At 71.3% G+C, this 43,531-nt stretch carries 40 protein-coding genes and 2 pseudogenes; 9 read left to right on the top strand and 33 right to left on the bottom strand.

What is annotated here, in order from left to right; translation table 11 throughout:
- Positions 1 to 83: 83 nt before the first annotated feature.
- The 15 genes and pseudogenes from ACF09C_RS00210 to ACF09C_RS00140 all read right to left on the bottom strand — a co-directional run bounded on the left by ACF09C_RS00210 (position 84) and on the right by ACF09C_RS00140 (position 15,925).
- The gene (locus ACF09C_RS00210; RefSeq protein WP_392086910.1) at positions 84 to 1,079 is read right to left on the bottom strand and encodes a Gfo/Idh/MocA family protein; all 996 of its coding nucleotides are present in this window, start codon (positions 1,077 to 1,079) and stop codon (positions 84 to 86) included.
- Complete coding sequence (locus tag ACF09C_RS00205) at positions 1,076 to 2,476, bottom strand: NDP-hexose 2,3-dehydratase family protein (protein ID WP_392086908.1); 1,401 nt, start codon at positions 2,474 to 2,476, stop codon at positions 1,076 to 1,078. The genes ACF09C_RS00210 and ACF09C_RS00205 overlap by 4 nt, the downstream gene beginning before the upstream one ends.
- Positions 2,477 to 2,619: 143 nt before the next feature.
- Positions 2,620 to 3,936, bottom strand: coding sequence for a lipopolysaccharide biosynthesis protein RfbH (gene rfbH, locus ACF09C_RS00200; RefSeq protein ID WP_392086905.1), 1,317 nt, complete (start codon positions 3,934 to 3,936; stop codon positions 2,620 to 2,622).
- A 55-nt stretch (positions 3,937 to 3,991) separates the two neighbouring features.
- Positions 3,992 to 4,975: a dTDP-glucose 4,6-dehydratase gene (gene rfbB / locus ACF09C_RS00195; protein ID WP_392086903.1), complete on the bottom strand. Its 984-nt coding sequence runs from the start codon at positions 4,973 to 4,975 to the stop codon at positions 3,992 to 3,994.
- Positions 4,972 to 6,039, bottom strand: a complete 1,068-nt coding sequence (locus ACF09C_RS00190) for a glucose-1-phosphate thymidylyltransferase (RefSeq protein WP_392086900.1) — start codon at positions 6,037 to 6,039, stop codon at positions 4,972 to 4,974. The genes rfbB and ACF09C_RS00190 overlap by 4 nt, the downstream gene beginning before the upstream one ends.
- A 63-nt stretch (positions 6,040 to 6,102) precedes the next feature.
- Positions 6,103 to 6,699 carry a dTDP-4-dehydrorhamnose 3,5-epimerase family protein gene (locus ACF09C_RS00185; RefSeq protein WP_392086898.1) on the bottom strand — a complete coding sequence of 199 codons (597 nt, stop codon included), beginning with the start codon at positions 6,697 to 6,699 and terminating at the stop codon, positions 6,103 to 6,105.
- A gap of 20 nt (positions 6,700 to 6,719) precedes the next feature.
- Positions 6,720 to 7,907 (bottom strand): DegT/DnrJ/EryC1/StrS family aminotransferase, encoded by a 1,188-nt coding sequence (locus tag ACF09C_RS00180; protein ID WP_392086895.1) that lies wholly within the window; start codon positions 7,905 to 7,907, stop codon positions 6,720 to 6,722.
- A gap of 53 nt (positions 7,908 to 7,960) precedes the next feature.
- Positions 7,961 to 9,232 (bottom strand): activator-dependent family glycosyltransferase, encoded by a 1,272-nt coding sequence (locus ACF09C_RS00175; protein WP_392086892.1) that lies wholly within the window; start codon positions 9,230 to 9,232, stop codon positions 7,961 to 7,963.
- Between the two features lie 54 nt (positions 9,233 to 9,286).
- Positions 9,287 to 10,777 carry an MFS transporter gene (locus tag ACF09C_RS00170; RefSeq protein ID WP_392086890.1) on the bottom strand — a complete coding sequence of 497 codons (1,491 nt, stop codon included), beginning with the start codon at positions 10,775 to 10,777 and terminating at the stop codon, positions 9,287 to 9,289.
- Between the two features lie 8 nt (positions 10,778 to 10,785).
- Positions 10,786 to 11,544: pseudogene (locus ACF09C_RS00165) on the bottom strand (SDR family oxidoreductase); the annotation flags it as partial.
- A gap of 104 nt (positions 11,545 to 11,648) precedes the next feature.
- Positions 11,649 to 12,065 carry an ester cyclase gene (locus ACF09C_RS00160; RefSeq protein ID WP_392086888.1) on the bottom strand — a complete coding sequence of 139 codons (417 nt, stop codon included), beginning with the start codon at positions 12,063 to 12,065 and terminating at the stop codon, positions 11,649 to 11,651.
- Positions 12,066 to 12,076: 11 nt separating this feature from the next.
- The gene (locus ACF09C_RS00155) at positions 12,077 to 12,601 is read right to left on the bottom strand and encodes a nuclear transport factor 2 family protein (protein WP_392086885.1); all 525 of its coding nucleotides are present in this window, start codon (positions 12,599 to 12,601) and stop codon (positions 12,077 to 12,079) included.
- An 80-nt stretch (positions 12,602 to 12,681) separates the two neighbouring features.
- Positions 12,682 to 14,187 carry an FAD-dependent monooxygenase gene (locus ACF09C_RS00150; RefSeq protein ID WP_392086882.1) on the bottom strand — a complete coding sequence of 502 codons (1,506 nt, stop codon included), beginning with the start codon at positions 14,185 to 14,187 and terminating at the stop codon, positions 12,682 to 12,684.
- A 27-nt stretch (positions 14,188 to 14,214) separates the two neighbouring features.
- A complete protein-coding gene (locus ACF09C_RS00145; protein ID WP_392086880.1) occupies positions 14,215 to 15,207 on the bottom strand; it encodes an acyltransferase domain-containing protein in 993 nt (330 codons plus the stop codon).
- A 91-nt stretch (positions 15,208 to 15,298) separates the two neighbouring features.
- Positions 15,299 to 15,925 (bottom strand): NAD(P)-dependent oxidoreductase, encoded by a 627-nt coding sequence (locus ACF09C_RS00140; RefSeq protein WP_392086878.1) that lies wholly within the window; start codon positions 15,923 to 15,925, stop codon positions 15,299 to 15,301.
- Between the two features lie 500 nt (positions 15,926 to 16,425).
- Here ACF09C_RS00140 and ACF09C_RS00135 point away from each other — a divergent pair, with 500 nt between their 5' ends.
- Positions 16,426 to 19,311, top strand: a complete 2,886-nt coding sequence (locus ACF09C_RS00135; protein ID WP_392086876.1) for a BTAD domain-containing putative transcriptional regulator — start codon at positions 16,426 to 16,428, stop codon at positions 19,309 to 19,311.
- Here ACF09C_RS00135 and ACF09C_RS00130 read toward each other — a convergent pair.
- The 15 genes from ACF09C_RS00130 to ACF09C_RS00060 all read right to left on the bottom strand — a co-directional run bounded on the left by ACF09C_RS00130 (position 19,268) and on the right by ACF09C_RS00060 (position 33,314).
- On the bottom strand, positions 19,268 to 19,648 hold the full coding sequence (locus tag ACF09C_RS00130) for a dehydrogenase (protein WP_392086873.1): 381 nt from the start codon (positions 19,646 to 19,648) through the stop codon (positions 19,268 to 19,270). The two genes, ACF09C_RS00135 and ACF09C_RS00130, sit on opposite strands and share 44 nt — an antisense overlap.
- A gap of 56 nt (positions 19,649 to 19,704) precedes the next feature.
- A complete protein-coding gene (locus ACF09C_RS00125) occupies positions 19,705 to 19,902 on the bottom strand; it encodes an acyl-CoA carboxylase subunit epsilon (protein WP_392086871.1) in 198 nt (65 codons plus the stop codon).
- A gap of 18 nt (positions 19,903 to 19,920) precedes the next feature.
- On the bottom strand, positions 19,921 to 21,465 hold the full coding sequence (locus ACF09C_RS00120; RefSeq protein ID WP_392086869.1) for an acyl-CoA carboxylase subunit beta: 1,545 nt from the start codon (positions 21,463 to 21,465) through the stop codon (positions 19,921 to 19,923).
- A 43-nt stretch (positions 21,466 to 21,508) separates the two neighbouring features.
- Positions 21,509 to 22,450 (bottom strand): ACP S-malonyltransferase, encoded by a 942-nt coding sequence (gene fabD, locus ACF09C_RS00115; protein WP_392086867.1) that lies wholly within the window; start codon positions 22,448 to 22,450, stop codon positions 21,509 to 21,511.
- Between the two features lie 59 nt (positions 22,451 to 22,509).
- Positions 22,510 to 24,075, bottom strand: coding sequence for an FAD-dependent monooxygenase (locus tag ACF09C_RS00110; RefSeq protein ID WP_392086864.1), 1,566 nt, complete (start codon positions 24,073 to 24,075; stop codon positions 22,510 to 22,512).
- An 86-nt stretch (positions 24,076 to 24,161) separates the two neighbouring features.
- Positions 24,162 to 25,409 (bottom strand): NAD(P)/FAD-dependent oxidoreductase, encoded by a 1,248-nt coding sequence (locus ACF09C_RS00105; protein WP_392086862.1) that lies wholly within the window; start codon positions 25,407 to 25,409, stop codon positions 24,162 to 24,164.
- A complete protein-coding gene (locus ACF09C_RS00100) occupies positions 25,406 to 26,794 on the bottom strand; it encodes an FAD-dependent oxidoreductase (protein ID WP_392086859.1) in 1,389 nt (462 codons plus the stop codon). Before ACF09C_RS00100 ends, ACF09C_RS00105 begins: the two co-directional genes overlap by 4 nt.
- Positions 26,795 to 26,814: 20 nt before the next feature.
- Entirely contained in the window at positions 26,815 to 26,982 is a 168-nt protein-coding gene (locus tag ACF09C_RS00095) for a ferredoxin (RefSeq protein WP_392086857.1), read from the bottom strand.
- A 38-nt stretch (positions 26,983 to 27,020) separates the two neighbouring features.
- Positions 27,021 to 28,229, bottom strand: a complete 1,209-nt coding sequence (locus ACF09C_RS00090) for a cytochrome P450 (protein ID WP_392086856.1) — start codon at positions 28,227 to 28,229, stop codon at positions 27,021 to 27,023.
- Positions 28,230 to 28,259: 30 nt separating this feature from the next.
- Positions 28,260 to 29,201 (bottom strand): aromatase/cyclase, encoded by a 942-nt coding sequence (locus tag ACF09C_RS00085; RefSeq protein WP_392086854.1) that lies wholly within the window; start codon positions 29,199 to 29,201, stop codon positions 28,260 to 28,262.
- 24 nt (positions 29,202 to 29,225) lie between these two features.
- Positions 29,226 to 30,011 carry an SDR family NAD(P)-dependent oxidoreductase gene (locus ACF09C_RS00080; RefSeq protein WP_392086851.1) on the bottom strand — a complete coding sequence of 262 codons (786 nt, stop codon included), beginning with the start codon at positions 30,009 to 30,011 and terminating at the stop codon, positions 29,226 to 29,228.
- Positions 30,012 to 30,057: 46 nt separating this feature from the next.
- Positions 30,058 to 30,324, bottom strand: a complete 267-nt coding sequence (locus ACF09C_RS00075; RefSeq protein WP_392086849.1) for an acyl carrier protein — start codon at positions 30,322 to 30,324, stop codon at positions 30,058 to 30,060.
- A gap of 130 nt (positions 30,325 to 30,454) precedes the next feature.
- Positions 30,455 to 31,696 (bottom strand): ketosynthase chain-length factor, encoded by a 1,242-nt coding sequence (locus tag ACF09C_RS00070; RefSeq protein ID WP_392086847.1) that lies wholly within the window; start codon positions 31,694 to 31,696, stop codon positions 30,455 to 30,457.
- Complete coding sequence (locus ACF09C_RS00065) at positions 31,693 to 32,961, bottom strand: beta-ketoacyl-[acyl-carrier-protein] synthase family protein (RefSeq protein WP_392086844.1); 1,269 nt, start codon at positions 32,959 to 32,961, stop codon at positions 31,693 to 31,695. The genes ACF09C_RS00070 and ACF09C_RS00065 overlap by 4 nt, the downstream gene beginning before the upstream one ends.
- 32 nt (positions 32,962 to 32,993) lie before the next feature.
- Positions 32,994 to 33,314, bottom strand: a complete 321-nt coding sequence (locus ACF09C_RS00060) for a TcmI family type II polyketide cyclase (protein ID WP_392086842.1) — start codon at positions 33,312 to 33,314, stop codon at positions 32,994 to 32,996.
- Between the two features lie 469 nt (positions 33,315 to 33,783).
- On the opposite strand from ACF09C_RS00060, the gene ACF09C_RS00055 reads away from it, so the two are divergent.
- The 7 genes and pseudogenes from ACF09C_RS00055 (at position 33,784) to ACF09C_RS00025 (ending at position 40,030) form a co-directional block, all read left to right on the top strand.
- The gene (locus tag ACF09C_RS00055) at positions 33,784 to 34,608 is read left to right on the top strand and encodes a hypothetical protein (protein ID WP_392086841.1); all 825 of its coding nucleotides are present in this window, start codon (positions 33,784 to 33,786) and stop codon (positions 34,606 to 34,608) included.
- Positions 34,605 to 35,297, top strand: coding sequence for a 4'-phosphopantetheinyl transferase family protein (locus ACF09C_RS00050; protein WP_392086838.1), 693 nt, complete (start codon positions 34,605 to 34,607; stop codon positions 35,295 to 35,297). The genes ACF09C_RS00055 and ACF09C_RS00050 overlap by 4 nt, the downstream gene beginning before the upstream one ends.
- A gap of 187 nt (positions 35,298 to 35,484) precedes the next feature.
- Positions 35,485 to 35,928 carry a nuclear transport factor 2 family protein gene (locus ACF09C_RS00045; RefSeq protein WP_392086836.1) on the top strand — a complete coding sequence of 148 codons (444 nt, stop codon included), beginning with the start codon at positions 35,485 to 35,487 and terminating at the stop codon, positions 35,926 to 35,928.
- A gap of 60 nt (positions 35,929 to 35,988) precedes the next feature.
- Positions 35,989 to 36,954 (top strand): ScbA/BarX family gamma-butyrolactone biosynthesis protein, encoded by a 966-nt coding sequence (locus tag ACF09C_RS00040; RefSeq protein WP_392086833.1) that lies wholly within the window; start codon positions 35,989 to 35,991, stop codon positions 36,952 to 36,954.
- Between the two features lie 99 nt (positions 36,955 to 37,053).
- Positions 37,054 to 37,322: pseudogene (locus ACF09C_RS00035) on the top strand (hypothetical protein); the annotation flags it as partial.
- Positions 37,323 to 37,847: 525 nt separating this feature from the next.
- Entirely contained in the window at positions 37,848 to 39,431 is a 1,584-nt protein-coding gene (locus tag ACF09C_RS00030; RefSeq protein ID WP_392086831.1) for an acyltransferase, read from the top strand.
- Positions 39,431 to 40,030, top strand: a complete 600-nt coding sequence (locus ACF09C_RS00025; RefSeq protein ID WP_392086829.1) for a hypothetical protein — start codon at positions 39,431 to 39,433, stop codon at positions 40,028 to 40,030. Before ACF09C_RS00030 ends, ACF09C_RS00025 begins: the two co-directional genes overlap by 1 nt.
- A 35-nt stretch (positions 40,031 to 40,065) precedes the next feature.
- Here the strand turns inward: ACF09C_RS00025 and ACF09C_RS00020 are convergent, their stop codons facing one another.
- The 3 genes from ACF09C_RS00020 to ACF09C_RS00010 form a co-directional block, all read right to left on the bottom strand.
- A complete protein-coding gene (locus ACF09C_RS00020; RefSeq protein WP_392086827.1) occupies positions 40,066 to 41,340 on the bottom strand; it encodes an MFS transporter in 1,275 nt (424 codons plus the stop codon).
- A gap of 17 nt (positions 41,341 to 41,357) precedes the next feature.
- Positions 41,358 to 41,897 (bottom strand): ArsR/SmtB family transcription factor, encoded by a 540-nt coding sequence (locus tag ACF09C_RS00015; RefSeq protein ID WP_392086824.1) that lies wholly within the window; start codon positions 41,895 to 41,897, stop codon positions 41,358 to 41,360.
- Between the two features lie 233 nt (positions 41,898 to 42,130).
- The gene (locus tag ACF09C_RS00010) at positions 42,131 to 42,328 is read right to left on the bottom strand and encodes a hypothetical protein (protein ID WP_392086822.1); all 198 of its coding nucleotides are present in this window, start codon (positions 42,326 to 42,328) and stop codon (positions 42,131 to 42,133) included.
- 378 nt (positions 42,329 to 42,706) lie between these two features.
- Between ACF09C_RS00010 and ACF09C_RS00005 the strand changes: the two genes are divergently transcribed.
- The gene (locus ACF09C_RS00005) at positions 42,707 to 42,928 is read left to right on the top strand and encodes a hypothetical protein (protein WP_392086819.1); all 222 of its coding nucleotides are present in this window, start codon (positions 42,707 to 42,709) and stop codon (positions 42,926 to 42,928) included.
- Positions 42,929 to 43,531: the final 603 nt, after the last annotated feature.

The raw sequence follows: 43,531 nt of genomic DNA, 5'->3' as shown, positions 1-43,531 counted from the left end.
TGATCGGGAAGGGCGCGTCCGGGAGGGGGCAGCACGCCCGCTGCCGAGCGATCACGACACCAGGACCTCGAGGGCGGTTGGGGTCAAGTGTCGTGGGACACCCCGGTGGACATTCCGGCAGCGTGTCGTACCTCGTCCAGCAGCCGCGCCTGGCGCAGCGTCAGCGGATCGGCGGGCCGTTGCTCGCGGACGGCGGCGACCCAGGCCCGCAGGGTCGTGGCCACCTGGTCCTCGGCGGGCAGGACGACCTCCTCCACGACCGAGCCCCGCTGGATCCGCACCACGGGCTCGTGGTCGGCCGCCGGGGTGAACGCCCGGTCCAGCCACAGCCGGCCCTCGCTGCCCCACAACTCGTACTCGGACCCGTAGGCGTGTTCCATCCCGAACAGCAGCTGGGCCGTCACACCGTCCGCACGGCGCAGCAGCACCGACCCCGAGGTGTCCACGTTCCGGCCCCGACCCCGGCTGAGGACCGCGCCGGCCACCGACAGTTCGGGGCCCAGCAGATGGAGCGCGGCCCGCAGCGGGTACACGCCCACGTCCCACAGGGCTCCGCCGCCCAGTGCGGGGTCGTAGCGGATGTCCCCGGCGGGCCGCTCGGGCACCGCGAAGACCGCGCGCAGGGCACGGAGCCGGCCGATCGCCCCGCGCTCCACCAGTCGCCGCACGGCCTCGTGCTGGGTGTGGTGGACGAACATCACGTTCTCCATCAGCACCAGCCCCCGGTCCCGAGCCCGCCCGATCAGCTCGGCGGTCTGCCCGCCGCGGATGGTCAGCGGCTTCTCGGCGAGCACGTGCTTGCCCGCGTCGAGCGCCGCCGACACCCAGGTGGCGTGCAGGGCCGCGGGCACCGGCACGTACACGGCGTCCACGTCCTCGCGTGCGAGGAGAGCCGCGTACCCGCTCACCGGCGCGGCCCCGAACGCGCCCGCGAGCGCGCGGGCCCGCTCGATGCTCCGGCTGGCGACCGCGGTCAGCTCGGTTTCCTCCAGCGCCGCCAGGGCCGGCAGCACCCGCCGCCTGGCGATGTCCGCGCAGCCGAGCACGCCGACCCGCAGGGGCCGGCCGGCCGGGATCACGCCGTGTCCTGTCCGGCCGCCCGCAGACAGACCAGCAGGGTCCGGGCCTGGACATTGAGGTAGTGGCCGTGGCCCACCAGCGCGGACAGCTGGTCGGGAGTCACCCACCGGTAGCCCGCCGGCGGATCCGACGGACTCTCGTCGTTCTCGGCGAGGACCACGAGGTACCGGCTCTCCGCGTTCAGGAACCGGCCCCCCTCCTCGGAATGCACGCCCTCGTAGAGGATCCTCGACCGCGGCGCGCCGAGCACCGCATCCAGGTACGGCGGCCACCGGTCCTCCGCCTCAGGGCCGTGGTTGCCCGGCACGCACTGCACGGTCGGGCCCAGTTCCACGGTGTCGAGGAAGCCGCCCTCGACCCGGGCATGAACCAGGACGTGCAGGACCCCTTCGATCCTGCGGGCCAGGAAGGCGGTGACCCCCAGCCCCACCGGCTCGAACAGCGGCTGGGTCCAGCGGCTCACCTCGCGGCTGCCGGCCTCCACCGAGACCCCCACGACCCGGAAGAAAGCCTGCCGTTCGTGCTCGATCGACCACACCGAACGCCGCCACGAAGGCGTCGCGTCGAGGGGAGCGAGCCGGGCCGAGACGTCCCAGCGGCTGCGCTCCCCACTGAACCAGGACAGCACCTCGGCGTCGGAGTGCAGGGCCACCGGCCCGGGCGACGACACCGGCATGCAGGCAAGGACGGTCCGCGCGTCCATGTTGACGATGTTGTCCAGCCGCAGCAGCGCGTGCAGCTCGGCCAGGGTCAGCCAGAGGAAGTCCTCGTGCTCGGCAACCTCGCCCAAGGCCTCCACGATCACGTTCCGGTTGCTCTTGCGGTAGAACCAGGAGCCGTGTTCCGACTGCAGGACGTCGGCGACCACCCGGCTGCGCCCGCTGGGGGTGAAGTACTCCAGGTAGCGCACGTCCGCGCCCCGGTGCACCTTGGTGTAGTTGCTGCGGGTGGCTTGTACCGTGGGGGACAGCTGGAGCAGATTCCGGTTGCCCGGCTCCATCTTCGCCTGCATCAGGAAGTGCAGGACCCCGTCGAACTCCTTGGCGAGGATGCCGAGGATGCCGACCTCGGGCTGCCGGATGATCGGTTGGTGCCATTCCTGCACCACCCGACGGCCGTCTGAGACGGTGACGTGCAGGCCCTCGACACTGAAAAAGCGCCCACTGTCGTGCACGAGGTTCCCTGAGGGCTCGGTGAAGCCCCATCCCTCCAGGGCGTCCAGCGGTATCCGCTCGACGCGGAAGTCGTGGGCGTCCCTGCGGCCTTCCAGCCAGCGGGTGATCCGGTCGAGGTCTGCGGGGGACACCGGTGCGGCGGCGGACCGGGCGATCCGGTCCGCCAGACCGTCGTCCCGTCGCGGGCCGAGCAGGGTGAGGGAATGCAGCTGAGAGGTCATGAAGGCTCCTGGAGTCCCCATCAGGGGCAGGGAGACGGGGAGTACGGGGGAGGGGCGGGCCGGGTGCGGGCCGGGCGCAGCACTCAGACGGCGATCCGGGTATGAGCGCGACGGGCGGGCCGGGTGCGGGCCGGGCGGAGCGCTCAGACGGCGGTCCGGGTATGGGCGGCGACGAACTCCCTCACCGACGCGACCACGTAGTCCAGCATGTCGCCATCCAGCCCCGGGTAGACCCCGATCCAGAACGTGTGCTCGGTGACGATGTCGCTGTTGGTGAGGTCCCCCGACACACGGTGCTCGGTACCGATGTACGCGGGGTGGCGGGTGAGGTTCCCGGCGAACAGCCGCCGGGTGCCGATGCCACGCGACTCCAGGAAGTCCACGAGCGCGGCCCTTGTGTACGGGGCGTCCGGCTGAACGGTGAGAGCGAACCCGAACCAGCTCGGGTCCGAGCCCTTGGTCGCCCGGGGAAGGATCAGGTGCGGGACACCGTCCAGGCCGTCCCGCAGGTGCCGCCAGTTGCGGCGCCGCGCCTCGATGAACTCCTCCAGCCGGGCCAGCTGGGTCAGCCCGAGCGCGGCCTGGAGATCCGTCGCCTTCAGGTTGTAACCCACATGGGAGAAGATGTACTTGTGGTCGTACCCCGCCGGCAGGGTGCCCATCTGGTAGTCGAACCGCTTGAGGCAGCGGTTGTTCTCGCCCGGCTCGCACCAGCAGTCCCGACCCCAGTCCCGCAGGGACTCCACGATCCGGGCGAGCGCCAGGTTCGAGGTCAGGACGCAACCGCCCTCGCCCATGGTGAGATGGTGCGCCGGGTAGAAGCTCACCGTGGACAGATCACCGAAGGTGCCGGTGAGCCGGCCGCGGTAGAGGGAACCGACCGCGTCGCAGTTGTCCTCGATCAGGAACAGGCCCCGCTCCTCCGCGAGCGCGGCGATCTCCTCGACCTCGAACGGGTTGCCGAGCGCGTGGGCGATCATGATGGCCCTGGTCCGGGGACCGATGGCCTCGGCCACCCGCTGCGCCGTCGTGTTGTACGTACCGAGCTCGACGTCCGTGAAGACCGGGACGAGACCGTTCTGCAGGATCGGGTTGACCGTGGTGGGAAACCCCGCGGCGACCGTCACCACCTCGTCGCCCGGCCGCAGCCTGCGGTCCTCCAACAGGTGCGAGGTCAGCGCGGAGACCGCCAGCAGATTGGCCGAGGAACCGGAGTTGACCAGGTGCGCCTTGCGCCGCTTGAGACGGCGGGCGAACGAGGACTCGAACCGGCGGGAACTGGGCCCCGCGGCGATGCGCAGGTCCAGGGCCGCCTCCACCAGCGCCACCCGGTCGTCCTCGTCCAGCACGGCGCCCGAGGGCCAGATCTCCGTGACCCCCGGCTCGAAGGCCCTCTCGGGCACGGACTCCCGGTGGTACTTGCGGACCGCGTCCAAGATCGCGTCCCGGTACTCGCTCATCAGCTGCCCTTCGTCGTAGGGGTGGGGGGTGTCGGCCTGGCGGGAACGGCGAGCGTCATCGACGCCCCTCCGAGCGGTACTTGGACGCCTTCCACCAGCCGGGGTTCTCCCGGTACCAGTCCACGGTCGCGGCCATGCCCTCCTCGAAACCGATCCGCGGGGCGTACCCCAACTGCTCCCGGATCTTCGTGTCGTCCAGGGAGTAGCGGACGTCGTGGCCCTTGCGGTCCGCCACGTACGTGATCGCGCCGGCGTCGGCACCGCACAGCTCGAGCAGCAGGCTGGTGACCTCGAGGTTGGTGCGTTCGTTGCCGCCGCCCACGTTGTAGATGTCGCCCGCGGCGCCGTGGTTGAGGACCAGGTGGATGGCCCGGCAGTGGTCGTCCACGTGCAGCCACTCGCGGACATTGAGACCGTCCCCGTACAGCGGCAGCGCCAGCCCCTCCAACAGGTTGGTGATGAACAGCGGCACCAGCTTCTCGGGGTGCTGGTGGCTGCCGAAGTTGTTGGAGCAACGGGTGATCGACAGGTCCAGTCCGTGGGTCCGCCAATAGGACCGTGCCAGCAGGTCCGACGCGGCCTTGGACGCGGCATAGGGCGAGTTCGGCAGCAGCGGCCAGGTCTCGGTCCACGAGCCTTCCGCGATGGTGCCGTAGACCTCGTCGGTGGAGACGTGGACGACGCGTTCGACACCGGTACGCAGGCAGGCGTCGAGCAGCGTCTGGGTGCCGCCCACATTGGTACGGATGAACTCGTCGCCGGACAGCACCGAACGGTCCACGTGCGACTCCGCGGCGAAGTGCACCACGGCGTCGTGCCCGGGAAGGACGTCGAGCAGCACCTCACGTTCGCACACGTCGCCGTGGACGAACTCCAGCCTGGGGTGGCTCGAGGGGATGTTCTCGCGGTTGCCGGCGTAGGTGAGCGCGTCCAGGGCGGTCACCGACGCGCCCTCCCAGCCCGCGTAGGCGTCGGCCAGCAGATTGCGGACGAAGTGCGAGCCGATGAACCCGGCCGCTCCGGTCACCAGGATCCTCATGCCGCCACCTCCACGCCCGCGTGGTCGCCGATGACGATGCGGTGACCCGCGGCGCTCACCGGCGCCGCGGCCACCGTCGCCGACCGCCCGATCAGCGAATCGGCGATGCCCCGCACCCCGCTCAACCGGGCCCCGTCCAGCACGATGGAGTCGCCCAGACCGGCCTCGGACAGCACGCAGCCGGCCCCGACCGAGGTGTACGCCGAGATCTGGCTGTCCTGGATCACGGTGCCGGCACCGATGACGGCCGGGCCGGTGATCCGGGACCGGACCACGCGGGCACCCGCCTCGATCACCACGTCACCCGACAGCCGGCTGTGCTCGTCCACATGGCCCTCCACACGACCGCGCAGGCCGTCGAGGACCTTGCGGTTGCACTCCAGCACGTCGCCCACCTCCCCGGTGTCCTTCCAGTAGCCGTCGTACTCGACGGCCTTCACCAAGGCCCCGCGGACCAGCAGTTCCTGGATGGCATCGGTGATCTCCAGCTCGCCGCGGGCACTCGGCCCGATCGCCGCGATCGCGTCGTGGATGGCGGGCGTGAAGAAGTACACGCCGATCAGGGCCAGGTCGCTGCGCGGTTCGCGGGGCTTCTCCACGAGCCGCGCCACCGACCCGTCCGAAGCCAGCTCGACGACACCGAACGCCCGCGGATCGGGCACCTTGTGGACGAGGACCTGGGCGTCGGGCCGCTGTGCGCGAAAGCCCGCCGCCGCGTCCTCGATCCCCGGAAGCAGCATGTTGTCCCCCAGGTACATCACGAAATCGTCGTCGCCGAGGAAGTCCCGGGCGACGCGGACGGCGTCCGCCAGGCCGCGCGGCGCGTCCTGCCGCAGCAAGGTGACGTCGAGGCCGAAGCGGGAGCCGTCGCCGACGGCTGCGCCGATGTGCTCGATCCGGTCGCCGGTGATGATTCCGACGTGGCGGACCCCGATGTCCTGGATGTTCTCCAGCACGTACTCCAGGACGGGCTTGTTGGCGATGGGAATGAGTTGCTTGGGCATGGAATGACTGAACGGCCGAAGGCGGGTTCCGGATCCGCCCGACAGTACGAGTGCCTTCATTGGAGGCTTCTCCTCACGGCGATGCCTGCCCCCGGGGGCAGGGATGCGGTGGGGTCACGGGAGTCAGGGACGAACGGGGGCGTGCGGGAGCCTCTGGCTCCAGGCCGGCAGCAGCCCGGCTGCCAGGGCGGCGCGTACGCCGATGGCCCCGGCGTCCTTGTCCGAGATGACTGGTGGTCGGGTGTGACCCCAGGCGATGGCCAGGTCGGGATCCATCGGGTTGATGTCGATCTGTGTTCCGGGAACGAACTCCTCCGACAGCACGTAGCAGATGCAGGTGTCGTCGGTGAGGCTGAGAAAGCCGTGTCCCACCCCGTCGGGGATGTACACGCACCGCCCGTTCACCGGGTCGAGCAGGTTGCTCAGGCTCCGGCCGAAGGTGGGGGAGCCCACCCTCAGGTCGACCACGACGTCCCGCAGCGCCCCGCGGACACAGGTCACGTACTTGACCTGGCCCGGCGGCACGGTCGTGCCGTGGATGCCGCGCAGGGTGTTGGCCCGCGACACCGAGAAGTTGATCTGCCGGGGCGTGAAGGGACGGCCGGTCGCCCGTTCCACCTCCGAGGACCGCATGACCTCGTGGAAGGAGCCTCGGCCGTCCGTGTGGGGGCGGGGCGACAGCACCAGCACGCCGTCGATCGCCGTCTCTTCGATCAGCATGGCCTTACCTGTCCGGGCGATCAGGCCGTGGCCGCCGGCTGCCCGCCGTCCGCCCCGGCACCGTCTGCGGAGTCGGTCAGTTGCTGGAGGACTTTACGCACGGCGGTGGCGACGCTCTCCACGTCCTGGGAGGTCAGGCCGTGGTGCAGCGGGAGCAGCAGCGTCGCCTCGCTCGCCTCGTCGGTGGCGGGAAGCCGCAGGTGGTCGGACCGGTAGACGGGCACCCGGTGCAGCGGCGGATAGCGGAAGGTGGTGTAGATCCCCAGTTCCAGCAGCTCGGCGGCGAGCCGGTCCCTCAGGGCCGGATCCACCTGCACCCAGTAGAAGTAGTACGAGGTCTCGTGGCCCTCGGGCAGCTTCGGCGGCAGCCGCAGCCCCCGCACGTCGGCCAGCAGCCGGTCGTACTGCTCGGCGTGCCGGCGCCGGGTCGCCACGAACTCCGGGAGTCTGCCCAGCTGGACCAGTCCCAGGGCGGCGGTCATGTCGTTGCCGAGGACCCGTTGGCCGTGCTCCCGGACCTGCATCTCCCACCAGCGGTGGGAGACCTTCGCGGCGCCGAACGAGCTGGGGCGCTCCAGGCCGTGGTAGGCCAGCCGCCGGGCCTGCGCGGCCAGTTCCGGATCCCTGACGTACAGCATCCCGCCGTCCCCGGTGACCAGGACCTTCATCGAGTCGAAGCTCCATACGGCGAGATCGCCGAAGGTGCCGCAGGCCTGGCCGTCCGCCCGGGAAGCCACCGCGCAGGCGGCGTCCTCGATCAGCAGGGCACCACGCTCCCGGCACAGGTCGGCGATCTCCCGGGCCTGCCCGGGGTACCCGCCGTAGTGGAGGATCACCACGGCCCTGGTACGGGGGGTCCATGCCTGGCGGATGTCGTCGACGGACGGGTTCAGCGTCCGCGGGTCGACGTCGCAGAACACCGGCCGGGCACCGGTGGAGGCGATCGCGTTGGCGGCGGAGACGAACGAGGCCGACGGCAGGACGACGTCGTCGCCCGGTCCCAGACCGGCCAGCTGCGTGCTCAGGAACAGTCCGGCGGTCGCCGAGTTGATGAACAGCAGTTGTTCGGGCCGCACCCCGAGGTGACCGGCGAAGGCCTCCTCGAACGCCTTGGTCCGCGGCCCGTGCCCCAGCCAGTTGCCGGCGAAGACGTCCCGGAGCGCGGCCAGTTCCTCCTCGCCGAGGGTGGGCTGGAAAACGTTGATCATGTGAGGCTCCAAAGGAGACGCGCGCGGACGCGGTGCCGGCGCTGGGGGAGTGGTCAGGCGGACCGGTACTGGGCGGTGAGGCGTTCCAGCACGGGCACGACCTCCGCCGGAGAGGGGGAAGCCTGCAGGTCGCCGTTGAGGACCGCGGCGCCGGTCCGGAAGGACGGCTCGTCGAGGATCCGCTGGAGGTGCTTGCGCATCGACGCGATGGAGAAGTCCTCGGGCCGCATCGCGATCCCCGCCCCCCGGTGCTCGATCTGCGCCGAGGTCGCCAGCGCGTCCCCGCCCTCCTCCATGGCGATCAGCTGCGGCACGCCGTGCGAGGCCGCGGCCATGAACGTGCCGTAGCCGCCGTGGTGGATGATCGCCGAACAGGTGCGCAGCAGCAGGTTGAGGGGCACGTAGTCGACCACGCGCACGTTGTCGGGTACCCGTCCCAGCGCAGCCGCCTGGGCCGGGTCCAGTGTCGCGACCAGCTCGATGTCCATCTCGCCCGCCATGCCGACGATCTCCGACAGCGGCACGTCGATGTTCTTGAACAGCCGGTGGGTGGTCAGACCCAGCGACAGGGCGACGCGGTGACGCGCCGGCGGCTCCTCCAGCCAGGCGGGCAGCTCGGCCCCGCCGTTGTAGGGGATCCAGCGCATGGGGACGTAGGTGGGGTCGGCGGGCAGGTGCATGGGGGCCGGCAGCGGGTCGATGGTCCACTGACCGAGCAGCATCTCCTCGTCGAACGTCAGCCCGAACCGCTGGAGCATCGGGGTCATCGCGGTGACCAGCGGGTCCTGTCCGAGTCCGGCACTGCCGTCGGCGAGCCTGGCCACCAGCTTGGACCGAAGCCAGGCGAAGTAGTCCTGTCCCCACAGCAGCCGGGCCGAGGCCGCCCCGCTCAGCCGGGCCGCGATCGGAGCCGGCAGACAGGCCGGGTCCCAGATCACCAGGTCGGGCTTCCAGGAGCGTGCGAAGTCCACCAGGCGGTCGGCCATCGCCTGCAGGCCCGCGTTGAGCGGATCGCCGGCGTAGTACCGGCCGAAGGCCGACAGCACGTAGTGCCGTACGGCACCCCACAGCATGCCTTCCCTCTCGTCGAGGCCCAGGGCCTCGGTGATGGCCCCGATCCGCTCCTGTGTGATCTGCTCCGCGGACACGAAGTCGGGCTCCTCACCCGTGGAGACGGCCGTCAGGCCGGCCCGGGTGATGTACTCGCCCATGCTCGCGTTGCTGGCGATCCGGACCTCGTGCCCCGCGTTCTGCAGGGCCCAGGCCAGCGGGATGCTGGGGTAGAGGTGGGAGGACAGCGGCATGACCGCGATGAGGACCCGCATGGGTTGGTTCTCCGTTTCGAGTGATCGGCCGGGGATCCGGCGTGAGGTCGGGCGTCAGCGGGTCGGGACGTTCCTGCGCGCGGACGTGCCCCGCGCAAGCCGGCGGGGCCGTGCGGCCCGGGGGGCGAGAGCGGCCGCCACACCCACCGCGCCGATCAGCGCCACCACCGCCAGCGCCGGCCGCTGGGCGGCCACCACCGCGGCGGCCGAGGCCGCCCCACGGGGGCGGAAGGCGGCCAGCAGCGCGGCCACGGCCGACAGGGACAGCACCGCCCCGGTCTGGACGGCGGCCTGGTACAGCCCGCCGGCGGCACCCCGGTGCGCGGTGGGCAGGCCGTCCATCGCCTGCGCGTTCAAGGCCCCGAAGGCCAGGACGAACCCGGCCGCGACCAGGAGCAGTACGGGTAGCGTGCCGGCGAGGTACCCCGTCGAGGCGTCCGTCCACAGCACCAGCAGGTAGCCGGCCAGCGGTGCGGGTGTGCCCACGGCGATCAGCCGGGCCGTGCCGAACCGGGCGATCAGCCGGCCCGAGAACAGGGCGGTGACCGCAAGGGGGGCACTGGCCGGAGCCAGGGCGAGCGCCGCCTGCAGGGGCGACAGGTGCTGCACCGTCTGCAGGCGCAGGGTGAGGACGAGCAACAGCCCCAGGTACGAGCCGTTGAGCGCGGCCGCGGACAGAGCCGCCCGGCGCAGCGGCCGGTGACCGGACACCGCCGGCACGACAATCGGTTCGGCCGCCCGGGAGTCCCGACGCCGCAAGACCGCCAGCAGGACGAAGCCCGCGGCAACGCCGAGCAGGCCCACGACGGCACGCTCCCGCCCGTACGACAGCGAGACGATGCCGTAGGAGAACGCCGACAGCGCGCCACAGCAGGCCAGCGCGGCCCCGACGCCCAGCCGGCGCCGTCCGCCCGGCACGGGAGGCGAGGCGCCGGTGGGCCCGTCGTCCGGGGGGATCAGCCGCAGCCCGAACACGAACAGCACCAGTACGGCCGCGGCCGGGAGCAGGAACACAAGGCGCCAACTGATCTCGGTGGCCGCGCCCCCCACGAGGAGCCCGCCGGTGAAGCCGCAGGCCCCGAACAGGGTGTACAGGGAAAAGGCCCTGTTGCGGGCGGCGCCCTCCGGGAACGCGCCCGCGATGATGGCCAGTCCCGTCGGCGCCGTCAGGGCGGCACAGAAGCCCTTCACGAACCGGGTGGCCATCAGCAGCTCGGGCGAGTCGGTCAGTCCGCCGGCCACCGAGGCGAGGAGGAAGACCACCAGCGCCCACAGGTAGACCCGGCGCCGCCCCAGCACGGCCACCATCCGCAGGCCGAACAGCATCAGCCCGCCGAACCCGAGGGCGAACGCCGTCATCAGGCCGTGGGCGGAGGTGATCGGGAGAGCGAAGTGCTCTGCGACGGCCGGGAGGGCCACCACGGCGGTGGAGACCTCGAGCGCGTCGATGAGCATGTTCCCCGCAAGCACGCACAGCAGTGCCCACAGCCGCGCGGAGCCGGTGCCCGGGGCGGCGTTCGCGGCCCCGGGAGTCCTTGGTCCCATCGGGCCGATCAGCCGAGGAGGGTGCCGCCGGAGGCGTCCACGAAGGAGCCGGTGACCCACCGCGCGTCGTCGGAGGCGAGGAACGCCACGACGTCGGCGACGTCGGCCGGCTCGCCGACCCGGTTGAAGGTGGACAGCGCGGACAGCTGCTCGAGGGCCTCGGGGATGTCGAACAGCGGGTTGGAGTTGCGCGTGATGCCGGGGGCCACGCTGTTGATGGTGATGCGGCGCGGGCCCAGGTGCTTGGCGAAGTGCAGAGCGAGCATTTCGACCGCGCCCTTGGTCATGGCGTACGCGGTCTCCTGCGGGTTGGCGAACCGGGTGAGACCGGAGGAGATGTTCACGATGCGGCCGCCGTCGGGGATGATCTCCAGCGCCCGCTGGATGAGGAAGAACGGCGCCTTGGCGTTCACGGCGAAGAGGCGGTCGAACTGGTCGGGGGTGACGGCCTCCGGCTCGACACCGCCCATGATGCCGGCGTTGTTGACGAGGATGTCGAGGCGTGTCCCGCCCGCGTGCTCGTCCAGCCCGGCGGTGAGCGCCTCGAACAGCACGTCGATGTCACCGGCCACACCGAGTTCGGCCTGGACGGCGAACGCGCGGCCGCCGTCGGCCTCGATGCCCTTGACCACCTGCTCCGCGCCCTCGCGGTTGGCGGTGTAGTGGACGGCGACGAGAGCGCCGTCGTGGGCCAGCCGCTCGGCGATGCCACGGCCGATGCCGCGGCTGGAGCCGGTGACGAGTGCGGTCTTGCCGGTAAGACGTCCGGACATGGGGACTCCTTCAGGGAAACGGACTGCGAAAGGTGACAGGGGGTCAGCCGGCGTACGGGTGAAGCCGGGAGGGCTCGCGCGGCGGCGGGCCCTTTGGATCAGCGGGCCTTGAGGACGCGCAGCAGGGCGAAGTTGTCGACGATGCCCCACCGTTCGGCGAGCTTGCCGCCCTCGAACCGGAAGAAGATCATCGCGTGGTGTTCGACCGTGCGGTGGGTGGCCGGGACGCCGAGGAACTCGCCGGTGTGGACCCCGTGCATCACCCAGCGGATGGCGACCCGGTCTCCCTCGGAGAGCGTGTCGAGGATCTCGTAACGGATGTCGGAGAAGGCGCCCCGCTGCCGGCGGATGGTCGTCTTGAACGCCTCGGGCCCCCTCAGCGAGTCGTCCATGCTGCCGTGGTTGACGAAGTCCGGGGTCATCAGCTCGTCGGCCACGTCGAGGTCGCCCTTGTTGAGCCCCTCCATGAAGAGGCGGTGCACGACGTTCTTCTGGTGTTCCTGCGCGTTGGTCATGGCGGTCTCCCTCAACGGTTCTCAGGGGTGGGCGGCACGACGGCCGAGGCCGGCACGCCGGTGGCCGGGCTGCCGGAGGTCCAGATGATCTGCAGGGACATGCGGGCGAACCGCCAGCCCTGCGGGGTGCGGATCGCCTCGGCCTCGAACCGGCCGCCGATCCGGAACGGTTCCAGTCCGGCCCGCGCCGGGTCGTCCCCTGGGTGGACGTGCACGGCCAGCAGGTTCCAGTCGAGTTCCGCCCGGTCGCCTTGCACCGTGATGCGGTGACCGGCCGTCAGGTGCTGGGTCCGCTGCCAGCGGTCCATGATCTCGCGGGTGAACGACAGCAGCCCGGCGTGCCCGCGATGGCTGCCGACCGGGTAGTGGAGGTCGACGTCCTCGGTGAACAGCGATTGCGCCCACGCCTCGTCGAAGCTGCCGACGTCCAGGCCGGTCGCGTACGTGTCGATCAGCGCCGACAGCTCCGCACGGTCGACGAGCGCACCGACACGTGCCTCCGCCGACTTCACGGCGTCGGTTGCGATGGGGTTCATCATCTTGGCTCCTGGGTTCGTTCCGCCGGATCGGGAAGATGCGGCGCTCGCCGCACCTGTGGGCGCCGCCGTCCAGGCGGTCAGGCGGTGGCGGGGGCGCCGAACCAGCGTGTGAGCGCCTCGGCCAGACCGGCCGATCCGCGGCCGGCCCACGCCACGTGTCCGTCGGGGCGCACCAGCACCGCCCCGACGCCGCCGAGCGGGTGGCCCTCGAAGAGCCCGTCCGGCTTTCCGGTGCACACCGTCAGGCGATCGGCGTACCCGCTGACCGCCTCGCGCGGCGCGGCGTCGTCGGCGTAGTCCAGAAGCAGCCCCTTGCCGGTGTGCAGCAGCTCGAAGGCGCTGGTGGTGCCGTGCACCCCCACCAGCCGGTGGTCGGGCAGCCGCAGCCCGGTGACGGGGTCCGCCGTCTCGCCGCCGACGTCGTAGCGGATCTCCAGCCCGCTGACCATGCCGACCAGGTGTGCGGCCACCTCCCGGTAGCGCATCAGCTCGGTGATGACGTCCCGCAGGGGCTGCATCTCGCTGCCGCTGAGGAAGAGCAGGCCCTGGGCCCGGGTGTTCATCAGCAGCCGCACCCCCACCGGATGCCGCTCGTCGTGGTACGAGTCGAGCAGACCGGGCGGCGCCCATCCGCGCACCTCGGCCGCCAGCTTCCAGCCCAGGTTGGCCGCGTCCTGGATGCTGGTGTTCATGCCCTGGCCGCCGGCCGGCAGGTGAATGTGCGCGGCGTCGCCGGCCAGCAGCACCCGGCCGCGCCGGTACTCGGTCACCTGCCGGGTCGCGTCCCCGAAGGCGCTGACCCACACGGGCTCGGCGTCCTGGATGTCCTCGCCGACCAGCCGTTGCCACGCCGCCGCCACCTCGGCCCAGGCGGGCGCCTCGGTGCGCCGCTTGGGAGGGGTACCGCGCTCGCACACGATGATCCGGGTGATGCCCTCACCGATGTCACCGGACATGACCATGCCGTTGGCCACCGTCTCACCGATCATGCGGGGGCGCAGGGTCACGCCCCGGACATCGGCCAGGAACATCTCCATGGTGGAGGCGGTGCCGGGGAAGTCGAAGTCGGCGAGCTTGCGGACCGAGCTGCGGCCGCCGTCACAACCGACCAGGTACCGGGAGCTCAGGACCCGCTCCCCGCCGTCGGCGGTGTCGCGCACCGTGACGTCGACCCGGTCCTCGGACTGCACCAGCCCGGTGACCTCCCAGCCGCGGAGGACCTTCACGCCCAGGTCGTCCGCCCAGCCTGCGAGCATCGCCTCGGTGCGGGCCTGCGGCACGTTCTTGGCTCCGTAGTGCGCACCCTCGACGACACCGAAGTCGAGGGGCAGACCGCCGAAATGGCCATGGGAGCTGGTCTCGATCTCCCCGAACCGTGACAACAGGCCCCGCTGGTCGAAGACCTCCATGGTGCGGGCGGTAAACCCCAGACCCCGGGACTGGCCCGTGGGCTCGGGGAGCTTCTCGACGATCGTGACGTCGACGCCGGCCAGCCGCAGCTCGCCGGCGAGCGTCAGTCCCGCCGGCCCCGCTCCGACGACGATGACCTCCGCGTCGAGACCGGGCTCGGGCTTGGGCTCCATCCGTTTCTCCTTATCGCTTCAGGGTGGTCAGACAGCGGTGACGGGCCGAGTGGCACGCAGTTGTTCAAGGCGCTCCAGACCGGCTTGAAAGCCCTTGCCGGGGCCCTTGCGCGCCGGCAGCAGCGAGAGCACCTCGCTGCGCCCGTCCCGGAGGGCCGGATGGCTGCGGGCCGCCGCGCCCAGCACGTTGCCCGGGCCGACCTCGACCAGCAGGTGCGCACCGTCGTCCAGCAAGGCCGACAGCGCGGGCCAGAACAGCACCGGCTGGGCCATCTGCCGCGCCCAGAAGGCCGGATCGGCGATCTCCCCGGGCGTGGGCGGGCGGCCGACGGCCGAGGAGTGGAGGGCGATCCGCGGCGGCATCCGGGTCTCCCGGGCCACCGCCTCCTCGAAGCGGTCGGCCGCGGGGCCCATCACCGGCGAGTGCCACGGTTCGGAGGCCCGCGCCCGGCGGGCGGCCAGACCGGCGGCGCGCAGCGCCCGTTCGGCGGCCCGCAGTTCGTCCTCCGGGCCGGCGAGCACGGTCTGCCGGGGAGCGTTGATGGCGCCGACGACCAGCCCGGCCCGCTCCCACTCGGGTGCGAGGTGCGCGCGGGTCTCCTCGACCGTCCCCGCCACGCCGAGCAGCCCGCCGGGCGGGGCGAGGTCGAGCGAGGCCGACCGGGCGGCCAGGAACCGTGCCGCGGCCGGCAGGTCGTATACACCGGCCAGCGTCGCGGCGGCCAACTCGCCGACGCTGTGACCGATCAGGGCTGCCGGCCGGACGCCTCGAGCCATCAGGGAGCGGGCCACGGCGTAGCCGAGGGCGAACAGGAGCGGTTGGGCGCGCGCCCCGTCGTCGAAGTGGTCGGCGGCCGAGTTCATCCAGTCCTCGCGCAGGCTCGCGCCCGCGTCGCCCTGGAGCTCGAAGAACGTGTCCATGGTCTCGGTGAACACCGACTCCGCGCCGTACAGCTCGCACCCCATGCCGGGGAACTGCGAGCCCTGGCCGGGCAGGAGGAACACAACCTGTCGTGACATGACCGGGCCTCGGCTCCTGTATGAGAACGCCGGCCTCACGGGCGGTGTGCCCGTGAGGCCGGCGGAGGGTCAGTGATGATGCGAGGGCGCGTCAGTAGGCGACGCCGACGACCTGCCGGGCCGCCCGCTCGTTGTCCGCGAGGGTCAGCAGCGCGTGCGCGAGGTCGGCACGGGAGATGCTCATGCCGCGCGGTGCGGAACCGCCGAACACCGTCCGGTAGGTGCCGGTGAGGGGCTCGTCGATCAGCTGTGGCGGGCGGACCACCGTCCAGGCGACGGGGCTCTCCTCGCGGATGCGCCCCTCCATGTCCGTCAGGTCCGCGTAGAGCGCCTTGAGGTCGTTCTGGATGGGGAGGTAGAACTCCTCCTCACCGGCCGGCGGAACCACGGGGGACGCGCTGATCGCCAGGAAGCGGCGTACGGGGGCCGGGCCGATCGATGCGAGGACGGCCGCGGTGGCGGGAGCGACCACGCCCGCCTCCTCGTTGCTGCGCACCCCGAGCGCGGAGATCACCAGGTCGGCGTCGCGGACAGCGGGCCGCAGGGCCTGGGGATCGGTGAGCTCCGCGGTGAACACCGTGAGCGCCGGGTGGGCCTCGACGGACGCGATGCGCGCAGGGTCGCGGACCACGGCGGTCACCTGGTAACCGGCCGCCAGCCCCTGTCGCACCAGCTCGTGTCCGGTGCCGCCGGAGGCTCCGAAGACAGTCAGCCGCATGGGGGTACTCCTTGTGTGGTTCGTACGAGTGCGATGGCGTGCAGTGGGCGACGCGGAGCGGCAGGAAGGTGACCGCCGGAAACGAAAAAGCAAGGCCCCGCCGGGAAGCGCCCGCGGTAGGCCTTGCTCGATGCGTCGGGAACGTGCGCCTCGGTCGGCGGGCACACTGCACTGACGATGAGGAGATCGTCTTGGCAGCCGTCCCGCTTGTCAAGTGGCTTCCGTCGGGCGGGGGTTGTCTCCCCGGTCCTTCATCTGCCGGAAACGGTCTGCAAACGCATCGTTGACCAGTGGGAAGAGACCGATGTTGGCCGGAATTGACCGAAGGCACGGGGACCTGGACGTCTAATATTTCGATCATGGAGGCTCCGCGGGGGAGCGCTGTCCACTTCAAAATCCTGGGCACGCTGGAGGTTTGGCATGATGATGAACGAATCCGTCTGGGAGGTCCCAAGTCGCACGGAGTGCTCGGCGCACTGCTGTTGGAGGCCAACCATGTCGTGCCTCTGCCACGGCTGGTAGAGGCCTCCTGGGAGCGGATCCCGCCCGTCACCGCCGAGCACCAGGTACGCAAGGTCATCGCCGACCTGCGCTCGCGGATCCCGGGAGGGCATGAGCTCCTGCTCACCGACGGGCCCGGCTACCGGATCGTGCTGGCGGAGGACCAACTCGACCTGACCCGTTTCGAGCGGGCGCTCACCGAAGCCCGCGACAGCGAGGACGCGACCACCCGCACGGCGGCCCTGGAGACGGCGCTGAGGCTGTTTCGCGGACGGGTGCTGCCGGAAAGCCGCAGCCCGGTCCTGCGCGCGGCCGCCACCGTCATCGAGGACCGGCACCTCAGCGCTCGCGAAAAGCTGCTCGCGCTCCGCCTGGAACAGGGGGGTGCCCATGACGTCGTCGGTGAGCTCCGTGCCCTGGTCACCGAGCATCCCTTCCGGGAATCACTCACCGCCCAGCTGATGGTCGCCCTCTATCGGGTGGGCCGGCAGGCTGACGCGCTGCGTGCCTATCACGTCCTGCGGGCACGGCTCGCCGACCAGCTCGGCATCGACCCCAGCAGCGAGGTCAACGAGCGCTACCAGCAGATCCTGCGCAGCGCCCCGGATCTGCACAACGAACAGCCCCCGGAGCCCGCCCCGACACCACGCCCGGCGGCTTCCCCACCGCTGACCGTGCCCAGGTCCCTCCCGCACGACCTGCCCGATTTCACCGGCCGCGAGGCCGAGATCGACTGGCTGCTGGCCCAGGCGGACGAGCGGCGGACACAGGGCGTCACGGTCATCACCATCGACGGCATGGGTGGCACCGGCAAGAGCACGCTCGCGGTCCACGTGGCCCATCGCCTGGCCCGACACCACCCGGACGGCCAGATCTTCGTCGACCTGCACGGCTTCACGCCGGGCTGCGAGCCACTCGAACCGAGCACGGCGCTCGGCACGCTCCTGCGAGCCATCGGAGTCCCCGACGAACAGCTGCCCGAAGAGCTGGCGGATCGGGAGAGCCTGTGGCGGGGGATGACCGCCGGCCGTCGACTGCTGCTGCTCCTGGACAACGCGGTGACCTCCCAGCAGGTCCGCCCCCTCATACCCAGCTGCACCGGGTCACTGGTCCTGGTCACCAGCCGGTCGCCCCTGCTCGGTCTGGACGGGGCCGTGCCGATGATGCTCGGCCTGCCGACTCCCACCGACGCGAGCCTGATGCTGGCCAACGTCATCGGCGCGGACCGGGTGGAGCGCGAGCCCGAGGCCGTCACCGAACTGATCGGACTGTGCGCCCGTCTCCCGCTCGCGCTGCGGATCGTGGCCGCCCGGCTCCGCAACCGCCCCCAGTGGGCGATCGCGTCGATGGTCGACCGCCTGCGCGACGAGGACGCCAGGCTGGGCGAGCTGGTCGCGGACCACCGCAGCGTGCGAGCTGTCCTGGAGATGTCCTGCGCGACGATGTCCCTCCTGCACCAGCGCCTGTTCCGGCTGCTGGGTGTCCACCCCGGTTCCGACTTCGACGCCTGCACGGCCGCGGCTCTGGGCGATCTGCCCCTGTCGACCACCCGGCGCCTGCTGGAGGACCTCCTGGACGCCCGCCTGTTGATGCAGCGCAAACCCGGCAGGTTCACCTTCCACGAACTCGTCCGCTCGTTGGCCCGCAACCAGGCCGACCAGGACACAGGCGGCGCCGAGCCGGCCCGCCACAGGCTCCTGGACTACTACCTGTCCACCGCGGAGAAGGCCGGAATGCTGGTGCAGCCCGGCCGGGAACGCCTGCCGGTGAGCGTGGCCAACCCGCCGGCCGCCATGCCGGCCCTGGCCGACGTGGACGCCGCACTCGCCTGGTTCGACGAGGAACACCAGAACCTGCTGGCCGTCCTCGTCCTCGCCGAGGAAACCGGCCTGGACCTGCACGTGGCGCACCTGCCGCGCGTGTTCGCGTACTACCTGCACCAGCGCGGGCACATCAACGACCAACTCGTCGTCCTGCGCAGGGCGGTGGCCGCGGCGCGGCGCATCGGGGATCCGGGACTGGAAGGAGTCGCCCTGACCAACCTCGCGATCCCTTACTGGCACCTGGGGCGGATCCAGGAGGGCCTGGAATGCGCCCAGACCGCCCTGGCCCTCGCGGAGAGCAGCGGCGACCGGCTGGGCATCGCCTTCTGCCACAGCCGCATCGGGATGTTCCGCAACACCCTGGGCGAATACCAGGAGGCGATGAGGAACCTCCACCGGGCACTGATCGTATTCAGCCAAACGGGCAGCCTGCGGGAGGTCGGAGCCGTCCTCACCTCGCTGGGCGTCGCCCAGACGGGACTCGGGGACCACGAGGAGGCCCGCCGGACCAGCCGGCTGGTGATCGCCAACAGCCGGGAGATCGGTGACCCCTACGGAGAGATCGTCGGTCTCACCGGGGAGGCCGGCTCCTGCGCACGGCTGGGGGACTTCGATGCCGCCCTGGACCACCTCGCCCGGGCCACGAGTCTCGCCGAGCGGATCGGCACCTCGAACGGGGAGGTGTCGATCCTCGCCCAGTACGCGGACGTCCACGCTCGCCGGGGCCAGTACGAGGAGGCCCTGAGGTACGGCCACGCGGCGCTGGACCGGCTGCGGACGCTGAGCCGTCCGGCCCTCGCCGCGACCGTGCACAACATCCTCGGTCTCGTCCACCGCCGGCTCGGCGAATACACGCTGGGGGAGGGGCACCACCTGCAGGCCCGCCGACTCGCGCAGCGGATCGGCGGGCGGTCGGAACTCGCCCAGGCGCTGGAGGGCATCGCCGACGCCCGTCAGCGCACCGGCGACGACGCCGGTGCGCGGGAGCACCGGGATTTCGCCCGGGAGCTGCGGGTGCTCATGACGGGTCGGACTCAGGGGGGTTCTGTCGGTGCCCCGTGACGTGGGCGAAGGTCGAGCCGACGACCGTGCCGTCCGGCGCGTGTACGTAGCACAGGCCGGAACCGGTGTAGGTGCCTTCGAAGTGGGTCGCGTCGACGTTGATGGCGATCCACCCGGGCATCACGCTCCGGTCGTTGAACACTTCCCTGATGGTGTAGCTGAACGAGCGCGCGCCGGTCGCGGTCCAGGTGCCCTCGCCCGTGCTGAACGGGGTGGTGAGGGAGACCGTGCCGTCCGCCGCGAACGACAGCGCGAACTCGTCGGTGTGCTCGTCGTGGGTGGCGGTGCCCCGCCACAGGCCGAGCGGTCCGGTGTGGGTGGTGTCGGCCACGGACATCGTTGCCTCGCTTTCGATGGGTGAGAAGGTGCGGTGATGGTCGATGTGACGGGGCTTCAGCCCTGCCAGCTGTGCGGGGCGCGGAAGCCGGGGGTACGCTCCAGGCGGCGCCAGCCGGCCGTGGAGCGGTGCGCGGCCGGGATCTTCTCTCCGGCGGCGGCGCGGGCCAGCAGGACGGCGGTGATGGCCGCCAGCTCCTCGGGGTCGGCGTTGCCCTTCTCGACGCGGAGCAGGGCGTCGGCGGAGGTGCTCATCGGTGGCCGGTCTCCTTGCTACTGAGGCGGGTTGCCGTGCTTGCGGGACGGCAGGTCGGCGTGCTTGGTGCGGAGCATCGCGAGGGACTTGATCAGGACCTCGCGGGTCTCGGCCGGGTCGATGACGTCGTCCACGAGGCCGCGTTCGGCCGCGTAGTAGGGGTGCATCAGCTCGGCCTTGTACTCCTTGACCATGCGGGCCCGCATGGCGCCGGGGTCCTCGGCCTCCGCGATCTGCTTGCGGAAGATGACGTTGGCGGCCCCTTCGGCGCCCATCACCGCGATCTCGTTGGTCGGCCAGGCGTACGTCAGGTCGGCGCCGATGGACTGGGAGTCCATGACGATGTACGCGCCGCCGTACGCCTTGCGCAGGATCAGGCTGATCCGGGGCACGGTCGCGTTGCAGTACGCGTACAGCAGCTTCGCGCCGTGGCGGATGATGCCGCCGTGCTCCTGGTCGACGCCGGGCAGGAAGCCGGGGACGTCCAGGAGGGTGACGATCGGGATGTTGAAGGCGTCACAGAGCTGGACGAACCGCGCGGCCTTTTCGGAGGCGTGGATGTCCAGGACGCCCGCGAGGGACTGCGGCTGGTTGGCGACGATGCCGACGACCTGGCCGTCGAGACGGGCCAGGGCGCAGATGATGTTGCGGGCCCAGCGCTCGTGGATCTCGAGGTGGTCGCCGTCGTCGACGAGCTCCTCGATCACCTTGTGCATGTCGTACGGGCGGTTGCCGTCGGCCGGGACCAGGTCGAGCAGGACGTCCGAGCGGCGGTCCGCCGGGTCCTCCGAGGCCACGGTCGGCGGGTTCTCGCGGTTGTTCTGCGGCAGCATCGACAGGAGGTAGCGCACCTCGGCGATGCAGGTCTCCTCGTCGTCGTACGCGAAGTGCGCGACGCCGCTGGTCTCGGCGTGCACGTCCGCGCCGCCGAGGCCGTTCTGGGTGATCTCCTCGCCGGTGACCGCCTTGACGACGTCGGGTCCGGTGATGAACATCTGCGAGGTCTCGCGGACCATGAACACGAAGTCCGTGAGGGCCGGGGAGTAGGCGGCGCCGCCGGCGCAGGGGCCGAGCATCACCGAGATCTGCGGGATGACACCCGAGGCGCGGGTGTTGCGCTGGAAGATGCCGCCGTAGCCGGCGAGGGCGGAGACGCCCTCCTGGATCCGGGCGCCGGCGCCGTCGTTGAGGGAGACCAGCGGCGCACCGGCCGCGATGGCCATGTCCATGATCTTGTGGATCTTGGTGGCGTGGGCCTCGCCCAGCGCGCCGCCGAAGATCCGGAAGTCGTGCGCGTAGACGAAGACCGTACGGCCCTCGACCGTGCCCCAGCCGGTGATGACACCGTCGGTGTACGGCTTCTTGGCCTCCAGGCCGAAGCCCTGCGCACGGTGCCGGCGCAGCTGCTCGACCTCGTTGAAGGAACCCGCGTCCAGCAGGAGCGCGATGCGCTCGCGGGCGGTGAGCTTGCCCTTGGCGTGCTGGGCCTCGGTCGCCCGGTCGCTCGGCCCGCGCCGGGCCTCCTCGCGCAGGGAGTGCAGCTCCGTGACAATGTGACGCATCGCCTCATCCCTCGGTTCGGTCGTGGTGAGCAGTGACGGATCGTCACACGATGGCGTTGACCGCCAGCTTCAGGAGGTCCGCGTCGTTGGTGCGGAAGGTCTGCACGCCCGGCAGGATCCGCCGGCACATCCCCCCCAGCGCCTTCCCGGGCCCGACCTCGACGAAGGTGTCGACCCCGTCGGCCCCGAGCGCCTGCACCAGCTCCGTCCACCTCACCCGGCCGGTCAACTGCTGCCGCAGGCACTCCCGGGCTTCCTCCGCCGTCCGTACCCGGGCGGCGGTGGTGCCGGAGAAGAAGGGGATCCGCGGATCACGGAACTCGACCTGCTCCATGGCGACCACGAAGTCCTGCTCGATGTCCTGCATCAGACTGCAGTGCGCCGGACCGGCTATCTCCAGGACGACCACCCGCTCCGCGCGAGTGCTGCGCACCAGCTCGAGGAGTCGTTCGATGCCTTGGCTCTGCCCGGAGACCACGACCTGCGTCAGGTCGTTGTGGTTGGCCACCTCCACCACCTCGCCCGACTGGGCGGCGGCCCGGTCGCACAGCTCCTCGACCTCGGACAGGCTCAGGCCCACGACGGCCGCCATCTTCCCTGGAACGCGGTGGCTGACGTCGTCCATCAGTTCCCCGCGGATGCGTACCAGGCGCAGTGCGTCGGTCCACTCCAGGACCCCGGCACACACCAGCGCGGAGAACTCCCCGAGGCTGTGCCCCGCAACCACGTCCGGCTCCACCGAGTAGGTGCGCAGCACGTCGAGCGCGGCCACGCTGGTCAACAGCACCGCGGGCTGGGTCACCGGCATCTCGCGCAAGGCGGACGCCGGACCGTTCCGGCACAGTTCGGACAGGGCGAAGCCGAGGATCTCGTCGGCCCGCTCGTAGTAACGGTCATGCAGGTAGGGCCAGTTCCGCACCAGGTCCAGACCCATGCCGGCCCGCTGGGACCCCTGGCCGGGAAAGACGAACGCTGTGGAGGGCATGGTGGCGCCCCTTTCGTGAGAGAAGGAGAAGGAGACCGGCCGGCGGGGCCCGTCGACGCTCAACGCGCAGGGCGTCGGGCGGACGCCGACCCGACCGGCACCGACGCCGGCTCGCCGAACCAACGGCGCAGGGCGGCCGTCAACCCCGTGTCGGCGCCGCCCCGCCAGGCCACGTACCCGTCCGGCCGGATCAGCCACAGGCCGTCCCGCCCCGCACTGCGTCCGGCGACCGTCCGCACACGGTCCGCCCAGCCGCCCACCAGGGCACCCAGCCGCTCGTGGGACAGGGGCTCGTCCCGCAGGTCCAGCAGCATGCCCCGGCCGTCGCTCACCGGCCCGACGGGCCCGCCGCCGGGCGAGGCGACCTCCACGGGCCACCACGGCATCCGCGCGCCCACCGCGTCCTCGCCCGGATCCACTGCGGCGCCCGCCGGATACCGCAGCGACACCTGGCTGATGGCACCGGCCAGGTGAGCACGTACCGGATCCAGGGCCATCAGCTCACCGAAGACCTCGCGAAGGGCGTCCGTCTCCGCGCCTCCGAGCAGCACGGTCGCCTGGGCCGCGATGTTGCCAAGGACACGGGCCCCGGCCGCGTGCCGTTCCTCGTGGTAGCTGTCGAGCAGGCCGGCGGGAGCGTCCCCGCGCACCTCGGCGGCCAGCTTCCAGCCGAGGTTGACGGCGTCCTGCAGACCCAGGTTGAGGGCCTGCCCACCGACCGGCATCTGCACGTGCGCGGCGTCGCCCGCCAGCAGGATCCGGCCCGCCCGGTACCGCGACACCTGACGGCAGGCATCACCGAAGGAGTTGAGCCACAGCGGGTCCCCACAGGAGATGTCGTCCCCGGTCACCCGCCGCCAGGCGGCGGCCACCTCCTCGAAGGACGGCGCGCCCTCTCGCACCCGGGCCGGCCGGCCGAACTCGTGCACCATCACCCGGGTGACCCCGTCCGGGCGACGGCCGGCGATGGCCAACCCTCCCGGATGCCGCTCGAACCGACGGTCCGGGACGTCGACGCCCGCCACGTCGGCGCGCAGCAGCTCCCGGGTCGCGGCGCTGCCGGGGAAGTCGAACCCGGCCATGCGGCGCACAGAACTGTCCTCGCCGTCACAGCCCACCACGTACGCGGCGGTCACCGGGGCCGGCCCGGCCGGCCCCTCGGCCGCCACGATCACCCGGTCGTCCAGCTCGGTCAGGCCGGTCACCGTGTGCCCACGTCGGATCTCGGCGCCCAGGCCACTCGCCCACGCGGCCAGTTCCCGCTCGATGTCGGTCTGGGCGAGCTTCCACTGCCCGGCGTACGGGCTGTCGACGCCGGACAGGTTCAACGGGATGCCGCCGAAGTGCCCCGGGCCCCCGCCACGCAGCGGACCGAACCGTTCCAGCAGGCCCCGACGGGAGAAGAGTTCCGCGGTCACCGCGTGCACGGTCGAGGCCCGGGACTCCGTCGTCGGGCGCTCCAGCCGTTCGAGGACGACCACGCGGGCGCCGCCCAGGCGGAGCTCCCCGGCCAGCATCAGGCCCACCGGCCCGGCACCCACGACGACCACGAGGTCGCCCGTCCCCTCCGCGTCGCTCCGCGCCTCGCCGCCCTCGCCGATGTGTGCCGCCTGCCGCAGGTTCATGGGACGTCCCCTCCTCGCTGTCCTGCCTCTGCTGTCTCCGGTCGCGCACCGCGACCGCACCGCCGCGCCCCCGGGCACGCCGCCGATCACCGGGCCGCCCGGGCGGCACCGGCCGCCCGAGGGCCGATCAGGTCCAGCACGTTCTGCCAGTCGGCGCCCCGACGCATCAGACGTCGCAACCGGCTGATGAGCCCGGGGCACCCGAAGCCGAGCGCGCCGGCCGGCCGGCCCCCGGCACGGAAGACCACCGCGAACGAATCCCCGTTGGGGTCACCGACCGTCCAGGGCTCACCCCCGTCGATGTCCCCCACACCCTGCACCCGGACCCCGTACCAGTCGGTCCAGAAGTAGGCGAGGGACCGGAACGGCTCGGCCCGCCCCTCGGTCACGGCGTTCGCCCCGGCCAGGGCACCCTGCTCGGCCGCGTGCGTCCAGTGCTCCCGCCGGCCACCCGCGTCCCCGCCCCGCGGGACGACCCGGGCGACGTCACCCGCCGCCCAGACGCCCGGAGCCGACGCCGCGAGGGTGTCGTCGCACAGCACCCCGTCATCCACCGCGACCCCCGACCCGGCCAGCCAGTCGGTCTCGGGAACCGCCCCGATGCCGATCACGACACACTCGGCGGCCAACCGGCTGCCGTCGGACAGCACCACGGCACTCACCCGGCCACCCCGATCGCTCTCGAAGGACTCCACGGACACCCTGCACCGCAGCGCCACACCGTGCGCCCGGTGCAGACGTGCGCAGACCTGCCCGAGGTGGCCGTCACCCCGCTGGTGGAACGGTGCGGGGGCCGTCTCGACCACGGTGACCGCGCAGCCGTGGGCTCTGGCGGCGACCGCCACCTCGCAACCGATCAGTCCCGAGCCCACGACCACCGTCCTCGGCCGGCCCGCCAGCGCGGCACGCACCGCCTTGGCGTCCGACAGCGTCCGCAGGGTGTGAATCCCGGACAGACCCGCCGCACCGGGCAGTGTCCGGGCCCGCGCACCCGTGGTGATCACCAGCGCGTCGTACGGCACGGACGCGTCGGCCGTCCGCAGGGTGCGCCCCGCCGTGTCGAGGGCCTCCGCCGGTGTGCCGAGCCGCAGCTCGACCCCCAGCTCCCCCCGCAGCACCGCGGGGTCGACGAGCCAGGGCCCGGCCGGCTCGCCGGGGTCTGTCAGAAACGACTTCGACAACGGAGGCCGGTCGTACGGCAGATGCTTCTCGGCCCCGATCAGCGTGACGGAGCCGGTGAATCCGGTGGACCGGGCGGCCTCCACCGCGCGCAGGCCGGCCAGGGAGGCACCCACCACCACCAGCCGCTCCGGCCGCCGCGCCGCCGCGCTCACCGGCCGGCCCGGCCGGCGGCCGGTGCCGTGGTCCGCGCCGCCGGAGGCCCGCCGCGTCGCCGACCCGCCCGAAGCGCGCGCCACACCAGGCCGGGGCGCAACAGCGCCGAACCCGGATCCACCAGGGACAGGACCCGGATGAACCGGCGGGCGACCTCGGCGTCCACCGCCGCCGCCTCCTGCACCCGCACGCCCCAGGCCTGCACGAGCCGGATCCGCCATGTGCGCCGCCCCTCCACCCCGGGGAACGCGAGGTCGTTGGCGGTGTTCGCCTCCCACGAGGGGGCCACGGCGGTCCGCGCCAGGTCCCGTAGGAAGGCCCGCGAGTCGAGCGGCCGGCCGGACCTCAGGTGCCGACGCAGCGTCACCGCGCCGAGCGCGGCGACCGTCATGCCCTGGGCGTAGACCGGGTTGAAGGCGCACCCGCTGTCCCCCGTGACGAGGAACCCGTCGGGGAAACGCGGCATGCGGTCGTAGTGCCGCCGCACGCTGACGGGCACCCGGTAGGTGACCGGGTCGTCCAGCGGCTCGGCGTGGCGGATCAGCGCGTGCACCGGAGGAGCCGCCAGCGACAGGAGATAGGAGTGGAAGCCGTCGGCGTCGGCCGCCGGCCGGTCGTCGAGCATGCCGTTCGCGGTGACCTGGAACCGGTCGCCCTCGATGCGGGCACAGATCGCGCCGCGCGGCTGCTCGGGCGACCCCACGACGATGACCGCCTTGCCGTCGCTGATTCCCTCCGGTGGCAGCCGGTAGTGGCGGGTGGTGTACCCCACCCCCACCTTCAGCCGTTCCTCCTCCACCTTCGGGTAGCCGAGTTCCTTCAGCCACACCGGCGTGCGGCTGCCCCGGCCCATGGCGTCCACCACCAGGTCCGCTCGCAGCTCCTCGGTGACGCCGGCGGGCCCCTGCGTCCGCACGCGGACCCCGGTGACGCGTCCGGCGTCCGGCGTCGTCGTCAGCCCGAGGATGTCCCGCCGCTCCAGGAAGGAGACGGCGGGCAGGCTCGCGACCCGGCGGCGCACGTGATACTCCAGGAGCGGCCGACTGACCGCCACCGTGACCAGGTCACTGGGACTCTGCACCAACTTCCGGCCCCGGAAGTACCAGTGGCCGTCGGCGACGGTGTCCTGGATCTGGGCGCCGTCACCGGCCAGATCGTCGGTGAGGCCCGGGAACAGCTCCTCCAGGATGCGCTGCCCGGCCGCTTGGAGGCCGTGGATCTGCCGCCCCTGGGGAACCCCACGCCGCGGCCCACGCACCCCCTGGAGTTCGTCCCGGTCCACGATGACCACCTCGACGAACACCTCGGCCAGGACGCGGGCCGCCAGCAGCCCCGCCATGCTGCCGCCGAGGACGATGGCCCTGCGCATGCCGTGATCGGCCACTCGACTTCTCCTCCTGTCAGTCAGGCGGACCGGTCGGTCACGCTGAGTGCCGCGATGGGACACACCCGCACCGCCCTGGCCGCCTGGTCCCGGAACGCTTCCGGGACCGCCTGCTCTTCGTCGAACAGGGAGAGGAGCTCCCCGTCGTCATCCACTCGGAACAGGTCCGGCGCGGCCTCCTCGCACATTCCGTGGCCCTCGCACCGGGATCGGATCACCGAGATCCTCACCGGCCGGCCCCCCGCGTGTGGAAGGTGACGGGAAGGCTCTGCAGACCTCGGACGGTGTTGTGCAGCCGCCACACCGGCTCCCCGACCTCGATCCGGACGACCTTGGAGGCCAGCGAGTTCAGCAGCGTCTGGGCCTCCAGCCGGGACAGGGCCTGGCCCACGCACCCGTGGATCCCGTGCCCGAAACCGAGGTGCTCCGCGGCCTGGACCCGGGTGATGTCGAAGACGTCCGGATCCTGCGCCCAATGCCGCTCGTCCCGGTTGGCCGAGCCGTACAGCAGCAGCACCCGGGAGCCCGCGGTCAGCGAGACCCCGCCCAGCTCACGGTCCCGGGTCAGCAGCCGGGTGAACCCGCGCAGCGGCGACTCGAACCGGACCACCTCGTTGAACGCCCGCGGGATCAGGGACCGGTCGGCGCGGATGGCGTCCCACTGCCCGGGGTGCGAACCCAGCAGCCACAGGCTCGCCGCCAGCGCACTCACGGAGGTGTCCATGGACGGGCCGAGGAAGTCACCCAGCAGAGCGGGCAGCAGCTCGTTGCCGATCCGCCCGGCCTGGGCCTCCGCGATGAGCTCCGCACCCCAGCTGTCGGGCCGCAGATTGCCCGGCACCGACATGCGGTGCAGGAACTCGCCCATCTCCTTCAGCAGCGGGAACCCCGCCCGGGTGCGCTCGTTGAGGGGGCCGAAGGCGTTGAAGCCGGCGGCCGCCCAGTCCAGCAGACGTTCTCGGCCTTCGTCGATCGGCCACCCCAACAGATCGGGCACGATCTTGAGAGGGAACGCCTGACCGAAGTCGGTGACGGCGTCGAAACTGTCCCTGTCGATCAGCTCGTCGACGACCCGGTCCGCCCAGTCCTGGATGTACGCCTGGAACTGGGCCAGCGCCTTCGGCGTCAGGTGCCTGGCCACCAGCCCCCGCACCAGGTCGTGGTACGGCGGGTCGCTGGTCAGGCTGGACCCGTGCTGCGCCTTGTTCAGCTGCTCGGTCACGCCGACGCCGGAGGCCGAGGAGAACGACTCGTGGTCGTGCAGGGCGTCATACACCTGCTCGTACCGCGCCGAGGCGAACAGCTGGTACTTCTCCAGCCAGACCACGGGCCCCAGGTCGCGCAGAGCTCGGTAGTCCTCGTAGGGCGACAGGATCGACTCGTCGGTGTAGGGGTCGATCCCCGTGGAGGGTATGTCGGTTTCGGTGGTCAGCATGATCCGCTCCCGGACAGATACGACGGCATGTCAGCGCGCCTCGGCGTACTGCTTGGCGTGGTGGAGGGTGGCGCGGCTGTTGGTGCTCAGGGCGTTGCGCACGAACTCCCTCGCCGAGGCCACGTCCGCCTCCGGCCCCAGCAGCGCGGAGATGTTCGCGGGGTTGAGCACGACGGTGTGCTGGGAGGTGGCCGCCACGCGACCGTCCCGCTCCTCGAAGGACCAGTAGCCGGTGTGCAGGTTCATCAGGGCCGGCAACTGGGTCTGCTTGTAGACGATCCGGTGGGACGGGAAGCAGACCCGCACCGAGGTGGTGGTGTGCGTGGAACCGTCCTTGGCCCGGGTGTCCATCTGCAGCGTCTGCAGGGTCGGCACGGGCTCCTCCAGCCGGACCGCGGCGACGTGCGGCAGCCGCTCGGACCACAGCTGGGCCTCGTTGATGAAGTCGTACACGTCCTTCACGGAGCCGTCGATCAGGACGGTGTCCTCGAAGGAGAACAGCAGTTCCGCGGAGCCGACGGCCAGCTCCACGTTCTGCTTCAGGGCGGCCAGCTCCGCCCGCGAGTTGCGGTCCACCGCCTCGTCGATCCAGGCGAGCTTCTCCGGGTCGCCGTCCACCGCCCGGTAGTCGTGGAGCAGCCGCACCCGACTCTCACCCGCGGACGACGACTCGATGATCCACTCGCCGCCCATGGCCGCCACCGGCGGCCGCGACACCTGCTGGCGGAAGGTGATCCGCCGGGCCTGGGGATCCAGTGTCCGGCGGGACACCCAGTCCTTGGGCTCGCCGTTGGCGGTGGCCCAGATGTGGATGACCTCCTGCGCGCCCTGGCGCTCCACCACGTCGACGTGGACCGTCGGCGGGAAGATCCGGGACCAGTTCTCCACCTCGGCGATCAGCCGGTACACCCGTTCGGCGGGCGCCTGGATGGTGATCTCGTGTTCGACTTCGCGCCGGCCGTGCTCTGCCATGTCGTTCCTCTCCTCCTGCTCGGCTCAGAAATTGCCCAGACCGCCGCAGACGTTCAGTGCCTGCGCGGTGATGGATGCGGCGGTGTCCGAGGCGAGGTAGCCGACGAGACCGGCGACCTCCTCGGCCGTGGAGTAGCGGCCCAGCGGGATCTTCGCCTGGAACTTCTGCAGGATCGCGTCCTCGGTGGTGTCGAACGCGGCCGCGTAGCCCTGCCGGACCCGCTCGGCCATCGGCGTCTCGACATAACCGGGGCACACCGCGTTGACGGTGATCCCGGTCGGTGCCAGCTCGTTGCCGAGGGACTTGGTGAAGCCCACCACCCCGTGCTTCGACGCCGAGTACGGCGCGGCCAGCACCACGCCCTGCTTGCCCGCGGTCGAGGCGATGTTGATGATCCGGCCCCGGTCCTTGTGGCGCATCCCGCCGGTGGTCAGAACCTCCCGGGTCATCCGGAACACCGCGTGCAGGTTGGTCTCCAGCACGTCGTTCCACAGCTCGTCGGTGAGGTCGGCGGTGACGCCGCCACCGCTGCGGCCCGCGTTGTTGACCAGCACGTCGACGGTGCCGAAGCGGTCGACGGCGGCCGTCACGAACGCCTTCGCCGACGCGGCGTCACGGACGTCGACGGCCCGGCCGTCCACGGTGTGCCCGGCGGCGCGCAGCTCCTTGACCGTCGTCGCGACGTTCTCGGCCGTGCGGGCGCCGAGAAACACCCGGTGACCCTGCTCGGCCAGCAGCCGGGCGGTGGCCAGCCCGATACCGCTGGTGGCACCGGTGACCAGGGCGACACGCCCTGCGTTCTCAGTCATTTCGGGATCTCCCAGGATGAGGTGGAGGACGGCCGCCGGCAGCGGCTCACGCGGCCTGTGCGGCCGACAGCTGCTCCTGCACGGCGTTGATCAGGTCCCGCGGGGTTTCGGCGTCGGCGAGGACGTCGTCGTCCAGCTCGATCCCGTACTCCCGGCCGATCCGCAGACCGGTCTCCAGCAGGGCCAGGGACTCGTAGCCCAAGTCCTCGAACGGCGTGTCGAGGATGTCGCCGTCCAGGTCGACACCGTCCTCGGCACCGGCGCCCTCGCGCAGAATGCGACGCAGATCGTCAAGGGTGAACTGAGCAGACATCTCGGTTTCCTCTCCTGTTGTCTCTCTTGGTCCGTGTGGTGCTTGGTCCGTGTGGTGCTGTGGTTCGTGGGGTGCGGGAGACGGATCGGCCGCTCCCGCGGGGGCACGGCGCCCCGTCGTGCGGCGCGGCTCAGACCGCGGACACCACCACAGCGGAGTTGAAGCCGCCCCACCCACGCGCCAGCACCAGCGCGTGCCGCACCGGCAGCTCACGGGGTTGCCTCGTGACCAGGTCCAGCCCGTAGCGGGAGGACGGGGTGACGTTCACCGTGGGCGGCACCACACCGTCACGGATCGCCAACAGCGCCGCGGCCACGTCCAGGGAACCCGCGCCGGAGTACAGCCGGCCGGTCATCGTCTTCGGCACGGTCACCGGCACACGCCCGGGCCCGAACACCGTGTTCAGGGCCTCGGCCTCGCCCGCGTCGAGCTCCGGCAGACCGGCACCGTCCGCGAACACCACGTCGATGTCGTCGGCGTTCACGCCGGCATCGGCCAGCGCCCGCCGTACCGCCGCGCCCAGCCCGGCCGGCCGCCCGCTGCCCGGCCGCGGGTCCAGGGTGGCCGCGTACCCGGCGATGACCCCGTACAGCCGCTCGGCCCCGCGCGCCCGCGCCTTCTCCTCGTCCTCCAGGACAAGCAGCGCCCCGCCCTCACCCGAGACGAACCCCGCGGCCCGCTCGTCGAACGGCAGGTAGGCGCTGCCCGGGTCGGAGCCGGTCGACAGGTTCCCGGCGGCCACCTGGGCCGTCCAACCCCACGGGCACAGCGAACCGTCGATCCCGCCGGACACCACCAGCGCGGTGCCCTTGCGGATCTGCCGGCGCGCCTGCGCCAGGGCGTCCAGACCGCCGGCCTGGTCACTGACGACCACGCCGCTGGGCCCCCGCATGTTGTGGCGGATCGAGATCTGCCCGGTGTTCACCGCGTAGAACCAGGCGTACGACTGATAGGCGCTGACGTACTTGCTGCCCTTGGTCCACAGGTTCTGCAGCTCGGTCTGCCCGAACTCGTAACCTCCCGAGGACGCGGCGGTGATCACTCCTGCGGAGAACTCGGGCAGCTGCGCCGGGTCGACCCCGGCGTCCTTGATCGCCCAGTCCGAGGCGACCAGTGCAAGGCGCGTCATGTGGTCGGTCTGCGGCAACAGCCGCCCGGCCAGGTGCTCGGACGCCTCGAAGCCGGGCACCTCGCCCGCCAGCACCGCCGGATAGCCCCGCGCGTCGAACCGGCCGACCGGCGCGATGCCGCTCTTCCCGTCCAGGGTGGACTCCCAGTAGGCGTCCGTTCCGAGCCCGTTGGGAGCCGTCACTCCGATACCGGTGACGACGGTACGAACACGGTCGGGGGCGGCTGCGTCGTTGCGGGTCATGCGGCCCTCCTCTCGGGGCGGGTCAGCACCATGGCGCTCTGGAAGCCGCCGAAGCCGCTGCCCACGGTCAGCACGGTGTCGGTCCGGTGCTCACGCGCGGTCAGGGGCACGTAGTCGAGGTCCAGTTCGGGGTCCTGGTCGTGAAGATTCGCGGTCGGCGGGACCGTGCCGTGCTCCATGGCCAGCGCGGACGCGGCGATCTCGATGGAACCGATCGCCCCCAGCGAGTGCCCGACCATCGACTTGATGGAGCTGACCGGCACCCGGTACGCGTGCTCGCCCAGGCTCCGTTTGAACGCCGCGGTCTCGTGCCGGTCGTTCTGCTTGGTGCCCGAGCCGTGCGCGTTGACGTAGTCGATGTCCGCGGGGTTCAACCGGGCCTCGTCCAGCGCCCGGGTGATCGCCTCGGCCATCTCGGCGCCGTCCGCCCGCAGCCCCGTCATGTGGTAGCCGTTGCAGCGGGAGGAGTAGCCGGCGATCTCCGCGTAGATGTGCGCGCCACGCCGCCGGGCGCTCTCGAGCTCCTCCAGGACGAAACCGGCGGAACCCTCGCCCAGCACGAACCCGTTGCGCGTCCGGTCGTACGGCCGCGAGGCGTGCTCGGGGTCGTCGTTGTGCACGCTGGTCGCCTTGATCGCGTCGAAGCAGGCGACCGTGATGGGCGAGATCGGCGCCTCGGTGGCACCGGTGACCATCACGTCCGCCGACCCCTCGCGAATCAGCTCCACGGCGTGACCCACGGCGTCGATGCCGGAGGTGCAGCCGGTGGACACCACCGTCGCCGGCCCCTCGGCACCCACGGTCCAGGCCACATCGGTGGCGAAGGAGCTCGGGACGAACTGGTTGTACAAGTGGGCCGGCGCCAACCGGTGGTCGACCAGATGCAGCCGCCCGTCGTCGCTCACCCTGCGGTACTCGTTCTCCAGACTGATGGTCGCGCCCACGGCGCTGCCGATGGTGACCCCGACACGGTGGGGATCCAGGGCCGCGAAGTCCAGACCGCTGTCCGTGACGGCCTCACCCGTGGTGGTCACCGCGAACTGGGCGGCCCGGTCCATGCGCTCGACGTCGCTCTCGCTCAGACCGTGCGCCCGCGGATCGAAATCGACCTCCGCGGCCACCCGCGACCGGTAGGGGGAGGCGTCGAAGAACGACAGCCGTCGGGTGGCGGTACGGCCCTCGCTGAGCTGCTCCCAGAACTTCCCTGTTCCCACGCCACCCGGCGCGAGAACCCCGATACCGGTGATGACCACGCGTCGTCCCATGGGGGCACTCCCTCCTCGGTTTCCGGGCCGGTTCACGCCGACCAGCTGTAGAAGCGCTGCGCCATCGCGTCGGAGGGCGTTTTCCAGGCCGGGTCGTACGCGTCGATGAACGGCTTCAGGTCCGCGCTGATCCGGACGAACCGCGGGTCGGTCTTCGCGGCCTCGATGGACGCCCCGCCCTGGTCGTCGGCGAAGTCCTGCAGGTGGAAGTAGAGGCCTTTGTAGGAGAAGAGCTGGCGGCGCAGGGTGCCCATCCGGTGGGGCAGCTCGGAGGTGTCGAAATCACGGAAGAGTTCGGCGACCTGCTGCGCCGACTCCGGGTTCATACGGGCCACGATCAGAGTGCTGTGCATCCTCGGTCTCTCCTTGGGTGCTCCGAGGGTCGGCGCGGCGGCCTGAGGGCGCACCGCGGGACCGGACGGAGAAACGCATGCGGACAATGAGGGCGGGCTGGGTGCGCCGGGATACGGCAGTGCACACACGCGGCCGGCCCGAGGCCGGTCGGAAACCCGTGGGACGGGTGAGAAGCCGCGTCGGCGAACGGCAGAGCATGCTGCGTCCGCACGCGGTGGCGATCAACGTCCCGGCTTCGGCGCCGGGCACAGAGCGCCAACGTGGACTGAATCCTCTTGGCCGTGACAACCGCCTGTCAAGGCCCGAAATCCCGAGGCGGTCGGACGGTATCCGACCGGGAACGGATCGGGATCGAGCCGGTAGCCGCGCTCCCCATCCTCGAGAAATCCGCTCCCGTTGCGTGAGTCAGGCCGCCGGCCGATCGCGAACGCGGAGTCGTCATGGACCACCTCGAAGAGGACGTACCTGATGCCGACGTTCGTACCCGCCCGGGAGACAGCCCGTACGTCTTCCCTGCTCAGCCGCATCACCCGAAACCTCGCCACGCTCCACACGCTGAACGACGAACTGGTCCATGCCCTTGCCCACTCCCGCCCGGTGCTGGAGAAGGTGCGCGAACGCGGACGCCCGGGGATCCCGCTCAACACCCGTGCGGTGGAACTCCGCGACGACATCAAGGCGGTGCTGGTGGGGTGGGCGGCACTGGTCTGCGAGGAACGCCGGGTTCCCGCACCGCCCCGCAGCACCGGCGCGTTGGCCGGATTCCTCACCGGCCACGCCGAGTGGCTCGCCGCCCACCCGGCCGGCGAAGACCTCGCGACCGAGACCCAGGACCTGGTCCGTGCGGCGTGGACCATGCTGTCGGGCCGGGACGAGCGCACCCTCGTGGTGGGCGGCTGCCCGCGACCCGACTGCGCGGGCAACCTGGTCGCCACGACGAACCGGGCCGGTGTCACGGGCGAGGCGGCCGTGGTCTGTTCGGCCGACTCCGGCCACGCCTGGACCCCGGCCGGCTGGCACCGGCTTCGTGCCGTGACCTCCCCCGCGGTGGGGAGGGCGGCGGCCCCCCGCACCCGCGACGGGCACGGCCACGGCAGAGCGGCCGGCCTCACGGCCCGGGACATCGCCGCCGGCTGGGGCATCGCACCGGGCACCGTGTACTGGCTCGCCAACACCCACCGCTGGGGCCGCCACAAGCAGGCCCGCACGGTCTTCTACGACCGGGACGACGTCCTTGCCACCATGGAAGCCCGCGCCGACAAGAGCCCCGACCGGGGCACCGTCGCGGGATGACGGTCGCCGGGTGCGAACTCTGGTCCCTGCGCGCCCCGGAAACGGCGGCGCCCGGGGAGCTCGCCCTGTCCGTCCTGACCCCGGAGGAACGCCACCACGCCCTCACACGGCCGGCCGGACCGGCCGCCGTGCTGTCCACCGCCACCCGCATCGCCCTGCGCACACTGCTGGGCCGTCGGCTGGGCCGTGCGCCCGGTGAGGTCGGCCTCCTGCGCAGGCGCTGCCCCCGGTGCGCCGGCCCGCACGGCAAACCGGCGCTCTCCCCGGGACAGGGAAGACTGCACTTCTCCGTGTCGCACAGCGCCGGCCGGGCCCTGCTGGCCCTCGCGGTCACCCCGGTCGGGGTCGACGTGCAGGGCCCGCTGCCGGCGCGCGCTGCCGAGACGTGCGCCGAGGCGCTGCACCCACTGGAACAGCTGGACCTCACCCGCCTGACGGGCGACCAGAGGACCTTCGCCTTCGCCCGGTTGTGGACCCGGAAGGAGGCCTACCTGAAGGCCGTCGGAACGGGGCTGGCGCACGGACTGCGCGGAAGCTACCTGGGGGAGCGCGCCGGCCTGCGACCGATCGGTTGGACGGTCGCCGATCTGGACACCGGTTCCTCCCACACGGCGGCCGTGGCGCTCGCGCACTCCCCGGCGGCGATCCCTGCCGTCCGGGAGGTACCCGCGCACTGGCTCCACCCCTGAACTCCGCCCTCCCGTGCACACGGCTATAGCGTAAAAAGAAAAATGACTACTTTTTTAGAGAGGCGAGGGGCAATGATGAGCACAGCGCGGAACATGAGAAACAACGAGAACCCCGGCCCCCGGCTGACAACACGTTCCTGACCGCGGCACGGTCGGACCGTCAGCCCAGTGAAGACAGGAGTGGGACATGGCCGGTGACAGCCACCACGCGAGCATCCCGGAACTCGCTCGCAGGATCCAGGAGCTGACGGACCGCCAGGAGATAGGCGATCTCGTCGCCTCGTTGGGCCGGTGGCTGGACGACGCCGACTTCGACGCCGGCGGTGACCTGTTCACAGCGGACGTGTCGGCCGACACCCCCGGTGGCACCGCGCGGGGCCGCAACGCGGTCGTGGCGCAGGCTCGCCGAGGCCACGAAGGGCGCCGATGCCAGCACTTCATCACCGACCTGCGCACGGACGTGCGCGGTGACCGGGCATCGGCGGAGGCCAACTTCATGGTGGCCTTCGCCGGCACCACCGAGGCCGAACCCACACGCTTCACCGGAGCCCGCTACCACCTCCAGGCCTGCCGGGAGGAAGGACGCTGGCTGCTCAACTCGGTCCGCATCACGAGCGTCTGGCACCACTGAGGGGGGCCTGGCCCCCGTGTCCCATCGGGGGCGGAACCATCGAACGGGGGGAGAACAGACATGGAGGCCATCGCGTCCACCGCCACCGAGGCGGTCGGGCTGACCAGCACGGTGCCTCGGCAGTACGTGCACCGGGCGACCCACTCCGAGGTGCTCCTGACCGCGTGGCGCCCGGTGCCAGGCGGCTACGTGGTGACCGCGCAATGGCCACGCGTCCACAGCTTCTACCTCACCTCCCGCGGCCTGCACGATCCCCTGCTGCTCGGCGAGACCGTCAGGCAGACCAGCTGCCTGCTGGCACACGTCGCCCTCGACGTCCCCATCGAGCACCAGGTGACACTGGACAGTCTCATCCTCTGCCTGAGACCGTCCGCGATGGCTCTCGCCGCCGCCCCGGTCGAACCGGAGCTCTCCGTCCGCTCTCTCGAACCGATCCACGACGAGACGGGACTCGTCGGCGTGTCCATGAACGTCGAGGTGCTCCGGGACGGCAGCCTGTTCGCCTCCGCCGCGGTACGCCTGTCCTTCAGATCCCCCACCGCATACGACAGCGCGGTGCCGGCGAAGCCGCAACAGGGGAGTGCGGGACCGCCGGAAGCCGTGCTGGCCTCCCTGGTGGGCCGCAGGTCCCCCGAGGACGTGGTGCTCGCCGCCAGTGGCACCCCCGGCTGCTGGACCCTGCGCGTGGACCCGAGCCATCCGGTCCTGTTCGACCACACGGTCCGTCATCTGCCGGAGGCGCTGCTGGTGGAAGCCGCACGGCAGGCGGCGACCGCGGTCACTCCACCCGGCGCCGGTGCCTACCCCGTCGCCGTGACCGCCGACGTGCTCCGTCTGGCCACATTCGACACGCCCTGCTGGATCAAAGCCGAACCCCTGCCCGCCGACGCCCTGGGCAGAACGCGCACCGCCGTCCGCGCCGTGCAGGGAGGCCGGACGGTGTTCCGATCCGTGATCACCCTGGACCACGAGAACACCGACCCGCTCCCCGCTCTCCCCACCCTCCACCACCGCCCGCACACCTGACCGAGACACCGCAGCGGCCGGACGGCGAACAAGCCCCCCGCGCACCGACCGCACGAACACGCGACTGCAAGACGCCGACCACGCGGTGATCCACGCCGTGTGCCTTCACCCCGGCCCGCGGCGGCTACGCGGGTGAAGGAGCTCGCCACGGCCGGCGACCCGAGCACTCTGCACGGCATGGTCAAGGCGTGCGAGGTCGAAGCCCTCCGCGTCACCGAGTACGCGACCTTCGAGGCCTACTGGACGGTGAGGGACCGGAGAACGTCGACCCCGCTTCCAGCCGTGGCCAGCAGCTCGGCAGCATCCGCGCCATCTACGGCCCTGAGAAGGAAGCCCTCGGCGCCCTGGCCATCGAGATCAAGCCGGTCCGACCCAGGCAGGGGGCATGGTGTTCGCGGTACGCAGCACGTGCTGGATCTGTGCCGGATGGGCGGCCGCGGATCCTCCGCCATGGGACGCGGAGGCCCTGGAGCCGGCCGAACTCCAGCGACTGGTCCTCGCCGCCGCCGACCCGTGTCCGAGGTGCTGTCCGCCCGGACGGGTTGCGCACCCGGTGATTCAGCGGTTCTCCGAAGGTGCGCAGTGCACCGACCCTTGCCGCGCAAGAACACCCGCTCGGGGGCGATTGGCTGAAACGCCGACGTTCGGGCGCGGTGACAGAGCGCGGTCAGCCAGAGCTCGTGGCTGGTGCCTCACCCCTGTCCGCCTGGGGTGGACAGTTGGCGCATGCGCCCCCGAGCGGAACGTCCGACGCGGCTGTGGCTCTGCTGCACAGGCAGCCGATCACCCAGCCCGGTGTGACCCCCTGCAAGGCTGTCTCTCATCGCAGCCAAACGATTCAACATCCGCAACACATATGCGGATTCGGCATTCTGGATGCTAGGGTGGCTGCCATGATGAGTACCGAGGAGATCCTGCGTCTCACGGTCGCCGCACTCATGACACGGACCGGTGAACGACAGGGCGACCTGGCCGCCGGGCTGGGCCAGTCGCAGGCGCAGGTGTCCCGCAAGCAGGCCGGCCGCGCCCACTGGTCGCTGGAGGACATCGACCTCCTGGCCGCCCACTACCGGCTCCACGTCCTGGACCTCCTCGCAGGCCCCACACACGCCGTCGGCGTCCTCCACGGCGCGGCGCCGAGCGTCGTACCGGGCAGCCTGCTGCCGCCCTCCCTCCCGCCCGTGCAGGCACCCGTCCCCGTGCAGGCCTCGCCCCCCGAGCGGAAGCCAGCGGGACGCTGCGTGCTGTGCGGCGAGCCGGCGTTCGACGACGTCGACGGCTACCCCCAGCACCTCGACCCCGCCGACTGCCCGGCCCTCGCCGCCGACGCCGACCACGCCGCGGCCACCGTGCACCCCACTGACGCCGCGGAGTACGTCACGGCGCCCGTCCCCGCCACGCCGACCGCGCCGCCGCCCCCAGCCGAGACACCCCCGCCCGCCCCGCCCGCCCCCGAGCCCGCGCCGACTGCCCCGCCCGCCGCGGCCGCCGCTCCGCTCAACTCACAACAGTCCACACCTGGTTACGCGTCCTCGACGCTGGTGGAGCAGATCACCGACCGCGTCCACGAGGTCCTGGCCGAATGCGCCGGCGACATCGACACGGCGCAGGCCGCGCTGATCAAAACCGCGATCCCGGACGTGATGGCACTCCTGAAAGCATCCCGGGTCGGCGGCCGCTACGAGCACTCGGAATTCCCCCCGACCGCCGAAATCCTGCACAAGAAATCCCAGAAAGGCGCCGATGAAATCTGGGAGGGACGCCCGAAATGGCGCAACCCCTCACTTTTCGCGGCGGCGAAACAGGGCGAGCAGATCGAGGTGACCGCGCTCGACATGAACGCCGCGTACTGCTCGGCGCTCAAGTGCTGGCTCCCGATCGGCCAGCTCCGCGAGGAAACCAGCGGCGTCCACGACCCCAAGAAGGCCGGCGTCCACCTCATCACCCCCGCCACCTGGGAACACCCGGACCTGCCCAACCCATTGGGGCACCGGATCGAGCCCGGCCAACTGTGGGTGACCGAGTCCACCCTCCGCCTCCTGATCGACACCGCCCGCCAAGGCCTGGCCGACGCCCCCACGATCCACCGCTCCCTGGTCTCGGGCGCCTCGGAAGCACTCCTGGAAAAACTCCGCCGCGCCCTGGCAGAAACCCGAAAAAACGCTATTGCCGAGGGCGACGAACTGACGGTTGCTTACGTCAAGGCCATGTATTCTAAGTTCGTGTCAACTATCGGCGAGTCAAGCGCGAACCGGGAAATCCGCCGCCCGGACTGGATGCACATCATCCGCGCGAAGGCATTCGCGAACCTCTGGATGAAAGCCCACAAGGCACACCGCGCGGGCCTGAAGGTCGTCGAGATCTCCGGCACGGACGAGCTTCACGTCGTGGGGGACTGGCGCACAGTTTTCCCGGAGGGCCGGGACCTGAACCAGGTCAAGGAAAAAGACACCTACATCCTCGGGAGTAAGCGCTGATGTCCGGGTCTTCGGAACTGTGGGGCCGCTGGGGCGACTTCGGCAAATACAACGCCCGCGGGATCAAAGGCGGCGAGGCCCTCATCCAGGAGCTGAACCGCATCGTCCACTCCTCCGGCATCTCCTCGCCCGTCACGTCCCACCGCGGGCTCACCGCCCGCCTGCGCTACCTCGACAGCCCGGCCGGCCGCGAAGCCCTCAAAGCCCAGGGCGTCACACCCCGCACCATCAGATCCTGGATGCGAGGCAAGACCAAGCCCTCAAAGGCGAACCTCCAGCGCATCGACAGCGCGTACTGGGAGCGCCGCCGGGCGAACCTGATCCGCTCCGGATGGCTCAAGCGCCACCTCGACAACAACGGCCGCGGCCGCCGCATGGAGATCTACCCCATCGACCAGACCCAGGTACCCGAACAGCGCCGCCGCCCCTCGGTGTCCCAGCGCTCGATCACCGTCCGCTACATCTGGAACGACCTCGTCGACGCCTACGCCGACCAGAACGACGACCTGATGGACGAAATCTGGGACGACGTCATCACCGACCTCGACTCCGACTACAACGCCTACGCCTACGTCGCCTCCATCGGCATCGGCGCCTGACCCACACAGCGGCGCAACCGCTTTCGCGGCAGGCGTCACAGGACGCCAGGTGCACTCTTCTGGGCCGGTTCCTTGGATACCGCGTGATCCGGACCGCCAGCCGGGGCGGCGGCGCGCAGCGCCGCTTCGACTCGACGGTTGCTGGTCATGGTCGCCGTGATGGCGGTCATGGTGAGGAGGAGGCCGGCGGCGGCGTAGAGCGGGGTGCGTACGTCGTAGGTGGTGGCCAGCCAGCCCCCGAGGAAGGCGCCGAACGGCGCGGCGCACATGGCGAGCATGCGGGAGGTGGAGGCGACCCGGCCCATGAGGTGGGCGGGGACGATCGCCTGCCGGAGGGAGGGCGCGAGCACCATCGTGGCTCCCATGCCCGCCCCGCAGACGGCGAGCGCGAGGCCCGCCACGTACGGGTTCGGGGTGGCGGCGAGCCCCAGGATGGCAAGCCCTTCGACCGCGGCGGTGCAGGTCAGCGCGGTGCCGGTGCCGAGGCGTCGGCCGAGGAAGGAGGCGATGCCCGCGCCGAGCAGGCCGCCGGTGGCCTCCACTGTGAGGAGCAGGCCGAAGCCGAAGGCGCCGATGCCGAGACGGTCGTGCGCGTAGAGGGCGAGTACGGTCTCCACGGCAAGGAAGGCGATGTTCCCGACCGCCGGACGCAGCGCGAGCCCGAGCAGCAGCCGGTCCCGGAAGACGTACGAGGCCCCGGCCCGCGCCTGCCGCAGCAGCGACTCGCGGGCCTGCGGCACCGGCCGGGGCGCGGCGGGGAGCGACCGTACGAGCAGTGCGGAGAGCGCGAACGACACCGCGTCCGCGAGCAGCGGAACCGCCCGCCCGAGCGCGAGCAGGGCACTGCCCGCTGGCGGCCCCGCGAAGCCGGACATCGCGGTCTGGGCTCCGCGCAGGCGGGAGTTGGCTCGCTCCAGGAGCGCGGGGTCACGGCCGAGCAGATCCGGCAGATAGGCCGTGGCGGCCGTGTCGAAGAAGAGCCCGCCGAGGCCGAGCAGGAAGGCGACGGCCGCGAGCAGGGGAATGCTCAGCACATCGAGCACGGCCGCCGCCGCCGGTATCGCGAGCAGCACCGCACGCGCCGCGTCCGTCACCCACATCGTGCGCCGCCGGTCCCAGCGGTCCACCAGCGCACCGCCGAGCACCCCGAACAGCAGCCACGGCAGCGTTCCGGCGGCAGTAACGACGGCGAGCGCCATCGGATCCCGCGTCAGCGTCAACGCGAGCAGCGGCAGCGCGGCATGCGTCACCCCGTCACCGAGCGAGGACACCGTCTGCGCGGTCCACAGGCGCCCGAACCCGACTGGCAACCTCCCTATGTCTGCCGTCACTTGGAGCCCCCCTCGGCCCGCTCGCCCTGTGCCGGGTGGAACAGTGCGAAGACGAGTGACGCGTCCGGCAGCGACGGATCGGACAGCTCCCGGTACTCATCCGCCAGTGCCTGCAACCGCGCCCCCAGCTCCGCGAACTGCTCGCCAGTGAGCCGCAGATGCGCCATCCGCACGTGCCGCTCGCCATCCACCGGCGACGACTCCAGATCCGCCACCGCATGCCGCATCAGCACATCCGGCCCTCCCTCGCCCGGATCCGGCAGCACGATCGACCGCGCGACCATCGCGTAATACCGCTCAGTGACCCCCCGCACCTTCCGCGTGCGGACCACCCTCACCAGGCCCGCCCGCTCCAGCAGCCGCACGTGATAGCTGGAACTCCCCTTCGCAAGGCCCACCCGCTCGGCGACCTGCGTAATCGTCGCCGGCTCGAAGCGGAGCACGGCCATGATCCTGTGACGGGTGAGGTTGGAGACGGCGCGCAGCTGCTCGTCGGTGGTGACGTGGAACGTCTCGGGAAGATCATCGGTAGGCATGCCCCTAATGGTCAACGACTCTTGACCATTAGGCAAGGTCTGGCGCGCGAGATCTTCTGATCGAACGACCGTTGACCCTCGTGCCTCCCGAAGTGGTGAACACCTGTTGTCGGTTCTCGTGAACAAGGCCAGCGAGGGCCAGTACCACCAGCAGCTGAGACCGGCCGTACCGCCGTGTCGGCTCGGCGCGGCTGAGTCAGTCTCACCGCCGCAGCCGTTCCACAGCCATGCGCTCAACAGGCGGAGCCGGGAAGACCAGCGTCAGCCGTGTCCGCTACCAGCTCCGCGAGCTGGAACAAGAACTCGAACTGCGAGCCCCGTCCGTGGACGCGAACCACGCACGAGCGCTCCGCGCACTTGAAGATCTCCCGTCGCTTCACCTTCCAGGCACGACCCTCATAGGTGTTCACGACCTCCAGGAACGCAGCCATCGCGTCCTCCGGACTCCCCGTCAGCTCCTAGTGAATGGCCACACGGGTACGACTCCGCAGCCGCCCCGCCGACCGGACCGACCAGGACCATCCACCGGGCCATAGGACTCTCCTCGCTGTACTGATCGCGGTCAGTCCCAGTTCTGGTCGCCGGCCGCGCCCCACTCCGGGTCCTGCACCTCCCAGCCGCCGTCTCCCCAGCCGATGTCCGCTCGCCTCATGGTGCTCCCCCCTGGCGCGGCAGCGCTGTGTGCGCCGTCAGGGCGACCTGTATCCGCAGGTTGGTCGGGCTCGTGCTCCTGGGCCTCGAGTTCGGTGATCTCACCACGGAGCTCGCGGCGTTGGTCAGCGGGCAGCGGTCGCACGGGCGGAGCGGATGTGGAACATCGAGCCTTCCCGCGCGCCGGGACACTCGTGCCGCACCGCGGCGGCTGCGCCATGCACGGGGGCCACGCCGACCTCCTCAGCCGCGACCAAGTAGTCATGACCGCCGGCGAGCGCACTCCGGAGCCGGAGATGTGCCAGGTCTGCTCGCAGTGGGGGAACCTCGGGATTGAGAAGCCGCGCCCGGCCAGGAAGCGCAGCGGCGGGATGTCCTGAATCAGTGGCGCCACGGTGCTTTCTGATGTCTCGTCTTTTGCGGTTTGTGCATGTGGTTTTGTTGTGCTGTCAGTTTGGTTTTAGGGCTGGGTTTTGTGGTTTTGTCATGCGGGTTTTCCTGAAGGGCATTTGAGGATTCCGCATCCTGGTCATCCGTGCCCGGGGACCCCTTCTCCTCTTGGCGCCGTCTTTTGACTGGTTTAGACCTCTTGCTGGTCGGGGTGCGGGCGGGGGTAGCACGGCGTATGTCCGCCATCCCGACCGCAGGGAGGTGGATAAGGCCCCGGTGTGCCTACATACTGCGACTGTAAGAGAGTTCGGTACCGCAGCATGGAGAGGCCGGCCCCGCAGGGGACGGAATCGGACCCCCGGACCGAAAGCGGCCGATCAGCTTTCTGACCAGTGCAAACACCCCCGCAGGGGGTGTGGAGCCCACGACCAGGCCCCCACGGGTAGCGCGAGCTCCCCGACAGGGCCGGGCCAGCCCGCAGTCACCGAAGGTGACTGCCACTGGGGTCACTTCTCCAGGCGCCGCGCAGCGGCGCGGCGACATTGGGAGTGACGCAGTCACTCCGCGTCGTGTCTCCGCAGGAGACCGCGCGC

It is taken from the genome of Streptomyces sp. NPDC014870 (genome assembly GCF_043081505.1).
Classification (GTDB): Bacteria; Actinomycetota; Actinomycetes; order Streptomycetales; family Streptomycetaceae; genus Streptomyces.
The sequence above is the reverse complement of the archived record's forward strand: the minus strand, read 5'-3'. Positions and strand labels throughout refer to the sequence as shown.

Coding starts and splice junctions, on each gene's coding strand:
- ACF09C_RS00205 (WP_392086908.1), bottom strand. CDS start 2,476: ATGACCTCTCAGCTGCATTCCCTCACCCTGCTCGGCCCGCGACGGGAC.
- rfbH (WP_392086905.1), bottom strand. CDS start 3,936: ATGAGCGAGTACCGGGACGCGATCTTGGACGCGGTCCGCAAGTACCAC.
- rfbB (WP_392086903.1), bottom strand. CDS start 4,975: ATGAGGATCCTGGTGACCGGAGCGGCCGGGTTCATCGGCTCGCACTTC.
- ACF09C_RS00190 (WP_392086900.1), bottom strand. CDS start 6,039: ATGAAGGCACTCGTACTGTCGGGCGGATCCGGAACCCGCCTTCGGCCG.
- ACF09C_RS00185 (WP_392086898.1), bottom strand. CDS start 6,699: ATGCTGATCGAAGAGACGGCGATCGACGGCGTGCTGGTGCTGTCGCCC.
- ACF09C_RS00180 (WP_392086895.1), bottom strand. CDS start 7,907: ATGATCAACGTTTTCCAGCCCACCCTCGGCGAGGAGGAACTGGCCGCG.
- ACF09C_RS00175 (WP_392086892.1), bottom strand. CDS start 9,232: ATGCGGGTCCTCATCGCGGTCATGCCGCTGTCCTCCCACCTCTACCCC.
- ACF09C_RS00170 (WP_392086890.1), bottom strand. CDS start 10,777: ATGGGACCAAGGACTCCCGGGGCCGCGAACGCCGCCCCGGGCACCGGC.
- ACF09C_RS00160 (WP_392086888.1), bottom strand. CDS start 12,065: ATGACCAACGCGCAGGAACACCAGAAGAACGTCGTGCACCGCCTCTTC.
- ACF09C_RS00155 (WP_392086885.1), bottom strand. CDS start 12,601: ATGAACCCCATCGCAACCGACGCCGTGAAGTCGGCGGAGGCACGTGTC.
- ACF09C_RS00150 (WP_392086882.1), bottom strand. CDS start 14,187: ATGGAGCCCAAGCCCGAGCCCGGTCTCGACGCGGAGGTCATCGTCGTC.
- ACF09C_RS00145 (WP_392086880.1), bottom strand. CDS start 15,207: ATGTCACGACAGGTTGTGTTCCTCCTGCCCGGCCAGGGCTCGCAGTTC.
- ACF09C_RS00140 (WP_392086878.1), bottom strand. CDS start 15,925: ATGCGGCTGACTGTCTTCGGAGCCTCCGGCGGCACCGGACACGAGCTG.
- ACF09C_RS00130 (WP_392086873.1), bottom strand. CDS start 19,648: ATGTCCGTGGCCGACACCACCCACACCGGACCGCTCGGCCTGTGGCGG.
- ACF09C_RS00125 (WP_392086871.1), bottom strand. CDS start 19,902: ATGAGCACCTCCGCCGACGCCCTGCTCCGCGTCGAGAAGGGCAACGCC.
- ACF09C_RS00120 (WP_392086869.1), bottom strand. CDS start 21,465: ATGCGTCACATTGTCACGGAGCTGCACTCCCTGCGCGAGGAGGCCCGG.
- fabD (WP_392086867.1), bottom strand. CDS start 22,450: ATGCCCTCCACAGCGTTCGTCTTTCCCGGCCAGGGGTCCCAGCGGGCC.
- ACF09C_RS00110 (WP_392086864.1), bottom strand. CDS start 24,075: ATGAACCTGCGGCAGGCGGCACACATCGGCGAGGGCGGCGAGGCGCGG.
- ACF09C_RS00095 (WP_392086857.1), bottom strand. CDS start 26,982: ATGTGCGAGGAGGCCGCGCCGGACCTGTTCCGAGTGGATGACGACGGG.
- ACF09C_RS00090 (WP_392086856.1), bottom strand. CDS start 28,229: ATGCTGACCACCGAAACCGACATACCCTCCACGGGGATCGACCCCTAC.
- ACF09C_RS00085 (WP_392086854.1), bottom strand. CDS start 29,201: ATGGCAGAGCACGGCCGGCGCGAAGTCGAACACGAGATCACCATCCAG.
- ACF09C_RS00080 (WP_392086851.1), bottom strand. CDS start 30,011: ATGACTGAGAACGCAGGGCGTGTCGCCCTGGTCACCGGTGCCACCAGC.
- ACF09C_RS00075 (WP_392086849.1), bottom strand. CDS start 30,324: ATGTCTGCTCAGTTCACCCTTGACGATCTGCGTCGCATTCTGCGCGAG.
- ACF09C_RS00070 (WP_392086847.1), bottom strand. CDS start 31,696: ATGACCCGCAACGACGCAGCCGCCCCCGACCGTGTTCGTACCGTCGTC.
- ACF09C_RS00065 (WP_392086844.1), bottom strand. CDS start 32,961: ATGGGACGACGCGTGGTCATCACCGGTATCGGGGTTCTCGCGCCGGGT.
- ACF09C_RS00060 (WP_392086842.1), bottom strand. CDS start 33,314: ATGCACAGCACTCTGATCGTGGCCCGTATGAACCCGGAGTCGGCGCAG.
- ACF09C_RS00055 (WP_392086841.1), top strand. CDS start 33,784: ATGCCGACGTTCGTACCCGCCCGGGAGACAGCCCGTACGTCTTCCCTG.
- ACF09C_RS00050 (WP_392086838.1), top strand. CDS start 34,605: ATGACGGTCGCCGGGTGCGAACTCTGGTCCCTGCGCGCCCCGGAAACG.
- ACF09C_RS00045 (WP_392086836.1), top strand. CDS start 35,485: ATGGCCGGTGACAGCCACCACGCGAGCATCCCGGAACTCGCTCGCAGG.
- ACF09C_RS00040 (WP_392086833.1), top strand. CDS start 35,989: ATGGAGGCCATCGCGTCCACCGCCACCGAGGCGGTCGGGCTGACCAGC.
- ACF09C_RS00030 (WP_392086831.1), top strand. CDS start 37,848: ATGATGAGTACCGAGGAGATCCTGCGTCTCACGGTCGCCGCACTCATG.
- ACF09C_RS00025 (WP_392086829.1), top strand. CDS start 39,431: ATGTCCGGGTCTTCGGAACTGTGGGGCCGCTGGGGCGACTTCGGCAAA.
- ACF09C_RS00015 (WP_392086824.1), bottom strand. CDS start 41,897: ATGCCTACCGATGATCTTCCCGAGACGTTCCACGTCACCACCGACGAG.
- ACF09C_RS00010 (WP_392086822.1), bottom strand. CDS start 42,328: ATGGCTGCGTTCCTGGAGGTCGTGAACACCTATGAGGGTCGTGCCTGG.